Annotated in this window: 47 protein-coding genes, 3 tRNA genes and 6 pseudogenes (2 of these 56 cut by a window edge); 13 read left to right on the top strand and 43 right to left on the bottom strand. The window is 35.2% G+C overall.

Annotation, left to right across the window (positions count from 1 at the left end; translation table 11 throughout):
* The 13 genes from ACFZP3_RS00570 to ACFZP3_RS00510 all read right to left on the bottom strand — a co-directional run.
* Nucleotides 1-8,347, bottom strand: partial view of a DNA-directed RNA polymerase subunit beta/beta' gene (locus ACFZP3_RS00570; protein WP_386086572.1) — the 5' portion only. It extends 167 nt beyond the left edge of the window; 8,347 of the gene's 8,514 nt are visible here — the first part of the coding sequence; it begins with the start codon at nucleotides 8,345-8,347; its stop codon lies beyond the left edge, outside the window.
* A gap of 58 nt (nucleotides 8,348-8,405) precedes the next feature.
* Nucleotides 8,406-8,807, bottom strand: a complete 402-nt coding sequence (rplL, locus tag ACFZP3_RS00565; protein WP_253307301.1) for a 50S ribosomal protein L7/L12 — start codon at nucleotides 8,805-8,807, stop codon at nucleotides 8,406-8,408.
* Nucleotides 8,808-8,833: 26 nt separating this feature from the next.
* Nucleotides 8,834-9,352 (bottom strand): 50S ribosomal protein L10, encoded by a 519-nt coding sequence (gene rplJ, locus ACFZP3_RS00560; protein WP_253307300.1) that lies wholly within the window; start codon nucleotides 9,350-9,352, stop codon nucleotides 8,834-8,836.
* A gap of 12 nt (nucleotides 9,353-9,364) precedes the next feature.
* Nucleotides 9,365-10,018 carry a 50S ribosomal protein L1 gene (gene rplA / locus ACFZP3_RS00555; RefSeq protein WP_253307299.1) on the bottom strand — a complete coding sequence of 218 codons (654 nt, stop codon included), beginning with the start codon at nucleotides 10,016-10,018 and terminating at the stop codon, nucleotides 9,365-9,367.
* A 4-nt stretch (nucleotides 10,019-10,022) separates the two neighbouring features.
* Nucleotides 10,023-10,463, bottom strand: a complete 441-nt coding sequence (locus ACFZP3_RS00550; protein WP_253307298.1) for a 50S ribosomal protein L11 — start codon at nucleotides 10,461-10,463, stop codon at nucleotides 10,023-10,025.
* Nucleotides 10,464-10,465: 2 nt separating this feature from the next.
* On the bottom strand, nucleotides 10,466-11,302 hold the full coding sequence (gene nusG, locus ACFZP3_RS00545; protein WP_386086568.1) for a transcription termination/antitermination protein NusG: 837 nt from the start codon (nucleotides 11,300-11,302) through the stop codon (nucleotides 10,466-10,468).
* Entirely contained in the window at nucleotides 11,292-11,501 is a 210-nt protein-coding gene (gene secE / locus ACFZP3_RS00540; RefSeq protein WP_064125120.1) for a preprotein translocase subunit SecE, read from the bottom strand. Before secE ends, nusG begins: the two co-directional genes overlap by 11 nt.
* Nucleotides 11,502-11,511: 10 nt before the next feature.
* Nucleotides 11,512-11,584: transfer RNA gene (locus ACFZP3_RS00535), tRNA-Trp, on the bottom strand.
* A 13-nt stretch (nucleotides 11,585-11,597) separates the two neighbouring features.
* A complete protein-coding gene (tuf, locus tag ACFZP3_RS00530) occupies nucleotides 11,598-12,770 on the bottom strand; it encodes an elongation factor Tu (RefSeq protein ID WP_264329094.1) in 1,173 nt (390 codons plus the stop codon).
* Between the two features lie 11 nt (nucleotides 12,771-12,781).
* Complete coding sequence (gene fusA / locus ACFZP3_RS00525; protein ID WP_253307295.1) at nucleotides 12,782-14,854, bottom strand: elongation factor G; 2,073 nt, start codon at nucleotides 14,852-14,854, stop codon at nucleotides 12,782-12,784.
* 21 nt (nucleotides 14,855-14,875) lie between these two features.
* Nucleotides 14,876-15,355: a 30S ribosomal protein S7 gene (rpsG, locus tag ACFZP3_RS00520; protein WP_253307294.1), complete on the bottom strand. Its 480-nt coding sequence runs from the start codon at nucleotides 15,353-15,355 to the stop codon at nucleotides 14,876-14,878.
* A gap of 5 nt (nucleotides 15,356-15,360) precedes the next feature.
* A complete protein-coding gene (gene rpsL / locus ACFZP3_RS00515; protein ID WP_006279787.1) occupies nucleotides 15,361-15,735 on the bottom strand; it encodes a 30S ribosomal protein S12 in 375 nt (124 codons plus the stop codon).
* A gap of 674 nt (nucleotides 15,736-16,409) precedes the next feature.
* A tRNA-Arg gene (locus ACFZP3_RS00510) sits at nucleotides 16,410-16,486 on the bottom strand.
* Nucleotides 16,487-16,634: 148 nt separating this feature from the next.
* Between ACFZP3_RS00510 and ACFZP3_RS00505 the strand changes: the two genes are divergently transcribed.
* The 7 genes from ACFZP3_RS00505 to ACFZP3_RS00475 all read left to right on the top strand — a co-directional run bounded on the left by ACFZP3_RS00505 (nucleotide 16,635) and on the right by ACFZP3_RS00475 (nucleotide 22,509).
* On the top strand, nucleotides 16,635-17,363 hold the full coding sequence (locus ACFZP3_RS00505; RefSeq protein ID WP_386086563.1) for an ABC transporter ATP-binding protein: 729 nt from the start codon (nucleotides 16,635-16,637) through the stop codon (nucleotides 17,361-17,363).
* Nucleotides 17,364-17,536: 173 nt separating this feature from the next.
* Complete coding sequence (locus tag ACFZP3_RS00500) at nucleotides 17,537-17,704, top strand: twin-arginine translocase TatA/TatE family subunit (RefSeq protein ID WP_006013840.1); 168 nt, start codon at nucleotides 17,537-17,539, stop codon at nucleotides 17,702-17,704.
* A gap of 289 nt (nucleotides 17,705-17,993) precedes the next feature.
* Nucleotides 17,994-19,088 (top strand): hypothetical protein, encoded by a 1,095-nt coding sequence (locus tag ACFZP3_RS00495; protein ID WP_386086558.1) that lies wholly within the window; start codon nucleotides 17,994-17,996, stop codon nucleotides 19,086-19,088.
* Between the two features lie 226 nt (nucleotides 19,089-19,314).
* Nucleotides 19,315-19,971 carry an exopolysaccharide biosynthesis protein gene (locus ACFZP3_RS00490; RefSeq protein ID WP_386086556.1) on the top strand — a complete coding sequence of 219 codons (657 nt, stop codon included), beginning with the start codon at nucleotides 19,315-19,317 and terminating at the stop codon, nucleotides 19,969-19,971.
* A gap of 89 nt (nucleotides 19,972-20,060) precedes the next feature.
* Nucleotides 20,061-20,717 carry an exopolysaccharide biosynthesis protein gene (locus ACFZP3_RS00485; protein ID WP_386086554.1) on the top strand — a complete coding sequence of 219 codons (657 nt, stop codon included), beginning with the start codon at nucleotides 20,061-20,063 and terminating at the stop codon, nucleotides 20,715-20,717.
* Complete coding sequence (cysS, locus tag ACFZP3_RS00480) at nucleotides 20,710-22,083, top strand: cysteine--tRNA ligase (protein WP_253309411.1); 1,374 nt, start codon at nucleotides 20,710-20,712, stop codon at nucleotides 22,081-22,083. Before ACFZP3_RS00485 ends, cysS begins: the two co-directional genes overlap by 8 nt.
* 6 nt (nucleotides 22,084-22,089) lie before the next feature.
* The gene (locus ACFZP3_RS00475) at nucleotides 22,090-22,509 is read left to right on the top strand and encodes a DedA family protein (protein WP_386086552.1); all 420 of its coding nucleotides are present in this window, start codon (nucleotides 22,090-22,092) and stop codon (nucleotides 22,507-22,509) included.
* A gap of 85 nt (nucleotides 22,510-22,594) precedes the next feature.
* Here ACFZP3_RS00475 and ACFZP3_RS00470 read toward each other — a convergent pair whose 3' ends face one another.
* From ACFZP3_RS00470 to ACFZP3_RS00450, 5 genes and pseudogenes are all read right to left on the bottom strand, one after another.
* A complete protein-coding gene (locus tag ACFZP3_RS00470) occupies nucleotides 22,595-23,422 on the bottom strand; it encodes an ankyrin repeat domain-containing protein (RefSeq protein ID WP_386087091.1) in 828 nt (275 codons plus the stop codon).
* 24 nt (nucleotides 23,423-23,446) lie between these two features.
* A protein-coding gene (locus ACFZP3_RS00465; RefSeq protein ID WP_386086489.1) for an IS630 family transposase occupies nucleotides 23,447-24,308 on the bottom strand; the annotation gives its coding sequence in 2 pieces (ribosomal slippage) (nucleotides 23,447-23,984 and nucleotides 23,983-24,308; 864 coding nt in all).
* The gene (locus tag ACFZP3_RS00460) at nucleotides 24,281-24,814 is read right to left on the bottom strand and encodes an ankyrin repeat domain-containing protein (protein ID WP_386086549.1); all 534 of its coding nucleotides are present in this window, start codon (nucleotides 24,812-24,814) and stop codon (nucleotides 24,281-24,283) included. Before ACFZP3_RS00460 ends, ACFZP3_RS00465 begins: the two co-directional genes overlap by 28 nt.
* Nucleotides 24,811-26,132, bottom strand: a pseudogene (locus ACFZP3_RS00455) (IS110 family transposase). The gene ACFZP3_RS00460 and the pseudogene ACFZP3_RS00455 overlap by 4 nt, the downstream one beginning before the upstream one ends.
* 454 nt (nucleotides 26,133-26,586) lie before the next feature.
* Nucleotides 26,587-26,887 (bottom strand): annotated as a pseudogene (locus ACFZP3_RS00450) (major capsid protein); the annotation flags it as partial.
* 164 nt (nucleotides 26,888-27,051) lie between these two features.
* Between ACFZP3_RS00450 and ACFZP3_RS00445 the strand changes: the two are divergent.
* Nucleotides 27,052-28,460 (top strand): annotated as a pseudogene (locus ACFZP3_RS00445) (IS4 family transposase).
* Between the two features lie 270 nt (nucleotides 28,461-28,730).
* On the opposite strand, the pseudogene ACFZP3_RS00440 reads toward ACFZP3_RS00445, so the two are convergent.
* Both ACFZP3_RS00440 and ACFZP3_RS00435 read right to left on the bottom strand, forming a co-directional pair.
* Nucleotides 28,731-29,715 (bottom strand): annotated as a pseudogene (locus ACFZP3_RS00440) (IS481 family transposase).
* Nucleotides 29,716-29,753: 38 nt separating this feature from the next.
* Entirely contained in the window at nucleotides 29,754-29,999 is a 246-nt protein-coding gene (locus ACFZP3_RS00435; protein WP_253309706.1) for a hypothetical protein, read from the bottom strand.
* Between the two features lie 209 nt (nucleotides 30,000-30,208).
* Between ACFZP3_RS00435 and ACFZP3_RS00430 the strand changes: the two are divergent.
* A pseudogene (locus ACFZP3_RS00430) lies at nucleotides 30,209-31,224 on the top strand (IS110 family transposase).
* Between the two features lie 251 nt (nucleotides 31,225-31,475).
* Here the strand turns inward: ACFZP3_RS00430 and ACFZP3_RS00425 are convergent.
* The 4 genes from ACFZP3_RS00425 to ACFZP3_RS00410 all read right to left on the bottom strand — a co-directional run bounded on the left by ACFZP3_RS00425 (nucleotide 31,476) and on the right by ACFZP3_RS00410 (nucleotide 34,556).
* A complete protein-coding gene (locus tag ACFZP3_RS00425; RefSeq protein ID WP_265017479.1) occupies nucleotides 31,476-31,661 on the bottom strand; it encodes a hypothetical protein in 186 nt (61 codons plus the stop codon).
* Nucleotides 31,662-32,258: 597 nt separating this feature from the next.
* Nucleotides 32,259-33,014 (bottom strand): cytochrome c1, encoded by a 756-nt coding sequence (locus tag ACFZP3_RS00420; RefSeq protein ID WP_386086546.1) that lies wholly within the window; start codon nucleotides 33,012-33,014, stop codon nucleotides 32,259-32,261.
* Between the two features lie 5 nt (nucleotides 33,015-33,019).
* Nucleotides 33,020-34,243, bottom strand: a complete 1,224-nt coding sequence (locus ACFZP3_RS00415; protein ID WP_265016691.1) for a cytochrome b — start codon at nucleotides 34,241-34,243, stop codon at nucleotides 33,020-33,022.
* An 88-nt stretch (nucleotides 34,244-34,331) separates the two neighbouring features.
* A complete protein-coding gene (locus tag ACFZP3_RS00410) occupies nucleotides 34,332-34,556 on the bottom strand; it encodes a DnaJ domain-containing protein (RefSeq protein ID WP_265015797.1) in 225 nt (74 codons plus the stop codon).
* A 196-nt stretch (nucleotides 34,557-34,752) separates the two neighbouring features.
* Between ACFZP3_RS00410 and ACFZP3_RS00405 the strand changes: the two genes are divergently transcribed.
* Complete coding sequence (locus ACFZP3_RS00405; RefSeq protein WP_253309984.1) at nucleotides 34,753-35,325, top strand: NifU family protein; 573 nt, start codon at nucleotides 34,753-34,755, stop codon at nucleotides 35,323-35,325.
* The gene (gene hisS, locus ACFZP3_RS00400) at nucleotides 35,322-36,548 is read left to right on the top strand and encodes a histidine--tRNA ligase (RefSeq protein ID WP_253309703.1); all 1,227 of its coding nucleotides are present in this window, start codon (nucleotides 35,322-35,324) and stop codon (nucleotides 36,546-36,548) included. Before ACFZP3_RS00405 ends, hisS begins: the two co-directional genes overlap by 4 nt.
* A 20-nt stretch (nucleotides 36,549-36,568) precedes the next feature.
* Here hisS and surE read toward each other — a convergent pair whose 3' ends face one another.
* From surE to rseP, 9 genes are all read right to left on the bottom strand, one after another.
* Complete coding sequence (gene surE / locus ACFZP3_RS00395; protein ID WP_386086543.1) at nucleotides 36,569-37,321, bottom strand: 5'/3'-nucleotidase SurE; 753 nt, start codon at nucleotides 37,319-37,321, stop codon at nucleotides 36,569-36,571.
* A gap of 56 nt (nucleotides 37,322-37,377) precedes the next feature.
* Nucleotides 37,378-37,551: a hypothetical protein gene (locus ACFZP3_RS00390; RefSeq protein ID WP_353270894.1), complete on the bottom strand. Its 174-nt coding sequence runs from the start codon at nucleotides 37,549-37,551 to the stop codon at nucleotides 37,378-37,380.
* 902 nt (nucleotides 37,552-38,453) lie between these two features.
* Nucleotides 38,454-39,797, bottom strand: coding sequence for a signal recognition particle protein (gene ffh, locus ACFZP3_RS00385; RefSeq protein WP_386086540.1), 1,344 nt, complete (start codon nucleotides 39,795-39,797; stop codon nucleotides 38,454-38,456).
* Entirely contained in the window at nucleotides 39,782-41,341 is a 1,560-nt protein-coding gene (locus ACFZP3_RS00380) for a proton-conducting transporter membrane subunit (protein WP_386086538.1), read from the bottom strand. Before ACFZP3_RS00380 ends, ffh begins: the two co-directional genes overlap by 16 nt.
* Nucleotides 41,342-41,644: 303 nt before the next feature.
* The gene (locus ACFZP3_RS00375; protein WP_386086536.1) at nucleotides 41,645-44,488 is read right to left on the bottom strand and encodes an FAD-dependent oxidoreductase; all 2,844 of its coding nucleotides are present in this window, start codon (nucleotides 44,486-44,488) and stop codon (nucleotides 41,645-41,647) included.
* 29 nt (nucleotides 44,489-44,517) lie between these two features.
* On the bottom strand, nucleotides 44,518-44,958 hold the full coding sequence (fabZ, locus tag ACFZP3_RS00370; RefSeq protein ID WP_386086534.1) for a 3-hydroxyacyl-ACP dehydratase FabZ: 441 nt from the start codon (nucleotides 44,956-44,958) through the stop codon (nucleotides 44,518-44,520).
* A gap of 4 nt (nucleotides 44,959-44,962) precedes the next feature.
* A complete protein-coding gene (locus tag ACFZP3_RS00365) occupies nucleotides 44,963-45,514 on the bottom strand; it encodes an OmpH family outer membrane protein (protein ID WP_253309600.1) in 552 nt (183 codons plus the stop codon).
* On the bottom strand, nucleotides 45,515-47,851 hold the full coding sequence (gene bamA / locus ACFZP3_RS00360) for an outer membrane protein assembly factor BamA (RefSeq protein WP_386086532.1): 2,337 nt from the start codon (nucleotides 47,849-47,851) through the stop codon (nucleotides 45,515-45,517).
* Between the two features lie 7 nt (nucleotides 47,852-47,858).
* Nucleotides 47,859-48,977 carry an RIP metalloprotease RseP gene (gene rseP, locus ACFZP3_RS00355; RefSeq protein ID WP_386086530.1) on the bottom strand — a complete coding sequence of 373 codons (1,119 nt, stop codon included), beginning with the start codon at nucleotides 48,975-48,977 and terminating at the stop codon, nucleotides 47,859-47,861.
* A gap of 100 nt (nucleotides 48,978-49,077) precedes the next feature.
* On the opposite strand from rseP, the gene ACFZP3_RS00350 reads away from it, so the two are divergent.
* Nucleotides 49,078-49,356, top strand: a complete 279-nt coding sequence (locus ACFZP3_RS00350; RefSeq protein ID WP_182158663.1) for a succinate dehydrogenase assembly factor 2 — start codon at nucleotides 49,078-49,080, stop codon at nucleotides 49,354-49,356.
* On the opposite strand, the gene ACFZP3_RS00345 is transcribed toward ACFZP3_RS00350, so the two are convergent.
* The 3 genes from ACFZP3_RS00345 to ACFZP3_RS00335 all read right to left on the bottom strand — a co-directional run bounded on the left by ACFZP3_RS00345 (nucleotide 49,331) and on the right by ACFZP3_RS00335 (nucleotide 51,690).
* Nucleotides 49,331-49,657: a cell division protein ZapA gene (locus ACFZP3_RS00345; protein WP_182183710.1), complete on the bottom strand. Its 327-nt coding sequence runs from the start codon at nucleotides 49,655-49,657 to the stop codon at nucleotides 49,331-49,333. The two genes, ACFZP3_RS00350 and ACFZP3_RS00345, sit on opposite strands and share 26 nt — an antisense overlap.
* 72 nt (nucleotides 49,658-49,729) lie before the next feature.
* Entirely contained in the window at nucleotides 49,730-50,008 is a 279-nt protein-coding gene (locus ACFZP3_RS00340; protein WP_010963035.1) for an HU family DNA-binding protein, read from the bottom strand.
* Nucleotides 50,009-50,037: 29 nt separating this feature from the next.
* Complete coding sequence (locus ACFZP3_RS00335; RefSeq protein ID WP_264687904.1) at nucleotides 50,038-51,690, bottom strand: 30S ribosomal protein S1; 1,653 nt, start codon at nucleotides 51,688-51,690, stop codon at nucleotides 50,038-50,040.
* Nucleotides 51,691-51,837: 147 nt separating this feature from the next.
* Here ACFZP3_RS00335 and trmB point away from each other — a divergent pair, with 147 nt between their 5' ends.
* On the top strand, nucleotides 51,838-52,503 hold the full coding sequence (gene trmB / locus ACFZP3_RS00330; protein ID WP_253309594.1) for a tRNA (guanosine(46)-N7)-methyltransferase TrmB: 666 nt from the start codon (nucleotides 51,838-51,840) through the stop codon (nucleotides 52,501-52,503).
* A 1,137-nt stretch (nucleotides 52,504-53,640) separates the two neighbouring features.
* On the opposite strand, the gene ACFZP3_RS00325 is transcribed toward trmB, so the two are convergent.
* The 7 genes and pseudogenes from ACFZP3_RS00325 to trxA form a co-directional block, all read right to left on the bottom strand.
* Nucleotides 53,641-54,369: a putative folate metabolism gamma-glutamate ligase gene (locus ACFZP3_RS00325; RefSeq protein ID WP_386086526.1), complete on the bottom strand. Its 729-nt coding sequence runs from the start codon at nucleotides 54,367-54,369 to the stop codon at nucleotides 53,641-53,643.
* Nucleotide 54,370: 1 nt separating this feature from the next.
* Entirely contained in the window at nucleotides 54,371-54,850 is a 480-nt protein-coding gene (locus tag ACFZP3_RS00320) for a dihydrofolate reductase (protein WP_264687902.1), read from the bottom strand.
* Nucleotides 54,847-56,127: pseudogene (gene folP / locus ACFZP3_RS00315) on the bottom strand (dihydropteroate synthase). Before folP ends, ACFZP3_RS00320 begins: the two are co-directional and overlap by 4 nt.
* A complete protein-coding gene (locus ACFZP3_RS00310) occupies nucleotides 56,127-56,522 on the bottom strand; it encodes a dihydroneopterin aldolase (protein ID WP_386086523.1) in 396 nt (131 codons plus the stop codon). The pseudogene folP and the gene ACFZP3_RS00310 overlap by 1 nt, the downstream one beginning before the upstream one ends.
* Before the next feature lie 31 nt (nucleotides 56,523-56,553).
* Nucleotides 56,554-57,213 (bottom strand): CADD family putative folate metabolism protein, encoded by a 660-nt coding sequence (locus ACFZP3_RS00305; protein ID WP_253309584.1) that lies wholly within the window; start codon nucleotides 57,211-57,213, stop codon nucleotides 56,554-56,556.
* Between the two features lie 78 nt (nucleotides 57,214-57,291).
* Nucleotides 57,292-57,368 (bottom strand) — tRNA-Ile (locus ACFZP3_RS00300).
* A 42-nt stretch (nucleotides 57,369-57,410) separates the two neighbouring features.
* Nucleotides 57,411-57,671 carry the 3' portion of a thioredoxin gene (gene trxA / locus ACFZP3_RS00295; protein WP_253309585.1) on the bottom strand. It continues 63 nt past the right edge of the window, so the window shows 261 of its 324 coding nt (coding positions 64-324); its start codon lies beyond the right edge, outside the window; its stop codon occupies nucleotides 57,411-57,413.

Genomic DNA, 57,671 nt, shown 5'->3' with positions numbered 1-57,671 from the left:
CTGTACCAGCAGGAATTAATCTTCCTACTATAACATTTTCTTTTAATCCACTTAAAGGATCACTCTTCCCGCAGAATGCTGCTTCTGTAAGTACTTTTGTTGTCTCTTGGAAAGAAGCAGCAGAAATAAAGGAGCTAGTTTCAAGACTTGCCCTAGTAATCCCCTGCAGAATAGGAAGATAATGAGCAGGCCGTTTGCCAGAGTTACTCATAGCATCATTTTCCCTATCAACTTCCAGCTTGTCAATGCTTTCGCCAACCAAGTACATAGTATCACCAGGATCAGTAATTTCCACTTTTTGTAGCATTTGTTTTAAGATCACCTCTAAATGCTTGTTGTCTATACGAACACCCTGCAATCTATAAACTTGCTGTATTTCAGAAATCATATAGTGCGCTAAAGCTTCTAACCCAAGCACACGTAAAATATCATGGAGATCAGGGTCACCATCCATCAATAGATCACCTTTACGTACAAAATCACCTTCATTGACTATTACATGCTTACTTCTTGATACCAAATATTCAACTGGAGAAATTTGTTCATCTACAGGTTTAATTAATATACTGCGTTTTCCTCTACGGTCTTTTTCAGAAAACGCTACATAGCCATCTATCTCACTAACAATAGCATGCTCTTTAGGACGACGTGCTTCAAATAACTCTATAACCCTCGGTAAACCACCAGTAATATCACGAGTTTTAACTGACTCTCTTGGTGTTCTTGTAATAACATCACCTGCATGAACCTTCTGGCCATTTTGTACATTGAGCACTGCACCAATTGGTATAAAATAACATGCTTCAACGCCACTTGCGAGTGTCATTACTTCACCATTATCGTCAAGCAGCACAATACGAGGACGTAAACTAGCTCCACCAGAATGCAATTTCCAGTCTTTTACTACTTTGCTTGATATTCCTGTAGATTCATCCATCACTTCAGTGATCGAAATTCCATCTTTTAAGTCCTGATAAGACACTGTACCAGTCTTCTCCGTGATAATAGGCAATGTATAAGGATCCCATTCCGCAACTTTATCGCCAATTTTTACTGACCCACTCTCATCCACATAAAGTTTAGCACCGTAAGGTACACTATGCTTCAACTTCTCACTACCAAGGCTATCAACCAACACGACTTCACAGGAACGGCTTATCACAATTTTATTTCCGTTTCTATCTATAATTATATTACTATTGTTTAACTTTATTTTAGCACTAATAGAAGCTATAATATTTGAGGATTCAACGCCTCTAGTCATTACCCCACCTATATGGAAAGTACGCATCGTTAACTGAGTACCTGGCTCTCCAACAGATTGAGCAGCTATAACACCAACTGCTTCACCTATTGAAACAATTTTACCAGTTGCAAGGTCTCTTCCATAACACAAAGAACACACACCAGGACTTATTTCACAAGTTAAAGGCGATCTAATTTTTACAGCATCAAGACCTGCAATGCTGATTTGCTTTACTTTATCCTCATCAATTAATTCCCCTGCTTTTACTAATAATTCTTTTGTCACTGGGTTATATATACCATTTGCAGATGTTCTACCCAGCACAACACTCTCTAGAGATGCAACTATAGTACTTCCTTCAACTGTAGCTCTCACAACAAGACCATTTTTTGTTTTACAGTCATGCTTTGTAACTATGCAATTTTGAGACACATCAACTAAACGACGAGTTAAGTATCCAGAGTTTGCAGTTTTAAGCGCAGTGTCAGCTAAACCTTTACGCGCACCGTGAGTAGAATTAAAGTATTCAAATACGTTCAATCCTTCACGGAAATTAGAAATTATAGGTGTTTCTATAATCTCACCAGAAGGTTTGGTCATGAGCCCTCGCATTCCTGCTAGCTGTTTCATCTGTGAAGTAGAACCCCTTGCACCAGAGTTAACCATCATATACACTGAGTTGTACTTACTATTTCCATCATATATAGATATTGCTTTTAACATATCATTAGCTATCATATCCGTACACTTAGACCATTCATCTATAACCTTGTTATACCTCTCACTTCTAGTTATTAGCCCATCTTGATATTGCATAGAGAATTTCTTAATTTCACCCCTCGCGTGATCAACATGTGTAGCTTTAGTTTCAGGTATAACCAGATCACAACGACCAAAAGAAACACCAGAAAATGTGGCATATTCAAAGCCAAGTACCATTAATTTATCAGAAAATGCCACTGTAGCACTTTGACCACAGTTACGATATACTAAATCAACTATACCAGTTATTTCCTTGACTGTTAATATCTGATTTATTAGATCGAAGCCTAGATTCTCATGCTTAGGAAAAATTTGCCATAATATTAAACGGCCAGGAGTTGTACAAACAGTTTTATAGTGAGTTTCACCGCTGCTATTAATATACTCCATCCTATACTTTATACTAGAATGAATATGTAAAGTACCATCACTCAAAGAATGCTCAACTTCACAAAAAGCACCAAAAGATGGTAAATTATCTTCCTTAGGTTCTTGTAAAGTCAGATAATATATACCAAGTACTATATCTTTACTAGGAACTATAATCGGTCTGCCATTAGAAGGACTTAAAACGTTATTAGTGGACATCATCAACACCCTAGCTTCAAGCTGAGCTTCCAATGAAATTGGCACATGCACTGCCATTTGGTCACCATCAAAATCAGCATTAAACGCCGTACAGACAAGCGGATGAAGCTGTATTGCTTTGCCTTCAATAAGGATTGGCTCAAAAGCCTGAATACCAAGTCTATGTAGCGTAGGCGCTCTATTCAACAAAACAGGATGCTCTTTTATTACCTCTTCAAGCATATCCCAAACTTCTGGTTTTTCTGCTCTTATCAACTTACTAGCAAACTTAATAGTTGGAGCCATACCATACATCTTAAGCTTTGAGTAAACAAAAGGTTTGAATAGTTCAAGAGCCATTCTTTTTGGTAATCCACACTGATTTAGTTTCAAAGTTGGACCAACAACTATTACAGAACGTCCAGAGTAGTCTACCCTTTTTCCTAAGAGGTTCTGGCGAAAACGACCCTGTTTTCCTTTTAACATATCACTAATGGACTTTTTATATCCAACAGCACCAGCTTTGTTTACCAAAGTATTACGACGACTATTATCAAAAAGAGAATCAACTGCTTCTTGTAACATCCTTTTTTCATTACGAATCATAATCTCAGGAGGATTTAAGCTCAACAATTTCCTCAACCTGTTATTTCTATTAATAATAGTCCTATAATGATGATTCAGATCAGAAACTGCAGGACGACCACTTTCAAGCGATACCAAAGGACGCAAATCAGGTGGTAAAATAGGTATAGTTGTAAGTATCATCCACTCAGGCCTATTTCCAGATTTAATGAAGTTTTCAATAATACGCAATCTCTTTATAATTTTCTTTCTTCTTATCTCAGAAGCAACAGACTCTAATTCTAGTCTTAAATCCTTCCTAATTTCATGTAAATCAAGGCGCGTTAGCAACTCTCTTATAGCTTCAACACCTTGCATAGCTACAAAACTATCGATCCCATAGCTATCTTTAGCTTCATTATAAGCTTTTTCACTAATAATCTCACCTTTTTCAAAAGGCGAAACAAGAGGATCTATCACGATATAATTATCGCTATATAAAATATTCTCAATATCTCTGAGAGACATATCCAATAATGCTCCAATTCTTGAAGGAAGCGATTTCAAAAACCATATATGAGCAACAGGAGATGCAAGCTCTATATGACCCATCCTTTCTCTTCTTACTTTAGAAGATGTAACTTCTACTCCGCATTTTTCACATATGCGACCTCTGTGTCTTCTTTTTTTGTATTTTCCACATAAACATTCATCGTCATTGACAGGGCCAAAAACCTTAGGGCAAAATAATCCACCTTTCTCAACTTTGAACGTACGATAATTTGCAGTTGAAACATCTTCTATCTCACCACAAGATATACGCTTAATACTTTCAGGGCTAGCAATCGATATGCTAACCTCATTAAAAGGTTGTGCAATGTTAGTGTGAGATATATCTTCAATCACTACATCATTTTGCTTTAAATCTACATTTAAACATAAAGAACGTAGTTCTTTTATCATCACATTAAAGGATTCAGGAATTCCACATTCAAAATTACTGTCACCTTTTATTATCGATTCGTAAATCTTAACTCTACCATTAATATCATCAGACTTCACAGTTAACATTTCCTGCAAAGTATAAGCAGCACCATAGGCTTGTAATGCCCAACATTCCATTTCACCAAAACGCTGACCACCAAAATGAGATTTTCCTCCTAGAGGTTGTTGAGTAACCAAACTATAAGGCCCTACTGAACGCGCATGAATTTTACCATCAACCAAGTGGTGCAACTTAAGCATGTACATGTAACCAACTGTAACCTTGCGGTCGAATTTTTCACCACTGCAACCGTCATATAATACAGCTTGTCCAGAGTTATCCAAACCAGCAAGTTCAAATAATTTTGCTATTTGTTCATCTTTTGGACCCTCAAATACAGGTGCAGCAACAGGAACGCCATCACGTAATTTACGTGCAAATTCAATGAGATTATTATCACTAATATTACGAATATCATTACAGATAGATACGTTACTACCATAGCTATAAACCTCAATCAGGAAATTACGTAAATTGCTGTATGAACTTTTACAAGAGTTCAAATAGTTCTCTACTAACGCATTCAACTCGTCATTTAGTGCATTTTTATTAGGTGTATTTAAAACAGAAGCCATTATTTCATCATCATCAATATTTTCAATTTTTTTATTGTCAAGGTATGCTACTGCAAATTGTGTAAAATTATCATCGTTAAGGGACCTAATTCCCTTGCAAAAAGCACTTTTGATTTTATTGATCTCATCGAGAATATTACTTACCCTTTCCCCTAATTTTCTACAAGCCCAACCTACATGCGTTTCCAGTATTTGCCCTACATTCATTCGTGAAGGAACACCAAGAGGGTTAAGAATAATATTAACAGGAGTACCATCTTCCAAATAAGGCATATCTTCCACTGGCACAACTCGAGAGATCACACCTTTATTCCCATGTCTACCAGCCATTTTATCCCCTGGTTGCAGACTATGTTTCACAGCAATGAAAACTTTTACTGACATCGACACACCTTGAGGCAGGTCATAACCTTCATGTAATTTTTCTACTTTTCGCTTAAACTGTGCTATTGCATGTGATACTTTTTCATCAAAATCTTTTTTTAAGCTCTTAACTTGCTCAGAAATGGGTTGGTTTTTTAATCCTATACCCCACCATTGCTCACGTTCAATAGAGTCAAATTTTTCTCGATCTTGAGAACCAGAATTAATAAGAAGTTTCTTCAGTTCATCATAGAAATATTCACTAGTAGCATTGATTATATAATCTCGCTCTTCCTCAAAGTCATTTACCTCTTTTTGTTTGATGAGTAATGCCCTTTCATTTTCTTCAACCCCCCTGCGTGTAAAGACTTGTACATCAATTACTGTCCCTTCAACATCTGGAGATGTATATAAAGAGGAATCTGCACAATCGAATGACTTTTCACCAAAAATTGTCATTAATAACTTCGTTTCAGGAGGCAATGAAAGAGAAGGTTTAGGTGTAACTTTACCTACCAGAATATAGCCTGGACCAACTCTTGTACCAATTTTCACTATACCACTATCATCCAAGTGATATAGATTTTCTTCATTAACACCAGGTATAGCACGAGTTATTTTTTCTGATCCTAAAGGGGTATCATGTACAACACAGTCAAATTCTTCTATATGAATAGAAGTAAAGAGATCTTTTTTAACAACTTCACTAGAAATAATAATAGAGTCTTCAAAATTATAACCTTGCCAAGACATAAAAGCGACTAGCAAATTTTTACCAAGCGCCAACTCACCACTGTTAATTGCAGGACCATCAGCTATTACATCACCCTTTTTAACATAATCACCTACGCACACTAGCGGTCTTTGATTAATACAAGTATTATGGTTAGAACGCTGAAATTTCCTTAGATGATAAATATCTACGTCCAAGTAGTTAACCCTTTCTTTATCAAAAGCACGTATAACTATAGAGTTACTATCAGAACTATCAACTATGCCATCGCGTTTTGCTAAAACTACAGCACCAGAGCCAGAAGCTACAAAAGACTCCATACCAGTAGCAACCAGAGGAGCGGTAGGCTTCAATAAAGGTACGGCCTGACGTTGCATATTTGAGCCCATTAATGCTCTATTAGCATCATCATTTTCTAAAAATGGAATCAAGGAAGCCGCAACTGATATTACCTGCTTAGGAGATACGTCAATGTAACTCACCTGATCACTACTTACCATAATGAAACTACTAGCATATCTACAGTATAGCATATCATCAACAAAGCAATTATTTTCATCGAGCTTTGCGCTGGTATCAGCTATATAATATAAACCTTCATCTATGGCAGACAGATACTCAATTTGATCAGTAACAACCCTATTAACTACTTTTCTATAAGGACTTTCAATGAAACCATATTTATTAATACGCGCGTATATAGCTAAACTGTTGATTAACCCTATGTTTTGCCCTTCAGGAGTCTCAATAGGGCAAATTCTTCCATAATGAGTTGGATGAACATCACGCACTTCAAATCCTGCCCGTTCTCTTGTTAAACCGCCAGGACCTAACGCGGACAACCTTCTTTTATGTGTTATTTCAGATAACGGATTAGTCTGATCCATAAATTGAGATAATTGAGAAGAATTGAAGAAATCTCTTAAGACATTAGTTAACACTTTTGGATTAATAAAATCAGATGGAGAAACTTTATCTAAACTAGAAGTGGACATAGAATCAACTATTGCGCGTTCCAATTTCAACAACCCAGTTCTAAATTGATTTTCTATAAACTCTCCAACTGATCTTACTCTTCTGTTTCCTAAATGATCAATATCATCTACAGATCCTTGACCGTCACGTAACAATACTATTTTTTTTACAATTTCAATAATATCTTCATACGTTAAAACAGTTAAATCCTCATCATAATTTAATCCAAGGTAAGAGTTAAGCTTCAACCTACCAATGTTAGACAAATCATAATATTCCGGACTGAAGAAAAGATTACGGAAAAACTCCTCTACTATCTCTAAAACAGGAACTTCACCAGGACGCAAAACTCTATATATTTCATATAGCGCATCCTGATAAGACATGTTTTCGTCTAAGAAAAGCGTATTTAATATATAAGGTCCAACAGATACATTATCTATGTTCAATACTGATATTTCATCCACAGACAATAACTCAAGCTTCTTTATGTCTTCCAGCTTTATAGATTCACCAGCAGATAAAATTTTCGTAGAGCTAGCACTATCCATTAAATCTTCTGCGAGGAATAAACCACATATAGAATTAAAAGGAACCAGATACTCTTTCAATTCATTATCATATAGCTTTTTAGCTAGTCTTGAGGTGATACGAACGTTAGCTTTAAGCAGCACATTACCTTCAATATCCATTAAGTCGAAAGGCAACCTCACTCCTTTAAATTTATCAGGAACAAAAGGCACTTTCCAACCATCTTTATGTTTTACATACTTTATTTTCTCATAAAATCTATCGAGTATATCATTATTTGATAGACCTAACGCCTTTAACAAAACTGAGATTGGCAATTTTCTTTTTCTATCAACACGAAAATACAAATGGTCTTTAACATCAAATTCAATATCAAGCCAAGAACCCCTATAAGGAATAATTCTAGCAGAATAGATCAATTTACCAGAATTGTAAGTTTTTCCCTTATCGCTATCAAAAAATACACCAGGAGACCTATGCATTTGTGAGACAATAACTTTTTCTACACCATTAATGATGAAAGTGCCCTTATCAGTCATCATAGGCAACCCACAAAAGTGGACTTCCTGCTCTTCTATAGATTTTACAACGGTTGCAAGTTTAGAATGATCTCCACTCTCTTTAATCGATTTATATTCATCAAGAGAAATACCATCCTGCATAACAACAAGACGTATAGAAGCAATAACCTGAGCAGAAAAAGTTACACCACGCTTTATACACTCAGATTCATCATACTTAGGATCATCTACCCTACAACTTATAAACTCAATAGTAGCCCTACGCAAAGGATCATTTATTGGAAAGATTGTATGAAAGATAACTTCAAGTCTTTCATTACCCTTATTCTTAGGAGCAAATGAATCATACGATTCTTTTTGAACCTTAACCAAATCCAATAAAGAATCTTTTAAATCAATCGACCTAGAATAAGAAACTCTAGGGACAAAAGCACCAGAAGCGTACATATAAGAAGAATCAACCATTAAAATACCCCAAACTAATTAAAAGAGCTATATCAATATAAAATTAATACATTAAATATTATTCAAGCTCCACTTTAGTTGCTCCTGCTTCAATAAGTTTTTGCTTGATTTTTTCTGCTTCGTCTTTAGGAACATTAGCAGTTAAATCTTTAGGTAAAGATTCAACCAACTCTTTTGCTTCTTTTAAACCCAATGTAGAATTAACTTCTCTCACAGCTTTAATAACTCCTATTTTTTTACTCGCATCAATTTCTTTAATCACAACTTTATACTCAGCTTTTTCTTGAGCAGCAGGAGCAGCAGCATTATCACTAATAGGCGCCCCAGCACCAACAGCCCCACCAAGAAAAGAACCAGCAGGCAACCCTATTTTCTCTTCTAGAACTTTTACAAGTTCAGAAGCCTCTAATAGGTTTAAAGATAATATTTTATCAACCAAATCACTTGTTACATTACTCATAATTACCACCTTACTTAACAACAAATTTATTTTTTAGAACTATAATAATCCAAAACTCTCATAAGCCTCATAGAAGATGAATTAATAGACAACGCCAATCGAGCAGGAATATCATAAGATATTAAACGCATAATTTTAACACGCAACTCATCCAAAGAAGGCAACTTAGCCAGTTTATTAACATCTTCCACTGTTAACAATTCATTTATATGAGCCGCGCAAATCACAGACATTTTTTCTTTGTTAGCATTAATAAAATCAACTATTAACTTTGCAGCTTCTACTATGCCACTAGAGTATATAATAGCAACAGAACCAGAAAATTTGCCTGATAAATAAGAAAATTTACCAGTCCTTTCCAAAGCCAAGCGCGCTAGAGTGTTTTTAACTACTAATACCCCACCTGCTATAGACTTCAGGCTATTCCTCAGAGTTAATGAATCATTAGCATTTATAGATTTAAAATTTACTAATATCAAGAAATCATTATTTACAAATACGTTTATTGTGCTCTGTATAAATTCATCCTTATTTTTACGCTTCACGGTATCACTCCCTTAAATTATATCTTCCACTTTGCTTATCTTATAAGCTTCACCCATAGTTGAATTTAAAAAAACACCCTTAAAGTAAATTCCTTTCGCAGAAATAGGTTTATTATCTTTAATTACTTTAAGAAAGGCTTTTAAATTTTCTAGCAAGTCATCAATATCAAATTTAATATTTCCTAATTTACCATGAATAACACCATTTTTATCTGTTCTAAATTTTATCTGACCAGACTTAATGGTTTTAATAGCTTCTGCAATGTTAGAAGTCACAGTACCAAATTTAGGGTTAGGCATCAGCCCTTTAGCACCCAATATTTTTGCAATAGGAGTGATTTTTGCCATAAAATCAGGAGTAGTAATGCACCAATCAACATCTAATTTTCTACCCTTTTTTATTTCTTCAACTAAATCCTCTCCTCCTGCAATATCAGCACCAGCTTTTTCAGCTTCTAATAAATGTTTATCTTGAGCGAAAACAGCTACTTTAATATTCTTCCCGATACCTTTAGGCAAAACTACTGTACCACGCACCTGCTCTTCAGATTTACGTGAATCTACGCCTAAATTGACTGCAATATCAACTGATTCATTAAATTTTGCTGAAGCAGACTCAATAATCTTCTTCAAACACTGCTTAGGATTATCATTATATGTATTCATTTACCTAACCTTCCACAACTTCTATACCCATAGATTTTGCAGTGCCTACAACCATTTTCACTGCTGAATCTTCATTATCCACTTTCATATCAACCATCTTGCACTTTGCCACTTTAATTATAGCAGACATAGGTAATTTAGCCACTAATTCTTTACCAGGATTACCAGAACTTTTACTTAATTTAGCCTCCTGCTTAAGTAAATAAGCCACAGGTGGACCGCTGACAGTAAAATCATGAGAGCGATCATCCTTTATGGAAATTCGCACTGTTACTAAATCGCCTACTTTATAATTAGCGTTAGCAGCGCTAGTAACTTTATTAAAAGCTTCACAAAACTTAGGAACAGGTATACCACGTGGACCAAGTACTGAAGCAATTTTCGGTCCTGGAATTGCTTTCCCAGCTTCCATAAGTAAGTTAATCTTAGCAACTATAACACTCATAATTAATCCTCTATTTTCTCTACTTGAGCCAGATCAAGCTCTATTATTGTCGGCTTACCTAAAATTGATACTTCCACATTAATAATTTTTTTCTCATCGTTTACCATATTTACCTTACCAGTAAAATTTTGAAAAAGACCATCATTAATTTTCACTTTTTCACCTTTTTCATAACCATAACCTAACTTCTTTTTCTCTTGAGCATTATAAAGTGCATTACACATTGAGTGAATCTCATCATCCAAAATCACCTTTGGAATATTACCATTTTTCAAAAATCCATAAACCTTAAGAGATTTTGGTATATTATTGATAAAATTCAATACTTCATCGCATAAATTCACGTATAAAAAGACATAACCAGGAAAGCATTTCCTTCGTGTAGCAATTTTCTTAGATTTCAACTCTACTTCACTTAGCTCTTCATATGGAATAAAAACTTCCTTAAAGTAACCATTAACACTCAATCTCATAGAATTTTCCAATATATGTTGGCGCACTTTCTCTTCACAATTGGAAGCAACTCTCAAGATATACCATTTATATCTATTAAATTCTTTACACTTTAAACTTATCTCATCATCTGAAATCATCTCAAAATCACCAGATTCGCCACTGCAGAATCCAGGCGTTTGATTCAAAATATTTTTGCTTTCATCACATAGATGCATATATACATACACTTCACATAACTCTTTTATATCAGACTTTGAATTACATACCGTTTGATAAGGAATAAACACTTCCTTAAAATAAACAGCATTACTTACCAATTCGCGTATATTTTGCTCATATCCATAATCAACTCTAATGATATACCATTTATATTCACATTCCATAAATAATTCCAAATAAAGCCTTAATTACGTAAAGAGACATAAAATCCACAAAACAGAAGAAAATCGAAAAGCATAATATAACAATCATCACAACAAATAGAGATGACAACACCTCCTGTTTCTTTACCCAAGCAATTCTTCGTATTTCTTGCTTTATATCATAGAAAAAAACACACAAACTTTTTAACATTTTCACCACAACATTAATGCAGGAGCGATAGGAATTGAACCTACAACCTCTGGTTTTGGAGACCAGCGCTCTACCAATTGAGCTACACTCCTATAACTCAAACTCTCACTCCAAAATTTCAGAAACAACACCAGAACCAACAGTTCTACCGCCTTCTCTTATCGCAAAACGCAATCCCTTATCCATTGCTATCGGTACTTGCAATTCTACTTCTACACTCACATTATCTCCTGGCATTACCATCTCCTTCCCATCTAGCAATTTTATGCTCCCAGTTACATCCGTTGTCCTTAAATAAAACTGTGGCTGGTAATTCGCAAAAAATGGTGTATGCCTTCCTCCTTCCTCTTTCTTTAATATATAAACCTCCGCCCTAAACTTTCTATGCGGCGTTATCGTCCCCGGTTTTGCTAATACTTGCCCTCTCTCCACTTCTTCTCTTTTTGTTCCTCTTAACAATATTCCTACATTGAGTCCTGCACTCCCCTTATCCAGCAACTTCTTAAACATTTCTACACCTGTGCATATCGTCTTTTGCGTCGCTTTCAGACCTATTATCTCTATCTCTTCTCCCGTCTTTATCTCTCCCTTCTCTATCCTTCCTGTTACCACCGTTCCTCGCCCCGATATCGAAAATACATCCTCGATTGGCAATAAAAATGGTAAATCCACAGGCCTTGGTGGAACTGCCACATACTCATCTAACTTTTCCATCAATTTATCTATTGATTTCTTTCCATATTCGCTACTGTCATCCTCCAGCGCTTTCAATGCAGACCCCACTACCACAGGCACTTCATCCCCTGGAAATCCGTATTTATTCAGCAATTCCCTCACTTCCATTTCTACCAAATCTATCATATCAGCATCAGCAACATCAGCTTTATTTATATACACCACGATATATCCAACACCTACCTGCTTCGCTAGCAATATATGCTCTCTCGTTTGTGGCATTGGCCCATCAACCCCCGACACTACCAATATCGCCGCATCCATCTGTGCTGCACCTACTATCATGTTCTTTACATAGTCAGCATGTCCAGGACAATCAACGTGTGCATAATGCCTTTTTTCCGTCTGATACTCAACATGCGCTGTTGCTATCGTTATCCCCCTTTTCCTTTCTTCTGGCGCCTTATCTATCTGATCGTACGCTACAAAATTTCCATAATGCTTTGTTATCGCCGCTGTTAACGTTGTCTTCCCATGATCCACATGTCCTATTGTTCCCACATTTACATGCGGCTTTCCAAATGCTTCCACTACTGCTGTCATAATTACTACCCTTAATTATACTTTAACTTTAACTCATCAACCACATATTGTGGTACTTGTTCATAATAAGAAAAATGCATACTATACTGAGCTCTTCCCTGAGATATAGAACGCAAAACATTTATATAACCAAACATATTCGCAAGAGGTACGAAAGCAAGAATTATAGTGCTACTATTATGCGTTTCCATACTTGAAACTTGCCCCCTTCTGCTATTTACATCGCCCATGATATCGCCCATATACTCTTCAGGCGTAATGATTTCAACTTTCATTATAGGTTCTAACATTTTTGGACCAGCTTTATTTGCCATCTCTTTAAAAGCACCTTTAGCAGCAAGTTCAAAAGCTAAAGGACTAGAATCAACTTCATGAAAAGCACCATCAATAAGGGTAGCCTTAAAATCAATAACCGGAAAACCAGAGATCATGCCTCCTTCTTTTATCAACTCTAAACCATTTTGTACACCAGGAATATATTCTTTTGGAATTGCACCACCTACAATTTTACTTTCAAATTGAAACCCAGAACCAGGCTCAAGAGGTTCAAATATAATCTTTACTTTTGCAAATTGGCCAGCACCGCCGGACTGTTTTTTATGAGTATAATCAATTTCAACAGATTTAGTGATAGTTTCACGATATGCAACTTGAGGCGCACCGACGTTAGCTTCAACGTTAAACTCGCGCTTCATTCTATCAACAATAATCTCAAGATGCAGCTCACCCATGCCTTTCAATATAGTCTGTCCACTCTCCGCATTTACTGACATTCTTAAAGAAGGATCTTCTGCAACCAATCTATTTAAAGCAACACCTAATTTTTCCTGATCTGAAGTAGTTTTAGGTTCCACAGCAATTTCAATAACAGGCTCAGGAAATTCCATACGCTCTAATAATATAGGAAAATCAGGTGAACATAAAGTGTCACCAGTAATTGTTCTCTTTAATCCAACTAAGGCAACTATATCGCCAACTTTAGCTTCGTTTATATCTTCTCTGTTATTTGCATGCATAAGCAGCATTCTGCCAATTCCTTCAGTCTCATTTTTTCCCGCATTTAACACAGCGGATTTGGATTTTAACTTACCGGAATAAATACGAATAAACGTCAAGCTGCCTACAAACTTATCCGTCATCACTTTAAACGCAAGAGCAACGAATTTCTCTTTTTCTGAAGGTTTGATCTCAATTTTCTTTTCTGAATCTTTAGGATCAGTTCCAACAATTACATCAACATCAATAGGAGAAGGTAAAAAGTCAACCACACCATCTAAAAGTGGTTGTACGCCTTTATTTTTAAAAGCTGATCCACATAATACAGGAACAAATTTTCCTTTGATGGTTCCATTTCTCACGCATTTTTTCAGTAAATCTACTGGCAGATCATTAGACTCAAAGTAAGTATTCATCGCTTCATCATCCATCTCAGCTGCAGCATCTAATAAAAGATTTCGATATTCTTGAGCCTTGTCAAGCAAATCAGAAGGAATATCTTCATAAGAAAATTTAGCACCCAACGTTTCTTCTTGCCATATAATGGCTTTCATAGAAATAAGGTCAATTATACCTTTGAAATCTTTCTCACTTCCTATTGGCAACTGAATGACTAAAGGTGCTGCACCAAGCTTCGTCTTTATCATATCAACACATCGATAAAAATTTGCCCCTATTCTATCCATCTTATTAACAAAGCAGATACGAGGAACGCTATATTTATCAGCTTGACGCCAAACTGTTTCAGATTGAGGTTCAACTCCAGCAACTCCATCAAATACAGCAACTGCACCATCCAAAACCCTTAAAGATCTCTCAACTTCAATAGTGAAATCAACGTGACCTGGAGTGTCTATTATATTGACCCTATGATCATTCCAAAAACATGTTGTTGCAGCAGATGTGATTGTAATACCACGCTCTTTTTCCTGCTCCATCCAATCCATAGAAGCTGCCCCATCGTGCACTTCACCAATTCTATTTTGCTTACCAGTATAAAATAAAATACGCTCTGTTGTGGTAGTCTTACCAGCATCTATGTGAGCCATTATTCCTATATTTCTGTATTTAGATATCCCAATTTCCATATCACAATTAATTAGCTAACATTAAAAACGAAGATGAGAAAATGCCTTATTAGCCTCAGCCATTTTATATTTTTCTTCGCACATCTTAAACGCACCACCGCGTTTATTATAAGCATCCAGTATTTCAGATTGCAAACAATCAACAGTGGTTTTTCCACTCTTTTTTCGAGCAGCAGAAGTTGCTTTAGCAATCCACCTTAACGCTAAAGAAATCGCTCTATCTTGTCGAACTTCAACAGGCACTTGATAAGTTGCACCACCAATGCGTCGAGAACGCACTTCTATAGAAGGAGTAACATTTCCTACCGCTGTTTCAAAAATTGATAACCCACCTTCGCCTATTTTCTTTTCAGCTAAAGACAAAGCGTCATAGATAATCTTTTCTGCAGTAGATTTTTTACCACATTTCATGATTGTATTAATGAAACGCATCAGCAAAACACTGCCATAACGCGAATCAGGACTTATTTCTCTTTTTTTTGCTTTATTCCGACGAGCCATAAATTTTAACCAGATTTCTTTACACCATATTTTGAACGAGCTTTCTTTCGATTTTGCACGCCACGCAGATCAAGGGCACCTCTTATTATGTGATAACGCACACCTGGCAAATCTTTAACCCGCCCACCACGTATCAAAACAACAGAATGCTCTTGTAAATTATGACCTTCACCAGGTATATAAGCTGTCACTTCACCATACCCACTAATTTTTACTCTGGCTACTTTACGGAGTGCTGAGTTAGGCTTCCTAGGAGTTGTAGTATACACCTTAGTGCAAACACCCCTCCTTTGAGGGTTGCTTTCTCCCAAAGCTGGTACCTTTTTCTTATGGGTCAATCCTAATCTACCCTTACGTATTAATTGATTTATCGTAGGCATATGTTATAAATTCAAGCTCATTAAAATAACTAAGTTTTTAGTTATAAAATAATAAACCTCAATAGTCAATATAAAAATAAACATTACTACTCTAATAATTAAGCTCAACTGCTTTGAAAGCCATCAGTAGACTTCTTGCACTACCTCCCAAGCCACAACTGTCATTCAGTAGAAACAAAAAACTTCCTTGACAAACTCCGCCAGCCCCCTTATTATGATAGTAAGGGTATTCATGACTCAAAACTTGTTTTTGACCTGCAGGCTCAATGACAAAATTCAGTAAAAAACTTAGGGTGTTTTTTGGCGGATTACATAAAATTATAGCGGCTGCATGTCTTTTTTATTTTTTCTACATTCAGCCAAATCGCGCTTATTTTAAGCGTTAGCACATTATTACAGCGCCAGTTTAAATTATTATAGGGTCAAAACTCGCACCACGGGAGTTCTTTGCCTTTTTTTTCTGCCTGGTAAATTTCTTAAATATTTATAACTAAACGACAACCGTCATCCCTGTAAAGGTCAAGTATCCCGCTACGTGTTAGCGGGATCTATGCTAAGAGATACCGCGGCGGTATGACGTAGGGGTTGCCAAGAACTTGTCATTCCAGTGCTTGACACTGGAATAGGTGTGTGTATTTGTGAAAAAAAATCTCCATGAAATTTGTGAAGCAATGTGGTGGGACTAGTGCGATTCGAACGCACGACCTTCGGATTAGGAGTCCAACGCTCTATCCTGCTGAGCTATAGTCCCGTGTTTCCTACCATTTATGTAAAGTTATAGCAAAAAATCCTTCTCTTTTCTAGATTTCTTGCATAACCAATTTATGACGACAAGAAACATTTCTGTACTTCTTGAGTATAATGCTATTATATTTAATAACATGGTTTAAGTAAGATTAATGCTAGTTAACAACATTGGTTATTTCTATAACAATCAAGACGACTTTGCTTTAAGCAATATAAACATTAAAGTAAAAAAAGGAAGTGTTGCATGTTTATTGGGGCATTCTGGCTGTGGCAAGTCAACAATTTTGAAATTAATTGCAGGGATAGAAAATCCAAAATCTGGAACTATTTTTATAAATGATAGGTTAGTTGCAAGCAGTAAGGCATCAGTCGCTATAGAGCATAGAAATATCGGATTGATTTTTCAGCATTCTGCATTATTTCCTCACAAAACAGTAGTAGAAAATATAACCTTTGCTATCCGCAGCTCTTCCAAGAGAGAAAAGCACCTAATTGCATTGGAAATCTTGAAGTTACTCAATATAGAAAAATATGAAAATATGTACCCTAACGCCTTATCTGGAGGACAGCAACAATTAGTTGCAATAGCAAGAGTGATGGCACAAAACCCTGATGTTGTGTTATTAGATGAACCATTTTCTAATTTGGATATACTGCTCAAGTGCCGAATAAGACAACATATATTGTCCCTTTTTAGAAGTAAAAATATCCCTGTGCTAATGGTAACTCATGACCCGCAAGAAGCATTGAAAGTTGCAGATTTTATCTACGTAATGAAAAATGGTAAAATTATTCAATCAGGAGTTTCTAGCGATATATACCATAGGCCTAAAGATGATACGCTAGCAAAGTTTTTTAGTGAGCTCTCCTCTACTCTATAGTTAAGCGAAAAGTTTCCACTTATTCGCTGCAAGAAAACAATCTAATTTGGAATTGTTATAAAATAATTAAAAAACCTTGATTTATAATTAAATAAAGGTGATATAATCTATGTGTTACTTGACTTCAGTCAAGTTTTAATATTTAAAGGTCAATATTTTAAATGGAGGTGAAAATGAGTTTAGGACCATGGCAATTGTTTCTAGTCTTAATAATAATTTTAGTTCTGTTTGGTGCAGGCAGATTACCGCAAGTTATGGGTGATTTAGGAAAAGGCATCAAAAACCTTAAACAGGAGCTTAAGGACTCAGAAAAATTATCGTCTAATGAACCAGATCGTTAGCGTCCTCATACTTCGTGACACGCACTAAGGTACGTGTTACTCACTTAAAGCATCAATTATTTTTCAATCTTTCCGCTTAAGCTGTTGCGTCTGCTTCACCTTCCTCTGAATTCATAATTTTTCTAATATTGTTAAAATGCTTTATAGAAATTTTCGCGGTCACTTTATATAGCATACAAACAAGTCTTGTAGTGAAAATTTAAAAATACAATCATTATTATTAATAAATTTTTATACATACTATACTGATAATGTAAGAGTAAATTTATTTAAATAGTGAGGTACGAAAATGAGTAAAAATAACAATCAACAATACAAAAACTATTCTGAAGATTATAATGGTAAAATAGGTATTAACACTAATGGACAAAAGTTTCAATTAATCAAAAATAACTCAAATCCTGTATACAATTATGAAGTTCGTGATATGGATGGGAATCATATATATAACATTAGAAAACAATGTATACCAAAATTCTTTAATAAGATATATAAGCCTTCAGAGTCAAAGATCTTTGACAAAGCACCAGAAACTATAGAGGAAGTATTACCAAAAGTATTTTCATTCCAAGATGAAGGTATAAAATATAATATAAGGTATGATGACATGTCATCACAAGAGAAGTTCCAAATTCAAAAGGACATTCATGCTGCTTATGAAAATTTTAAAAAATTGTTTGATGTAAACAAACCTGAAACAACTTTAAATTTAGAAGTTAATGTTTTTAACAACAAGAATGATTACCAGAAATATAATGAATTAGCTGGCATTGACGCAGATAATGCTTATGGTGCAACTGATGGTAAAGCGATAGTAGTATACAAATTTGCCGGTATGGACTTTGTTTTAGGTCATGAGCTGGGCCATGTGTTCCAAAATGAGCTATTAACAAGTATGAAGAATTCATTAGACCCTGAATTAGTTGGAAATTTAATTGGGAGTCAAGTAGAAAAAGAAAACAAAAAAGATATAGATAGTGGAGAGATAAAAGAATATCAAACTGAAGAATATGAAAATCCAGCTCATAACAAGGCATTAGAGCTTAGAGAAAGCAATGAAGATGATAAAAAAACAAATATAGTGGAGGAAGAGGAAACAGAAGGAGATACACTATATAATAACAAAGAACTCTATAGAGAAAAAAGAGAAGTGCAAAAAGAAACCGCTAAGCTAGATGATAACACAGAAGAAAGTCAATCTACACAAACGAGTGAACCTGGTGTATTTTCATCTATTGCATCTATTTTTAGAAGTTTTATATCATGGATATGGGGCACAGAAGAAGAAAGTGAATCTATCGAATTATCACAGAGTTCATTGTATTCTGATCCATTAAGTGACGAAAGTCATTATTCACAGTCAGATACTAATGATATACTATAACTTTTTTTTATAGGTAGTTTAACCCTTGCGTGTAACCCAAAAAACACGCAAGGGAAAACTGTATTGCATTGATGCTGTAACAAACAACTTCATTTGCACCAACTGCAAGTATAATGACAAAATTACGATTGTACTTTAACTCTAACAATTAACAATAATAAATGTATATTGAAATACAGCAATAATTACGTTAGTTTAAAAGGAATAGTTTGATTAAAGGATAATTGTGCAAAAAAGTGAGAAACTAACTAAAGATAAAAAACTAGCTTCTGATATTCTAAAAGAGGTTGCAGATACCAATAACAATGATAGCGATAAAGTAACTTTGTTTGACATTAAAACAGCTTTGCATGAGCACGGTTTTGGTATTTTAATAATCATCTTCTCCTTGCCGCTATCGGTGCCTATACCGGTTCCACCTGGTTATACAACTATTCTTTCTATACCTTTAATCTTATTCTCACTGCAGCTTCTATTTGGATTTGATTCTCCTTGGATGCCCAGTTGGCTAGAAAGAAGGTCTTTTCAGCGTTCAACACTAGCTCTTGTGGTAGAGAAAACTTCCCCTGTATTAGAAAAAATAGAAAAATTCATGAAGCCAAGACTATCTTTCATTTTCTATGGGCCTGGTGAGAAGATTCTGGCTTTTATGATGTTGCTTTGTGCAATAATAATAGCTCTTCCATTACCTTTTACTCACTTCCTTCCTGCAATTGGCACAACTCTTATTTCACTTGGTATTATGAGTAAAGACGGGTTTCTATCCATATTGGGAGTTTTAGTGTCATTGTGTGCGTTGTTGCTTACTCTTGTTGTAATAGTCAAAGGACCACAACTTATAACCGGAGCACTTTCTCTTCTTAAAAGCTTTACAACACTTTAACAAAAGAATGAAGTACTAGCGCGAAATGAATATGCATATTGAAATAAAACAATAATTGTGTTAAGAATTACTTTTATCAAGGGTTTTTCGTGTCACAAAATGATAAGTTGACTAAAAGTGATAAACTAGCTTCTGATATTCTAAAAGAGGTTGCAGATACCAATAACAATGATAGCAATAAAGTAACTTTGTTCGATATTAAAACAGCTTTGCATGAGCGCGGTTTTGGTATTTTAATAATCATCTTCTCCTTGCCACTATCGGTGCCTATACCGGTTCCACCTGGTTATACAACTATTCTTTCTATACCTTTAATCTTATTCTCACTGCAGCTTCTATTTGGATTTGATTCTCCTTGGATGCCCAGTTGGCTAGAAAGAAGATCTTTTCAACGTTCAACACTAGCTCTTGTGGTGGAGAAAACTTCTCCAGCATTAAGAAAAATAGAAAAATTCATGAAGCCAAGAATGTCTTTTATTTTCTATGGGCCTGGCGAAAAAATTTTAGCTTTTGTAATGTTGCTTTGTGCATTATCAATAGCTCTTCCATTACCTCTTACCAACTTTATTCCTGCAATTGGTACGACTCTTATTTCACTTGGTATTATGAGTAAAGATGGGTTTCTATCCATATTGGGAGTTTTAATATCATTGTGCGGACTATTGCTTACTCTTGTTGTAGTAGTCAAAGGGCCACAACTTATCATTGGGGCATTTTCTTTTCTCAAAAGCTTCGTATATGGTTAGGCTTTACAACACCTTAACAAAAAAAAAGGAACTTTTTACACCAATCGATAAAGATCATGTGAAAATGTATGTTTGCGGACCAACAGTATATGACACAGCACATATAGGCAATGCACGGTCTGTTGTTGTGTATGATGTGTTATTTCAGCTACTTAAGTTTTGTTATGGCAAAGTTACCTATGTGCGTAACATAACCGACATTGATGATAAGATAATCAATGCAGCAAGTGAGAAAAATAGCAACATAGAAAGTATAACCACATATTACATTAAAGCTTTTCATGATGATATGGAAAGCATAAATTGTAAAGAGCCAACACACGAACCAAAAGCAACGGAAAACGTAGATTATATTATAGAATTAATTGAACATTTACTGCAATCAGGCCACGCTTACGAGTCTGACAAACACGTGTATTTTAATATAGAATCTTACCATGAATATGGTGCTTTATCAGGAAAAAAAACTGATGAATTGGTTCCAGGTAGCAGAGTTGAAGTTAATGAAAATAAAAAGCACCCTGGAGATTTTGTACTGTGGAAGCCTGCAAGTGATATTGACTACAAACTTTCAAGTTATTGGAATAGCCCATGGGGAGAGGGCAGGCCTGGATGGCATATAGAATGCTCAGCAATGTCATATGCTTATCTTGGCAAAGATTTTGATATTCATGGTGGCGGCATAGATTTACAATTTCCTCACCATGAAAATGAAATTGCACAGAGTAAGTCTGCATTTGCTGGATCAATGTTTGCAAAATACTGGATACATAACGGCTTTCTTACAGTAAGTGAAGAAAAAATGAGCAAGTCCTTATTTAATATAGTCAAAGTAAGAGATTTGCTAGATAGTGGAATAAAGGGTGAAGTAATACGCTATGCACTGCTCAAAACTCACTACAGAAAACCACTTGATTGGACAGAAAACGTTATTTCTGATGCACAGGAAACCTTAAATAAATTTTATCGGTTATTACGTGGCTTAGATACAACGAATATTGATGAAAGTAACGCAGAGATTTCTAAAGATTTTATAGACGCTTTAAAAAACGACTTAAACATTCCTGAAGCTCTAGCTATACTGCATGAAATGGCTGCAAAAATTAACAAAATGAGTAATGAAAGTGAAAAGCTTAAATTAACTGAGAGTTTTGTTAAGAGTGCCAGATTTATTGGTCTTCTTGAGTCAAGTTATCAAGAGTGGTTTGCTGTGGATGTAAATCATCAAGAAATAGAAAGGTTGATAGACTTAAGAAAAATTGCAAAAAAAAATAAAAATTACGATACTGCAGACAAAATAAGGGATCAGTTGAAACAAATGGGGGTTACAATTTCTGACAATGAAGATGGTACAACAACTTGGTAAACTTATATGGAAGATTACTTTCTGCTGTTTAAAGATAGCCTATTATCATCGTTAATCTTGCCTATACACCAAGGCTTTATGTTTGAAGCTATGCTGTACTTTAGATCACATCACAATCTACTACTTATGTTATTTTTTGGAGTACTAGGATCAAGCCTTGGTGAAATAGTTAACTGGTATTTAGGTAGAATAACAATCTTAATGCGAGAATCATACCACAAATTAGAAAACGAATATACAATGCCAAAAGTTACAAAAAATTTGCTAATTTTTGCAACTTTATTACTTTCATGGGTGCCAGCACTTGGAAGTGTGATTCAAATTTTATCAGGTTATTTCAAGTTAAACCTTTATATCCTTGCCCCTTTAATCATTCTATCTAATTTCTTCTATTTGTTATATCTAATACTTACTTTTGGAGTATAACAGCTATAGTACTACAGCTATTAAAGCCCACTTCTGTCATCCTATGCCCTGATAGAAGCGGAGCTATAAATTAAATGCAAAATTTCTAGTAGTCATAGGATGCACCATGAGCTAAAAGCAATTCCACAAGCTCTTGGTGGTCATCAGCGGCATAACCTAATACTTTCATTCCCCAATTATTTCTAGCATTAACATTTGCATTGTGTTTTAGTAATACCATAGCTATATCAACTTTTCCCATCAGAACAGCATGATGTAGTGGTGTTTTGCCATCTTTATCCTTAGCGTTGACATTGGCACCTTTTTCGATAATGTACTTCACCACCTCCAAGTTTTTTCCTATAATAGCATAGTGTAACACTGTTGCTCCCTCATCATTTTCAGCATTAATATCTGCATTGTGTTCTAGTAGCACTTTAGCTATATTAACTTTTTCTCTGATAGCAGCAAGATGTAATGGAGTATTGCCAGCTTTGTTCTTGATGTTAGCGTTAGCACCTTTGTCCGCAAGATATTCCACTACCTCCAACTTTCCACAAAAAGCTGCCATATATAATGGAGTATTACCAATACTATTCCTAGCGTTAATGTCAGCACCTTTGTTAACGAAGTACTTAACTATATCCAAGTTACCATTCTCAGCAGCAACGTGTAATAGAGTCATACCATCTTTATCCTCAGCACTTAAATAAGCTCCTCTTTTAACGAGATATTCCACTACTTCCAAGTTTCCACCTTTAGCAGCCATATGTAATGAAGTCCCACTGTAAAATATTCCTTTAGCCTCAGCATTAATATCTGCACCTCTTACAACAAGATATTCCACTATCTCCAAATTTCCATACAAAGCAGCCATATGTAATGGCGTACTACCACATCCATCTTTAACGTTCACATCAATACCTTTCTCAATGAAGTATAGCTCTTCTCATAATAGTCAGAATAAAAAAGCAGAATCAACAGCTTGACGGAAAGACTTAAAAATAGGGATATTTTTTCTAGCTCTATTCTTTATAGCAAACCAATTATGCTCAATTTCGTTAAAGTCTGGAGAATATGGAGGAAGATAAAGAATTTCAGCACCAACTCCTCTAGCAAGATTATCTATTTTTTTAGATTTATGGAATGTAGCGTTATCAAGAATTACAGTTTGGCCAGACCTTAAAATTGGAGTTAAAAACTGCTCAAACCAAGCCTCGAAAACATCCTTATTGCAGTATCCTTCAAAGGTCAATGGAGCAATGATCTTCCTTTTATTTAGAGCTGCAATCATACTGACACGCTGAGTTTTTTTACCTGATTTTAATGAATGAAACCTCTCTCCTTTTCTGCAATATCCGTATGGGTAGTCTTCTGTATTATCTATTCCAGATTCATCAATATATACAAGATTTTCATGACGTTTTGTTGCTATAACCTTTAAAAATTGAGCTCGCTTTCCTTCATTTCTTTCTTTATATCCGTAGGTCTTTTTTTCTTGTAAATCCAATATTTTTAAGTGCGCGGTGAATCGTTTGTCGACTGATATTACCCCAGAGTTTAGCCATCTCTGACTGAGTTTTGCCACCATGGTTTTTTGCAAATTTGGTAAAAACATTCCAGTCAGTAATTTTATGGTTATATCCTACGCTTCCAGGCTTTTTTGACTGAAAATCTCCCGTTTCCTTACGCCTTTTCTGCCACTCATATAGAGTCGTTTTTCCAATTTTAAATCTCTCTGCAACAGTTGCTCTACTTTCTCCTTCATCCAATGCCTCCATTGCTTTTTTCCTTAAATCGTAACTATACGCTGCTGGCATACAAACCCCACTACCATAAATCCATATCTTAACTTGTTTGGATTATTATGAGAAGAGCTATACTTTACTGCTTCTAAGTTTTCATACTCAGCAGCCACGTGTAATGGAATTAAACCGTCTTTATCTTTAGCGTTGATATCTGCGTTTTTTTCAACAAGATATTCTATTACATTCAAGTTTCCACCATAAACAGCTGAATGTAATGGGGTAATATTATACTTATTCTTAGCATTAAGAACACAACTAAATCTATCTGAATGTTTTTCTTTTATATGCGTTAGTATTCCTTGAATTGCTTCACAGTCACTATTTTCAGCTAGTAAATTTAATATAGTACTTTTGTGCTCACAATAAATAGAACTAAAATAAAAATCATCAATCAACCTACTGTGCTTACTTGCATGTCCCCAAATAGATGCAACATGAATAAAATTATCTATTACTAAATCACTGCCGTTTATCAATTCCAGAACTTTTCTTAAGGTATCTTCTCCTAAGAAACTCACTCAACTAACTCTTCTTGTTGAACTAATATGTAGCCAAATTCGCTCGCTTTTTTGATCAAATTTTTTACAGTTCTATCTTTATAGCGTGTTTCATAGTATTCCATTCCTTTTTCTACATATTCCTGTCCGTATTTGAGCATACTATAAAATATGCATGCCATTTTTCTTGCAGTAGCTGTTATTGCTTTTGGTGCTCCTAGTCGTTTTTTCAATCTTCTGTAGTATGCACCCAACGCACTTTTACTATTTCCTACAGAATGAGCAGCTATTCGCAAAGCATTCGCAGCACGGTTAATGACTTTACGTGTTCTTGTGTTAAACACTTTTTCCCCTGTAACTTTATTAGCAGGACTGAGTCCCAACCACGACGAAAAGTGCTTTTCTGTTGGCCATTTACTATGGTTTATACCAACTTCTGAAATTATGGTTTGTATACTTAATACATCAAATCCAGGAATTTTAGTGAAATCCATACCAGTTATTCGGTGCAGTTCCTCATACAAAGCAAAGCTTGGCTTACTTTTGCTATTTTTATTCTTTTGCTTACTTAGCTGTTTGCTTTCACAAGACTTTGTTTCAAACGTTTTATAATAGGCTTCAATATTTCTATCACATTCTGCTATTTTTTCTTGATAAATATTATATAATTCAAATTCTTGCTTTAGCGTGAATAAGTGTTCCTCTCTATAGTCACCAGCTAACGCTTTTGCAATAGTAGACTGATCATTTTTCATTCGCACGTCCCTGAATTCTGCTAATTTTTCAGAATCTCTTTCGCCTTCAATTATAGCTTCAATGATTTTCATACCAGTTATCCCAGTAATATGACTAATAACCTTGTATAATTGTATATTCATTTGAATTAATGCCTTCTGCATACGCAGAATATGTGTAGATGCACTTTCAGTGAGATTTTTGCGTTGCCGCACGTAACTGCGCAATACACACATCTGATTATCTGGCCTAAACGATCCATGAAGCAGTCCGTAGCTATGCAGTTGTTGGAGCCATTGGCAATCTTGAACGTCAGACTTCCTACCAGGTACATTCTTTACATGCCGTGCATTTTACCTCGAATTTGTATGACTCAAGTATTTGAAATAAAGGAATCCAGTATACTCCTGTTGATTCCATAGCTACTGTTGTAACTTTACACTTTTTCAACCACTGTGCTAAGTTATGAAGGTCTTCAGTAAAGCAGCCAAATTTCTGAACGCGTTGTTCATCTCTTCCTTCAGGTACACACACATAGTGTACAGCTGAACCAATGTCTATTCCTGCTGCATTAGATTTCTAATTTACTTTTTGCTTTTTTCATGGTAACTCCTACATATAATTTGTAATAGGGAAACGCTTCAGCTTGGAACGGTTGATAGTACAATCTCCTAACCGAGGTAGTCTAAATGACTCCATCAATGATTTGACCGTTCCTTCCAAAACCATGCTTGCATACGGGCACTTAGGCACCATTGAAAATGTCGGTCATAACTGCAGAGGCGCTCCCTGTACAACTATACTTGAAAACTACTAAAAACTTAAATTTGTGTGTTTCTTTCTGATTTGACAGATTTCGTCTGTTCGATGCTTGTATCTTTTGCTTTTATGTACTAGCCTTTACTTGGAGCAGGGTAGACCACTTCCTTACCTCACTTCTTTTTTATAGCTGATCTAACTGCTCAAACATGGAAACCATTTTACCTTTATATAGTAACTTAAGAAGCACGCTAAGAAAGTGGCTATATTGGTAGGAGGAAATCTCCTTTTTGGCTCCTCTATGCTGCAACGATTTTTACTAATATCCCCGGACGGTGGCACATCGGCAAAGGGTTGGATTGGGTATGAAGGTCAGTTCCTCTATCAAATCTTCTTGGCTCTTGTTTTGCATACAATGGCTGACCAAACCGTTTCATTAAAGTCCGCTGGCGCAAAGTAAGTAGTAAATGTGCTTGCTGTTCCTAGTGGAAAACAATGTCCTGTATCTTTTTCTATAAACCTTCTCACAATTCCTTCAGGATCGGTTGCTTGTCCTCTGTACTCCTCAAATGTTATTCCACAGAACGTAAATCCTGATCGTTCGGTAGAAGTCATAGTCCTATCCCCCTTGATTGAGTTTTACTTCTATAACTCCCCCGCAAGAACCTTACTATTACCCATAAATCTAAAAATGGAGAAAAAGCTGCTATTTTACTAATTCAACTTTCTATTATAAATAGATCTATGGTCTAAAAATGGAATATATGATGAAAAGAACTATAAATACCTCAACTGGCGAATGGGCAGAAAGTGAATTTGGAATTGTTAATTTTGGTGATATAAGATTAAGTAAAAGGTTTCTAAAAATAGTTAATAGTTTTGCTGAATCGCCTGAGCGTTCAATAAATCAAGCTTGTGAAGATTGGCATCAAAGTAAAGCAGCTTATAGATTTTTCCAAAACGATGCCATTTCTGAAAGAAAGATATTAGACAGTCATATAATTAAAACTGTTGAAAGAGCTAAAGAATACTCAACTATCTTAGCTATCCAGGACACGAGTTATATTTCATATAAAAATCATAAAAAGACCGAAGGATTAGGGATTATAGCAGCAAGATTAACATCTAAAACAACTAATTTTAAAACCCATGATGCATACAACGTTTGCAGTTACAACAGAAGATAGGATTATTGGATCAAAAAATTAGTACTAGACCTTCCTTAGCTGAAGACCTAAAGGAGTTGAAAAGAAGAAGCCATAATACTGCTCTTCCCATAGAAGAGAAAGAAAGCATACGGTGCACTTAAAGACTCTACTAAACATCCTGGATTAAAGGATGTTAAGGTAGTTACCGTTTGTGATAGAGAAGCAGATATTTATGATTTATTTGAAGTTGCTTCCACTAATCAATCTCTTTTTGTAGTAAGAGGAAATCAAAACAGAACAGTAAACAAGAAGTCGACTTATTCTGAAAAAGGTGGTGAAAGATTGTGGGATTTGATGAATCGCATGTCTTGTCAAGGAGAAATTCAAGTCTGCTCGCGATAACAAACCTCAAAGAACAACAGTTTTAGAAGTAAAGTTTAGTAACTTTGTGATGAATGCATCAAAAAACAACGCTAGACGTAAAACCCAAAAACTTCCTAATTTAAATTTAAATGCTGTCTATGTTATAGAAAAATATCCCCCATTTGGCGAAGAGCACATGAACTGGATTTTATTAACAAATATAAATATTAATAATTTTGAAGAAGCAGTAGAAAAAATACAATGGTATTGCTTAAGATGGAGAATAGAGGTTTTTCATAAAATTTTGAAATCCGGTCTTAAAGTTGAAGAATGTAGGCTCCAAACAGCAGATAGATTGATCCGCTTTCTTACAATTATGAGTATAATTGCATGGAGAATATTTTTTATCACATTGGTAGCTAGCGAATCTTTCTTGCACTGTCATACTGACTGATGACGAATGAAAGGTTTTATATACCAAAATGCTTAAGACAAAAAACTATCCTGCACCTATAAGAGAAATTGTGAGGTGGGTGGCCAAGTTAGGAGGGTTTTTAGCTCGCAAAAATGACTTAGCTATAGCTTTGTGGAAGGGATGGAAACGTCTCTTTGATTTAGCAGAAGGATGGAGACTTGCTCATGAATTCTATACTTGTGGGTAATAGTAAGCGCAAGAACCGTGCATGCAGCTTTCCCGCACACGGCTCCACAATATTAGCGTTCACGACATACCTCCTGTGTATACAAGGAAAAACATATTTTTGGTTTTGGTGGTGGATTGACTTGTGTATAATGAATAAATTGCTCCCAATTCATGCTCTTTTTCTGGCTACGTCGGTTTATCCACTTAAACGTTAGTTTCTTTACTGCCCAATTAAACTTATTGAGCCATCGATAATTTCCGCTAATCCCGAAGTAGTTATAGTGTCCTCTTAGTTTGGCTTTGAGTATTTGCCACCAGTCTTTGAGACGAATAAGATGTATGGTTCCAGAGTGTGATGGTGTGGATCTATTATAAATAATTCAGGAGACTTTGTCAACTGAGAACATATAAATTCAAAAGGCGTAAGACCCCTAAGAGCTTTGAGTCTCTTTGCATAATTGTAGGCCATAACAAAGTCATAAAGATGCTCCTTAAGTTGCTGATGCGAACGATAGTAATATTTCCTAACCGTAGCATTCTTTAAAGTTTTATTCATACGTTCAACTTGTCCATTTGTCCAAGAATGGCTAACTTTTGTCAGACGATGTTCAATGTTATTTTCTTCACAAACTCTATCAAATATGTGTTGGAAGGCGTATTTATGGCGCTTCTGATTTGTAAATTGTATGCCATTATCTGTCAAAATAGTGTGGATTTTATACGGTAAAATTCTAATCAGATTACCTAAAAACTCAGCAGCTATGGGTTTTGTAGCACTTTTGTGCAACTCAACGTAGGTGAATTTGATCTATTGCAATAAACAAATACAGCTTTCCTTCTTCTGTTCTAACTTCCGCGATATCAATATGGAAATAGCCTATAGGATATTGTTTGAATTTCTTTCTTGATTTAACTTCACCATCGACATCTGGTAGTCTGCTAATGTTGTGCCTTTGTAAACAACGATGTAAGCTGGAGCGACTCAAATGTGGGATTGAGGTTTGCAAAGCGTAGAGACAGTCATCTAATGGCAATAGAGTATGCTTACGAAATGCAACAATTATAGCCTCCTCTTCTAAAGTTAAAACAGTTGATCTTGGATGCTTTGGACCCATACCAGCATCTTTGGTAAATGAGCGTTTTCTCCACTTAATAATAGTTTTTGGTTTAAGGTTATAACACTTGGAGAGTTTTGCTATGCTCTCTTTACTATTTTGTATTGCTCTACGAATTGTCTCTGTTGTTCTGGCACACCCATGTAATACTTGTCCCATAATTCCTCCCTTTGATGATATTTTTTTCTCACATTTTATCATACCATCACACTCTGGAACTGTACAACTACTCTCGTAATGTCATTGTCTCTACGTGATATAGCATCTGTAAGTATTGTATGATTTTCTTCCCGACCATCTGAATGTTTTGTGGTCATTTCTTCATTCAGAACTTCCTTTAATAGCTTTTGTTTTTTGGCTTCTTCCAAAAGATCTTTTACAGCTTGATTATTCTTATGACTTATAGCATAATGTAGTAGTGACAACGTCTTGTATCTTGTCAAAAGCATCTAATGTTTTAAGCTTAAGCATTAGGTGGAGAAGGGAGGAACTCTGTGCTTCTTCTTAGATATAAAATCTGTAGAGGAGATAAGAATTCCCTTCTCAAAAGTATAGGCTGGAAGGTATCGTAGAAAGACCTGAATGGTTCTAATTCTGTATTCACAAGACTAGCCTTACTTTTCATTTTTAATGGTAACGTATGGGGTTATATATGATCAACAACTTTTTGGGCATAGATATATCAAAAGATCGCTTTGATGTTTTTCTCTCATTTATAAGCAAAAAAGGAAAGCGTGAAACTAGAAAAAGAAGCTTTAAGAACGATGGTTTCAAAGTCTACTGAATTTTCTACACAAACATAATGTAGAAAAAGTAAAAACCTGCATGGAATCTACTGGTTGTTATAGCGAAGCACTGGCTGAATTTCTACACAATGCTGGACATTTTGTAAGTGTTGTAAATCCTTATTGCATAAAATCTTATGCAAGGAGTAAGCTGATACGACAAAAGAATGATCAGACCGATGCAGAAGTTATTGCTGATTATTGCCAAAGACAGGAACCTTCTAGTTGGACACCACCTTCTCCTGAAATGAAAAAATTAAAACATCTTTATCGTTGCTCAGTTGCGTTAAAAGATGAGTTAACATTAGTAAATAACCACTTAGAAAAAAAAGAGAGACTGCCTAAAGAAGTTGCAAATGCTTGGGAAGACCTTGCAATGAATATAGCTCAAAAAATAGAAACAATAAAAAACTCCGTACGTGAACTATTAAATCAACACAAAGAATTGTTGGAAAATTTTCAACTTCTATTGACTATTCCAGGCATAGGAGAAGAATCAGCAATAGCTATTTTAGCTGAAGTTTCTGATATAGAGGTTTTTAGAGATGCCAGGCAATTGGCAGCATATACAGGAGTTATACCACGAAATATGACGTCAGGTTCCTCTGTATATGCCAAACCCAGATTAAGTAAATCCGGTTCACAAACATTACGTAAGGCACTTTTCTTTCCTGCCATAGTAGCTAAGAATCACAATCCTATCATTATGAGCTTTTGCCAAAGATTAAAGGAAAAGGGTAAGCATAATATGGCCATCGTTGGTGCTGCAATGCGTAAGCTACTCCATATCATTTTCGGTATTCTGACATCCAAAAGTGCTTTTGATCCTAACCATATCAAAAACTACAGGGCTAGGAGGTTGACTGAAGGTTTAGTACTTTAAAATCAAAAATGCTTCCTATCTATCTTATGTAAAGTGGTATCTTACACAAATTTATTGAATGTTGTTGGTTAGTGGATATGTTGATAAGTAAACTTCATCTGTTTTGTGCGTATAAAACTAATTTACTTATCAACATATCCACTAACTATAATCTGTGTACTGTTACACAATTGGAAGTATTTTTTGATTTTATGATGCAACTTGGGAAATTTTTATAATTTTTTTGTTGACTAACAAGACGGTATCTCCTGTCATCCCAGTGCTTGACACTGGGATCCAGGAATTTTAATTGTAAGTAATGCATTGGGTTTGGTGAGTATGGGTTTTGCGTTATAAAATGAAGCACTTTTGGTGAATTTGTAAAGAAAACTGGATCCCAGTGTCTGGGCACTGGGATGACATCCTCCTAGTAGAGATCGCTTTTGTAATTGCAACATTCGTGCAATCTTTAGCTATAAATATTTAAGAAATTTACCAAACGAAAAAAAAGGCAAAAGAAGCCCCATGGTGGTTGGCTATTCACTATGTACTAAAATATCGGCGTTTTTTTTATTCTAAAACGCTTGATTAAGAGCGATTTAGCTGCTTTTAACTTGCAACTAACCTACACCGCAAGTGTTTAAGAAATTTACCAAGCAGGAAAAAAGGCAAAGAAACCCCAGGGTAGCTAGTATTCAAATTCTCCCTTGTCTATTTGACGTTTTTTGCTGTCTTAAACGCTTTATAAGCGCGTTTCGGCTTGTATAGGTAGAAACCTAAAGTTTTATAAAGACATGAGGTGCACATAGTGCAAAAAATTAAGCATGATTTACGCCAAATACATTAAGTTTTTTTGTCATTAATCCACTGTAGAGATTGCGAAGATAAATAAATAGCTTCAGTGTTATGATAAGGGGGCTGGCGGAGTTTGTCAAGTAAGTTTTTCGTTTCTATGTTGTCAGCTACTTGCATGACACCTCTGGGCACTGCCGTCATAAAGGAACCAGTGTTAGCTACTTGGATGACAACCATTGTATTTGAGGCAAAATTGACTATCACTTCTTTTTATAGAGCTTGCTCCAAATTCTATTGTTAGTTAATACAAAAAACACTGTTAAAATTATAAAATACGCCACTACTTTTAATCCAAGTTTATGCCGGCGCTCTAATTCTGGCTCTGCTGCCCATTGTAAAAAATTTATCACATCATACGCCATATTTTCAACTGTGGCTTGTCTTGCACCATCATATTCCACCATTCCTTCAGAAAGTGGTGGCGCCATAGCTAACCTGCCTGTTGAAAAGTAAGGGTTGAAGTATAAATCATTTTCATCGTGCTCGCCGTTTTGATAGCCTGTTAACAGTGAATAGACATAATTTGCACCATCATGCCTTGCTTTAATAATTAACGATAAGTCTGGTGGAACTGCACCATTATTGCTTGCTTCAGCTGCTTCTTTTGTATCAAAAGGTGCAATAAAATAATCCGAAGGTACTCCAGGTCTATCGAACATTTCACCCAAATCGTTCGGACCATCTTTAACTTGATAAGAAGCTGCAATCTGTTTTATATCTTCTTCAGAAAAACCAACATCTTGCAAATTACGAAATGCTATCCTATTCATTGAATGACAAGCAGCACAGACTTCTTTATACACTTTATAGCCTCGTTGAATTGACTCTCTATCGAAAGATCCGGTAATTCCATCAAATTTCCAGTCCATTTTTTTATTTGGTGATGGCTTGAATTCTTCTGCATACACAAAATTAGCAAAAAACAATATGCAAAGTATAGCTAACATACTTCTCATCAGCATTACTTCATCTCCGGCACAGAATCACTTAAGGTTTTTGGTGGTTCTTTTGGCTTTTCATATTTACTAAGCAGTGGTAAAATTATTACAAAATATGCAAAATAATAAAGAGTGGATAGCCTACTCATAGTGATGTAAGGCTCTTTCACCTCTTGTCCTCCAAGCCAGGCAAGAAGTGCAAAATTTATTGCGAAAACCCAAAAAAATTTTTTGAACACTGGGCGATAAGCACCACTTTTAACTTTTGATTTATCAAGCCAAGGTAACAAAAACCAAACTAAAATAGACGCAAACATGGTAAGCACACCAGTAAGTTTATCTGGAATTGAACGTAGCATTGCATAAAAAGGTAAAAAGTACCACTCTGGCACTATATGTACCGGAGTGACCATAGAATCAGCTTCTATATAATTGTCTGGATGTCCAAGATAATTAGGAGCATAGAAAACAAATGCAAACAAAACTACAAAAAACAGACCAAAAGTTATGCAATCCTTGACTATATAATAAGGATAGAGAGGAATGGTATCCTTATCTGATTTTACCTCCACTCCACTTGGGTTACCAGAGCCAAACCTATGCAGAGCTATCACATGAAGCATAGCTAAAGCAATAATAATGAAAGGCAGAAGATAATGCAGAGCAAAAAAACGGTTAAGTGTTGGATTATCAACGGAAAAACCACCCCATAACCATATAACTATTTTATTGCCAATTAAAGGTATAGCTGAAAATAAGTTGGTTATGACTGTTGCACCCCAGAAACTCATTTGTCCCCAAGGCAATACATATCCCATAAAGGCAGTTGCCATCATTGCAAAAAATATAAATATACCAACAAACCACACCATCTCTCGTGGCCTCTTGTAAGATCCGTAATATAATCCACGCATTATATGAACATAGACTACCATAAAGAAAAGCGATGCTCCAACAGCGTGAGTGTAGCGTATTAACCACCCGTAATTCACATCTCGCATTATGCGCTCTACACTATTAAACGCATAATCAACATGCGGAGTGTAGTGCATAGCAAGAAATATACCTGTTATTATTTGTAAAATTAGCGCTATACCAGCCAAAGAGCCAAAGTTCCAAGCATAATTTAAGTTTTTTGGCACTTGGTAAGAAGCAGTGTGTTTCAAAAAAGAAAATATAGGCAATCTATATTCTATCCACCCTAATATGCCTTTTTCTTCTTCTATCGTTGTTTTTTTTTTCTGCATAACTTAAAGCTTTCTCTACCTTTAACTCGTTTTATTGTAGCAACTTATCCTTTACACACAAATAAAAAGTTTAAAGCGATATTAATTACTACCTCTTCAGCAACCTATCACGTGCCGCATTTAATTTCTGTGCAAAATACTCTGAGCCTCCTTTATCTGGATGAACTAATTTCATTAAATTTTGATATGCTTTATTAATTTCATTTTGACTTGCCTCAGGATTCAGCCCCAGTATCTTTAATGCCTCATCTTTGGACATGTTATCACCAGTGTAATTTTCAGTATAACTTCTACTGCTATTAAATTCGTTCAAAAACTTACTCAATATAGAGTTCATCATGAAACTTATGTTATTTTTTTTTGTCAGGAAAAGAAAAAATACAACAACGCTAGGCAAAACAAATGTAACTACTATGAATACTAAAAAAAGAAAAAAGATGAATGACATGTATATTTTTTTATTATTTTATGATTAAATAGTAACAATTATAATTGTCATGGTAAATAACATGTTCATCCAGATTGAAGAAACACCAAATCCAAACACACTGAAATTTCTCCCTGGATTTGCAATTCTAAACGAAGGAGAAACGGCTGATTTTTCAAATGCAGATGAAATAAAAAACTCCAAGCTAGCAGCAAATCTTTTTCAAATAGAACATGTGGTAAGAGTGTTTTTTGGTCATGATTTTATTTCAGTAACAAAATTGGGTGGAATTAATTGGGATACATTAAAAGTAGAAATTTTAACTACAATCATGGATCACTTTACTTCAGGTGGAAGAGCACTAGATAAAGAAGGAGTAAATGATAATAATATACCGGATGAAGAATTTTTTGATAAAAATGATATAGAAATTGTAAATAGAATAAAAGAATTGATGGAAAGTTATATCAAACCTGCAGTTGCTCAAGATGGTGGCGATATCAAATTTCGTGGCTATAAAGACGGGATAGTCTATGTTGAGTTACAAGGAGCTTGCTCTGGATGCCCAAGTGCTGCAATTACTTTAAAGCAAGGAGTGCAGAATATGCTGAGCTACCACATACCAGAGGTTGCAGGTATAGAGACCACACTATGACTAATCAAACGGTTAGAGGAACAAAAGATCTCCTGTTTGATGAATGGTACAAGTTTAAACACATAGAGCAAACAACAAGCAGAATCTCAAGTCTATATGGCTTTTTGCCTGCTCAAACTCCGATATTTGAATATACGGAAGTTTTCACAAAGACTTTAGGTGATAGCTCAGACATCATCACTAAAGAGATGTACACCTTTAATGATAAAGGGGGAAAGAGCATAACTTTACGTCCTGAGTTCACTGCAGCGGTTGTTAGGCTATTAATTGAAAAAAAACTGCAAACGCCGATAAAATTATTTTCAACAGGGCCTGCATTTCGTTACGAAAGACCGCAAAAGGGAAGACAGAGGCAATTTCATCAGATAAATTTTGAGGTTTTTGGTGTAGAAGATTCAAAAGCCGATGTTGAATTGATATCACTCGCTCAGCACTTACTAACTGAATTTAGCATCAATAAAAATGTAAAGCTGGAAATCAACTCTTTAGGTGATAGTGAAACAATAACTAAGTATAGAGAAGCTTTGATCTTATACTTTACAAAGTATCAAAACGATCTATCAGAAGATAGCAAAAATAGGTTGATCAAAAATCCACTCAGAATACTGGATTCTAAGGATGAGAAAGATAGATTAATAATTTCTGATGCGCCTAAAATCAGTGATCACTATACAAAAGAATCTTCATATTTCTTTGACCAGGTGTTAAATGGACTGCAAGCTCTTGGCATACCTTACACTGTAAATAGCAAATTAGTTCGAGGTCTAGACTATTATTGTCACACAGTATTTGAATTTGTCACAGAAGATTTAGGTGCACAAGGGGCAGTTTTTGCCGGTGGAAGATACGATAATTTAGTATCTTCAGTAGGTGGAAAACACACTCCAGCGATAGGATTTGCAGGAGGTATTGAACGCATAATGGAGTTAATCAATTATTCTCCGAAAGAAGAGCGACCTATTTACCTAATTCCGATCGGCAGAGAGGCTGATGAACATGCTCTAACACTTGCGAATGAATTGCGCAGAAATGGTTTATATGTAGTCTACGAATATAGCGGAGCACTTAAAAACCGAATGAAAAAAGCAAATCAAGCAAATGCTAAAGCTGCTTTAATCTTTGGCGATGAAGAATTGAGTAGTAAAACTTTAAAGATCAAAAACATGGATACAGGTGAAGAAAAAATAATTGCTCGCGATAACACAATAGAAAACATCAATTAAGAGCAATGCAAATGTTTTTCTTAGTCAGCTATAGAAGAAAATTCGTCTGCACAAGAATTTTTCATAGCATTCAATGTATCATAATCTGTAAAATCTAATTTTACTGGTGTGATAGTAATAAATCCTTCTTTTATTTTATTTACACTACCACTGCCTGAGTGCTCTCGAGACCAATTTAAGCTAAAAAAGCCATTCGAATTTTCAGTAAAAGTTAAATCCCCATCAATGTTATATTCACCTTGTTCAGCAAATTCTACTCCTTTTACTTTTTCCGTAGCAGGAAAATTTACACTCATCACTATGTTTTTAGGCCAACCAACCTTAACTAGCTTGGCAATAACCTTTGGTGCAAAAACCTTTGTATTGTGCCAGTCTATTTTATCATGATAAACTTGGCTCAGCGCAATAGAAGGTATAGACCTTGCAGCACCTTCCATTACAGCACCAATTGTTCCTGAATAACAAATATCGTCCCCGACATTTGATCCAATATTTACTCCGGACAATATTAAGTCTGGTTTTTTATTCATAACTTTATTTAGCGCAATAATGACACAATCTGCAGGAGTACCAGACACACTAAATTCCCTTTCACTATGTTGGTTTATTCCAATAGATTGTTTCACTGGATAATCAAGAGATCTTGCAGCCCCGCTTCTATCAGTATCTGGTGCCACTATCCATATTTCTGACGCAAAATTCTGTGCAATCTCTTTGAGTAATTTTATTCCTTCACTTCCAAAGCCATCATCGTTTGTTATCAATATTATCATATACAATACTCAGCTATACAGTTCCAAATTATGTAAATCACTGGCTGTAAATAAACTCATGAGGCTTTAAGTTTCTTTGCATAACTATGAACTGTAACAAAGAACCTGCTGTAAATCAATAGATTTCTTGCACAGGCTATAACTGTCATTACAATAGAAACGAAAAAACCTACTTGACAAACTCCGCCAGCCCCCTTATCATGGTACTGAAGGTATTCAGTTATCTTCATCTGTGCAGATTAAACAGCAAGAAAACAACGTAGTTGGCGTCTTATTTTTAATTTTTTGCACTATGTGCACTTTATGTCTTCACAATATTTCTAGGTTTTTACCTATATAAGCTGAAACGCGCTTATAAGTCGTTTAAGACAGTATAGTACGCCAATTTGCAGGATTAGAGAGTGAACACTAATTACCACGGGGTTTCTTTTGCCTTTTTTTTGTTTGGTAAATTTCTTAAATATTTATGGCTAAACGACAACCGTCATCCCGCTACGTGTTAGCGGGATCTCTTGTTAGCGGCTGAGATACCGCGAATGAATCGCGGTATGACGGTTAAGTAGGGTGTCATTCCAGTCTGGGCACTGGGATGACAAGAAAGAGGCTACTCGGATGACACCCTGACACCCGTCATCCCGCCACGTGTTAGCGGGATCTATGCTAAGAGATACCGCGAATGAATCGCGGTATGACGGTCTGCGGCGATATGACGGTTCGCGGTGGCATGACGATAACTTCGTCACCCCGCTACGTGTTAGCGGGATCTATGCTAAGAGATACCGCGAATGAATCGCGGTATGACGGTCTGCGGCGATATGACGGTTCGCGGTGGCATGACGATAACTTCGTCATCCCGCCACGTGTTAGCGGGATCTAGAGATACCGCGGCGGTATGACGGTGTAAATAGTAATTCGTCATCCCGCTGCTTGTTAGCGGGATCTCTTGTTAGCGGCTGAGATACCGTGAATGAATCGCGGTATGACATGTTGCTTGGATCAGCTATAGTATTTCTTAAAATTAATAATAAATTTCTTGGCTAGCAAGAAGCTGTAAATTTTTTTGCGAGACCTAAGCCGCTTTTGATATAGCTAAAGGTTTACTGACAATCGTCTCATTCCACTACCTGCTGACTTACTTTCTGCTTAGCATATCCATCAAATCAGATTCTTTGAGTTTACTATGGTCAACTTTACTGAACTTATTTACCACAGAGCTCATTTGATTATACTGCTTAATCAGAAGATTAACTTCAGTTACACTTGTTCCGGACCCCTTAGAAATTCTAAGTCTTCTTTTGCCATTTAAAATATCTGGATTTTGCCTTTCTTTTTCGGTCATTGAGTTTATGATGGCTATATATTTTTTCACTTTATTGTCATCTGGCACACTGCTACTTAGCTTTTTTGTGAATGAACTAGGGATGAATTTCATTATGTTGCTAATGCCATCCATTTTACTCAGAGTTTTTAACATTCCCACTAGGTCGTTTAGGTCGAATTTACCCTTTTTTACTTTCTTTTGTAACTTATCAATTTCTTCCTGACCAACAATCTCAGCAGCTTTTTCAACCAATGAGACAACATCACCCATGCTAAGTATCCTTTTTGCAATTCTATCGGGATAAAAATCATCGAGGTCACTTAATTTTTCACCACAAGCAATAAATTTAATTGGACAATCGGTGATCATTTTCATAGAAAGAGCAGCACCACCACGTGCATCACCATCAACGCGGGTGAGAATAATGCCGGTTACACCTATTACCTCATTGAATGATTTGGCAATGTTGACCGCATCCTGGCCTATCATTGCGTCGGCTACTAAAATAACTTCTGCAGGTGAAGCTATTTCCTTTACGGCTTTTAACTCATTCATCATATTATTGTCAATATGAAGCCTGCCTGCGGTGTCTAGTATTAATACATCATAATTATCGTTCTTTGCTGCTGCCAGTGCCCTTTTTGTAATTGCAATAGGCCCCTCATTTATTACTGTAGGTAAAGTTTGTACGTCTATCTGTTTACCCAGCACCTCAAGTTGTTTTTGGGCAGCCGGCCTATAAATGTCTAAAGAGGCAAGCATCACTTTTTTCTTTTGCTTTTTTAGCTTTAAAGCAAGCTTTCCTGAGGTAGTTGTTTTACCTGAACCTTGTAAGCCCACCATCATAATCACAGCAGGGGGTTTAACTGCTAGATTTAAGTCACTTTTCTCTGATCCGAGAACTGCAACTAAATTATCCTGCACAATTTTAATTATCATTTGTGCTGGAGAAACACTTTTTATGACTTTTTCCCCAATCACTTTATCTTTAATGTCGTTGATGAATTTTTTTGCAACTTCAAGTGAAACGTCAGCTTCAATTAAGGCTATGCGTATTTCACGCATGGCAAGATTAAAATCATCTTCAGAAATGATCGACTTTCCTCTTAGTTTACTAAATACAGAATTTAAACTTTCAGTTAACGATTTAAACATAATAGCGTTAGTAGAATACTCATTAAAAAGAGAGAAGAAGCTGAAACAAAACTCACTGAGTTATAACCCAGCACTTCTTTAAGTTTAGTAATATTATTAAAGTATAAACTAGTAAGTGAATTAGTCAAGTTTTGCACTACGCTGGCAAATATTTCTCTAGTTTTATAGACTAACTGATTGAACAGCAAGACAATATAGGGTATGAAAGCTCTAAAAGTCCAATCAACATCCATTTTAAAATTTATTCTCGGGTAAAATAACTTGCGTAAAGGAATAAACAATAAAGTGGTACATAATAACAAATTAAATTGCGACAAAATATTTTTTGTGTTGTACACAAAATCGAAAATCGAAGATTTATTGTAAATAGGTAAGTAAGGATTGCCAGTGATTACGCATATAAATGCTAAAATGATCATAGTCATTTTGCTCCCCCTCTCTGCTAAAGGTTTTGACTTACTTTTTGCAATAAATAAGTAATAAAGAAACTTTAGCCCCACGCTTAAATGAAGCAGCAAATTTAGAACCTTATATAAATTTTTATACCCTTTTAAGGCAACAGTGTTCATTTCAATTTCAGCTGTGATATATGATTTACTGATAAATCCAGCGGTTCCAGGAAATGCAGCCATTGTAAGTATTGCGATTATAGCACACATGCCTTCCACTGACATCAGTTTACCTACTCCATTAAAACTAATTGTTTTTGTTCGTGAAATAATCGAATTGCTGACCACAAACAATAATGATTGATAAACAAGAGAGAAGATTATATGCAGTATCAAAATTGGTATTGCCTTTTCCGAAGGGCTGAGTAAACCTCCTGCAATAATCAGCAAGCCCATTTGTCCTATAATATTATAGCATAAAAATCTACGAATATTTTGCTCAAGAGAAGCAAATATAATGCTGTAAATTGCAGTGATGGCGCCTACAAGCGCTAATATTTCAGTACAATCTTGCCATAGGTTATAAGTGTGTAAAAGCATCACTAAAAAAGAGACTTTAGTGGTAAATAAAGAGAGATATGTAGTGCCATGTAGCGATGCAGCAGGATATGCATCAACAACCCAAAACGAAAAAGGGAAACAAGCGCAGTTTATCAATAAACCTAAAATTATCAGGTTAGTACTTTGCAGTGCCAATCCTGCTGTTAATATAACTCCAACGAAAAAGTGTACACAAGCGTACCTTATTGCAGGTCCACTATCTCTACAGCCAGCTGCGATAGTAAAAAATGCACTGACGGTCATTAATTCACAGAATATTATAACCAATATCATATGTTCAGATAAAACTGCATAAAGTGAACTAATAGTGTAAGCAGCAAAAGATAGCATCTCTGAAAAAGTCAAATTTTGTGCTGGTAGAACAGCTAAAAATGCAACTGATAAAAAAGATATTAGTATGATACGAAAAGATAAATCAAAATCTAGAATTGGGAGAGACCAATTTACTGCAATGCTCAAATTTTCAGGTAATTTTAGGACTATAACTATTAATATAGTCAGTAGGAGTAACAGTGACGATTTACAAAGTTGCACAATAATTTAAACCAATATGGTTTATGCTATCTCAATATATGAATAAAATCAATTTGCATATTAACCACTAATTAAACTAATTATCATATAATTATATCAGAGTTTAGAGGGTTATAGAGAAACCGGTCAGATTAGGTTTTTAATCTAATCTGACCGATAGCTTTAATAGTGAGGTAAGCTTTAATATAGCATTCTTAATTCACAATGCTACACTCGTGCATAATTTATTTTTAATTTGTGCACGAGCGTTAGTAAATTATTTACTTTTTGAAATAAAATTTGGCATCACTTTAATATCCAGACTTAGTAAACCTCAGTTGGGCTTCCAGTTGGACCCATAAGAATTACTTGTTCACCTTCTTTAAAACATTTACATAAATTAGTGGAACCGCCAGTTTCAAGCACAATAGTGGAAATAATTCCTTTTTTTTTGTCTACTTCAGTGCCGGTTACGGCTATACCTTCCATAGCAAGGTTTGTATTATTGGCTTTTCTGCTATTGGTTTCAAAATTTTGCAACCTAAAGAATTGTCCAGGTTTAAAATTCTTTGCCGCAAGTGGTGCTTTGATCACTATTTCCACAACTTTGTCTGTTAAATATTGAACTTTTATAACCTTTGCAGTGAATTGCTCTTTGATTTTATTGAAAAATTCTTTGTTAGCCAGATCTTCAACGCTTGACCACGCATTTTTTTTCTGGATCTCAGTGTCAGCTACTTGGATGACATCTTTTTTGGTGAAAGTTACTCTTACATTACAACATTCATACAATTGTGCATATGACTCCGAGATTCTAGCTGGAGTGACAGAAACGAAGCTATTAACTCTATTCAAAAGCTGGGAAATAATAGGGTAGCCGTTCTTAGCACTTGCCATAGCTTTCACGACGCTGCCGCTATACGAAGGATGAAGATCACCAAAAAAGCTAATTGTTTTATTGCCTTGCTTATATACTAATATTCTGTCTTTATTCTGCATCTTAGGAGAAAATATTGGATCTATTTCTTTTCCTGATGAATTCAAATGAGTAAAATACCCATTGCTTAATTTAAAATGCTTTTTATCTTCTGTTGCAATAACTGTATTTGGCTCAGTACCTGCTGCTATAAAAATAGAACGTGCTTTCATGCATTTGATTTCGCCGGATTTTGTGTCTATTAGTTTTATTGATTCAGCATGATTATATTTATCCGTCACAACTTCAACTGGCTCTAAGTTTTCAATAAAGTAAATCCCTTCTGACAGTGCATTTTGCACCTCTTCGCTATTTAATCGATAACTTGGCGAATCTTTTAGCTCTTTTCTATATACAACTTTCACTCCCCCCAAACTCTGCATTAACTCTAATATTTTTATTTCTCTACTCTCTTTTTTTGCTAACTTTTGCTTTTCTCGGATCAATTGTGCGTGCGATATAAACTCATTCGCAATTTCGCGCTCTTCCTCTGTCCAATCTTTTTCAACATAGTCTTTTCCATATTTACCAACCAATACCTCGTAACGAAGAAGAAATTTTTCTACTTGAATTGGATAATACGCTAAAGCTTCAGTAGCAGTGTCAATTGCAGTAAGCCCAGCCCCTATTACAACTATCGGCATACGAACTTGCAGATTTGCTATAGAATCAAATTTAAGAGCGCCAGTCAGTTGTAACGACATAAGAAAGTCAGATGCCATACGCACTCCACGAGCTAGCATATTCTTTATTTTTATCATTCGAGGCTTACCTGAGCCAAGTGCCAAGGCGATGTGATCAAAACCTAGATTGAAGCTATCTTTCACGGTAATTGTGCCACCAAAACGAATGCCGCCATAAATTGCAAAATTTTCACGTCTTCCTAGTAATAACCTGATAATTTTTAAGTAATTTTTATCCCACCTAGAAGTAATGCCATATTCTGCCACTCCACCAAACCCACCTGCCGTGCGTTCACTCAATTTTTCGTGTTCAAAATCTTTAATTAGCTGGAAATTATCGATTAAAGGTTCAATCTTTAGTCCATCAATGGCGATAACGTTATGCCCATCATTCAACAAATGATGAGCTAAATTAAAACCAGCAGGACCAAGGCCTACAACTAGAACGTTTTTTCCGGTGTTTTCTCTTGGCAATGAACGCTGAAAATTTAAAGGATTCCAACGGCTGAGCAGAGAATATATTTCAAATCCGTACGGTAAACTAAGCACATCATCCAAAATCCTTGTTTCAATCATTGGCACATTCACGGGTTCTTGTTTCTGATATATGCACGAGTTCATGCAGTCATTGCATATTCTGTGCCCAGTAGCCGCACATAATGGGTTATCTATCATCACAATTGCAAGGCTTGCTATGCTGTAACCTTCGCTTTTCACCAGATTCATTTCTGATATTTTCTGTTCTAGTGGACAGCCATGCAGCTCAACTTTTAGTGGGGACTGTTTAAAAGTATTGTCGTTATTAATTAGCCCCTTTGAGCAGCTGTCCTTATTTTGCTTATGACAGAATATGCAGTAGTGAGCGTTATCTAATGCTTTGTTCAAACTCACCTTTTTGCTTGTTAGATCAAAACCATATCGTCTTTTTACTTCATTTGAATACAGCACTTCAACTTTGTCTACTTCTTTTTTAGAAAATGGTATGAGATTTTCATGGTCAATTTTCCTATGGATACTAAAGAGTATACTCCGTTTATTTTTTACTCTCCACACTGCATATTGTGCCGCAAGTTCTATTTCTTCTTTGTGATTTTCTTTATCTTCAAACCAATGCATCACCTGCTCGGCAAAATTTTTTTCTGTTGTTGGCAAAGTGAGAAAATGACTTAGTTTGTTAGTAATATCTATATTCGCCACATTAATGTATTTCTTCAATGCGTAGCGTTGGACAAATAACCTTTTGCATTTATATATCACAGCAAAGTCATTGTGTTTTTTCTTTAGCTCTTCTATTTCTTTTTCAATGTTGAAAAGTTTTGCAATAAACTCGTCAAATAAATATGAGAGGTCTATTATTAACTGGCTATCACCAATCTGATTTTTCCTTGCTTCAATTAATGAACAAAACAAGCTTTCATCACATGATTTAATATAATTCAAAAATGTCTCATCCAATTTTATTAATCCACTGCGAGTATATAAATTTGAAAATGAGATATTAAGCTGCATTATACAGTATGCACACTGTCTTTTGTATATTACGTATTTTGTAGCATAGCTAAAATCGTTGCTTCTGCAACCTTTTCTTCACCAACACACGCAATACACTCAAATTTACATGCACTTAAACGTGCGTTTTTAACATTAGCTTGCAGAATCAGTGTGTCCCCTGGAGTGACTGGCTTTCTGAATTTTGCATTTTCAATAGACATAAAGTAAATAGCTTTGTTTTCTATTGTACCTTGACTTTCTTTACAAAGAACACATATAGCAGATGCTTGAGCTAGCGATTCAATTATCAAGACTCCTGGCATTATTGGATGACCAGGGAAATGACCAATAAAAAATGGCTCATTAAAAGTCACATTTTTGATTGCTTTTATACTTTTACCAGGATCACACTCTATAACCCTATCTACTAAGAGAAACGGATAAGAATGTGGTAGTATTTTTATAATATCACTGATATTAAATTGCATAAGCCTACTCAATGCCTTTTAAAGCAAATTCAGGTATTTCCTTGTTTATATTGTTTAATACCATATCCGATAAATCAACTTCATCCATAGAGTATAAAACTTGTTTCTTTTTTGAAATAAATAGTACTAAATCTATGTTGTTTTTTTCTGCCGTTTTTTTAGCAACTTCTTTTATCTTGTTAAAAACACTCTCTACTGCATCTCTATAACTTTCTTCTAAATACAACATTTTTTCAGCGTAAGCATCTCTAGCATTTACAGTATGCTTATTAAACTGTTCTGTCTTTTCCTTTTTTGCTTCTTCTGACAAAAGTTCAAATTCTTCTTTTGATGGCTTAAGTTTTTCTAACTCACTTTCAAATTCTTGTTGTAATCTAGAATTCTGCTCCTTTATTTGTTGTTGTATGTTTCGCAGAGCAAGAGATTCATTGATAACTTTATCACTATCAATAATGGCAGCCTTTGTGTTCTGAGGTTGATATCCTGCAAACTTATACCCCACAAATAAGGAAATAATTAAGGCAATAACTGATATAAATAACTGTATATATTTCATTCAAATCCCCGCTTCAATAGAAAATTTAACATTTGGTGATGGTATTATATCATAAGATTCCTTTACTAAAGGAAACCCAAAATCTAATCTAAGTCTACCAAAAGGAGAAGGCATTGAAAAGCCAAAACCTGGTGACACTCTTATAAGCTTACTATCATTATATGGATCTTTATATTTCTCATTTTTATCATCTAAGCCAAAAAGTGTTGCATAGTCAACAAATAATGAGCCTTTTATACCAGCATAGTCATATAGTTTTGGTAGTGGAAAATCTACTTGCTGTGTTAAATTAAAATAAGTTTTGCCTCCCAATGAGCTTTTATTTTTGTCTTCTGCTCTTGGTCCAATGCCGGAAAGGTCAAACCCTCTAATCTCATTACCCCCTTTAAAAAAGTGCTGGCCAATGTTTAGATCTTCATCGGTATAAGAAAAAATATGACCTGCTGCCATCTTAAAGCGTAGTATTATGCTATCGTCAATTTTACTTAATATAGGATGCGTGTAAAAAGACAAGAACTCAGATTTTAGGAAGTTTACATTCCCTCCCAATCCTGAAATATCCTGACTTAAGCGCAGTAAATACCCTTCTTTTGGAGTATAGAGGTTATCCAGTTTATTATACGCTAATGTGTATCCTACTGATGAAATCTGATGTTCACCTTCTTGCCCCTTTATTATATCAGAGATGTCATTGTCTTTTCCATCCTTATTATCCATATGTATACGGTTATACTTGTAAGAGTAGCGAATGGAATTAGTTAAGTTTTCTATAACTTTGTATGATAATTTTGTTGAAAATCCCATGTCACAACTGTCGAAGCTAGTGTGTGGTTTATCTTGTTTTTCATAAAATACGCCCACACCTAGTGATGTATCAGAATCGTTAAAATTATTTTCAACAACCTCTACATTAGTAGAAAGTGAATATTGATTTTTCTCAAGAGCAAAAGAGAGCTCTTTACCACTACCAAATAAATTACGATCTGTGAAATCAGTTTTTACAAATGCTCCACCAGGAAAGGACATACCTCCTGCTAAAGATAATGAAGCAGTTCTTTTTTCTTTAACATTTAAGTCAAGATTTACTGCATTGTCATTAACTGCGTAACTATTTACTTTCACTGTTTCAAAAAAATCACTACTAATTAGTTTTTTACGTGATTTTTGAATCTCAGATATATTGTATGCATCACCTTCTGCTACACTTAGCTTACTTCTGATCACTTTATCTAAAATGCGATCGTTACCATCAATTGTAATTTGATTTATATAAATCTTTTTACCCGGCAGCACTCTGTAGGTCACATCTACAACATTGTCACGTTGTGCATACTCTGGATTAACTTTTGCAAATATATATCCTTTCTCATTTAAATACTTGTTTATTTTTTCTACTGTATTATTAATTTTAACTCTATTAAATATCTTATCGTTTTCCTCTGTTATAAAGTCCAATATTTCTTCTTTTAGGCTTAAATCCTGAATTTCAGTTTCAATATTAACCTCATTATTTCCAAACAAATATTGCTGTCCTTCGTCAATCAAAAAAGTCAATTCTATCTGATTGTTATTATCAATCTCAACAATCGGTTGAATATTATTTTGAATATATCCCTTAGACGAATAAAAACGATCGAGCAATTCTGTGTTAATCAATAAATATTGTGGTAAATAACGAGTTCCGCCCTTAAACATGGCTCTAAATAACTTACTAAATATGTCATTACTATGCACTTTAATAGCTTGCTCTAGCTCGTTTTCAGAAAAGTTTTTGTTACCTATAAATCTTATATCCTTAATTTTAGAGGTTTTACCTTCTTTTATTTTAAAAATTAGATTGACCCTATTACTATCAAGCTTATTCAGCTCATATGCAACGTTAACACCAACCTTACCGTTATTTCTATAAGTAGTGATTAAATTCATTAAATCGTTTTGCAATTTTGTTTCAGTGAAAATAGTTAGCGATTTTGATTGAATTACATTATTTAGCAGCTCTTTGCTGTTAAATAATTTATTACCCTTTAATATTATCTTGTTAATTAGTGGATTTTCTTGAATTTTTACTACTAAATTTTTTTTATCATCGATATAAGCGTTAACACTAGCAAACAACTTTGTTTTATATAAACCTTTTATAATCGAATCTATATCATCGTCGTCTACATAGCTACCAGGTTCTAACTTTATATAAAACCCTATTGTTTGATTGCTTACTCGCTCATTGCCAATGCATTTGATATCTTTTATCTGTACTTTTTCCTTATTTTCTAAAGCAACAAGTAGAGCGGGAAAGGAGATAAAAATTACTATTAGTATGTAAAATAGCTTTTTCATATTTATTTTAAAAAAGACTCCTAATATCATTCGAAATTGCAATTGCCATCAGCAAGAACAAAATGAAAGCACCAAAGGTAGCCTCATATTTTTGATATTTCAAACTTAAATCTCTACGTATAACTGCTTCTATAATATAACGAAATAAATGCCCACCATCCAGTAGCGGAATTGGTAGCAAGTTAATCGCAGCTAAATTAGCTGAAATAATTGCCATGAGATACACAACCATAATAAATCCTTTTTTGGCTGATTGCCCTGAATATTTTGCAATTTTTATTGGTCCACCTATTTCACTTGCACTTCTCTTACCAACGATAATTTGAAAGATAGCTTTGATCGTTAAGCACATAGTGTGGTAAGTTTCACTTACTGATAAGCTCACAGCCCCAAGAAAAGATGACTGCTTTAATGTATTGACTGAAATAATCCCTATAGTTTCTCTTTCTATTATGTTGCCAAAAACATCTCTACTCTCAATTGTAAATGGAGTCAGGCTAGTTCTACGCTCCTCATTATTTCTGCTATATTTAATTTCCATTCTCGTCTTGGGGTGCGACATTATCACACGTGAAATATCTTCAAAGTATTTTATTTTATGTTCATTGATTTGTGTAATAGTGTCACCTGGTAATAGGCCAGCTTGTTTGGCTGCACTTCCTTCAATTACATCCCTAATCACCGGTGGAGTGCGGTAATAAACTGCCGTGCTAAAAAATATTGTAAAAGCTATAACAGCAAGTATCATATTTGCAAAAGGTCCTGCAAAAACCACTGCTGCTTTTTTATACCGCGGTTTTGTATGAAATGAATACAACTTTTCTTCTTCAGTTAATTCTTTTTGATCAGCTGGGACACTCGCTGCATTAGTATCCCCTAACATTTTAACATAACCACCCAATGGAACAGCGCTTAGTTTCCATCTAGTTCCAGACTTATCGTTAAAACCAAAAATTTCAGGACCAAAACCTATAGAAAAAGATTCAACTTTAACTTTGCATGCTTTGGCAACAACATAATGCCCATATTCATGCACAAACACTATAACAGAAATGATTAAGGCAAATGACAAAAAACAATATATTCCATCGCTAAATTGATGAATAAGATTAGAAATTAATTCCACCTGTATATTTAGATCTTAAACAAATGTTAAGTATATTAAAACGCGCCTCGCTTGACAAGTATTTAGTTTAACTTTTAAATTAAAAAAAAGTTTAATTGTAATGACAGATACCTCACTACTCAGAAGAAAATTGATGTATAGAAGCTGGCATAGGGGTTGCAAAGAAACCGATATACTTTTAGGGCATTTCGCATTGAAATATCTTGATAAATTTTCCTTGAGCGAACTAATCGAATACGAAAAAATAGTTGATCTTGATGATTACGAATTATATTGTTACATAACTCGTAAGACAAACCTCCCTCCTGGCTTAAATAGTCAGATAGTCAATTTAATTGCTTGCTTTATTGAAGCTAATCCTTTATGCACTCAAGATTAGTGATAATCTTATTTACCTTATCTAGTACCTCAATATATTCTATTCTTTTCTCGTTTCTATACTTTTCGCGCTCTTGATTTGCTTCATCCAACCGCTTTGTTAATTCTAAAATTTTATCCTCAAGAATTAGCGCTGCAAGTAAGAAATTTAATGCATCCGAACCCTTACCTCCAGTTTTTTGAGATACAGAACCAACTAGCTTGTCAAAACTATTAGCAAGACGTAATAAATGGCTCTTTTTCCCACTTTCGCAAGATATTTTGTATGTGTTATTACGTATAACTATTTCTACTACTTGCATATGGTGCTAAAAATTTCTATCGTACAGTATAAACTCAAACCCCTACTTTCATCTTATTTATGGTATAAATTTTTATTCATTTATCAAATCAGATAATTTTTTACTGCTACGAAAATATGTTTTAAAGTATTGATTCTTTGTAAACTTCTGTAACATTAAGTGGCTTGTTTCTTTCAAGTTATAACTTCTAACTGAAAAAGAACCAAACCCCCTAATTTCAACTCTATTATGATGCTTCAATGTGCTTGAAAGTATCCCAAAAAATCTATCAACTATAGCTGCTATAACAATCTTATCTAAAAAAGGATGTCTTTTTGCTACCCTCGCTATTATATCAGACTTTGTTGCCATTTATATGAAGCCAAAATAAGTAAACCTTATCACTTAGCAGATAATACTATGTTATATTCTTCAACACCCAATACTTCAACTTCTATTTTTTCTGATATAGAGAACTTTTTATTTTCCGGTAAATGCTCTTGATCTATTAGAAGGGTTACATCGTTCTCAACTTCAACGACCAGTCCATTATCTTCTCTCTTACCTACAATAACCTGTATTTTATCGCCTACCTTAACTTTCTTTATCAGTTCTTCAAGAGGATCATACTCTATTTGTTTTATTCCAAGATAAATTCTTGCCCGATTCACGTTAGCCCTTATTACTTTTGCTTCTATTTTATCACCTACATTATACTTCTTTATCTCATCTGAGCTATTTTTAGACCAACTTAAATCTTTCACATATATTGTCCCTTCTACGTTCTCATCTATTTCAGAATCATTGAAAGCAACAGATACATATGAGCCGGTATTATTCTTCACTTCACCAGAAACAATAGAACCAGGAGGATATTTCTTGATAAATACTTGCCAAGGGTTGTCTACACACCTTTTCATGCTTAAACTCATCCTACTCTTAGCAATGTCAATACTGAGAATTTTTACATATACTTCTTGTCCCCTTGTTACAAGACTACTAACTGGTAAATTACTCTTAACCCAAGTTATTTCTGACGAGTGCACTAAACCTTCAATTCCAGGTCTAAGCTCAACAAATAATCCATAATCTTCTATGCTTGTTACATAACCCTTATGCACACTATCAACTGGATATTTTGACTCTGCATCTTGCCAAGGGCTATCTTCTAGCTGCTTCACACCCAAGGAAATTTTAGCATTTTCCTTATCTATTTTTATAATTTTAACTTTTATAGTCTGGCCACAAGCAAAAACTGCAGATGGATGACTCACTCTACTCCAAGAGATATCTGTAATATGTAGCAATCCATCTATAACTCCCACTACATCTGATTCATGAATACCGACAAATACACCGTAATGAGTGATGCTTTTTATTTTTCCTTCTATTATATCGCCTTCATTTAAAGATTCTAAAAATTTAATTTTTTCACCAGCGTGCAATTTTTCTAACACCAGCTTTCTTGATACTACAATATTACCTTGCTTCTTATCCATTTTAAGCACGATGAACTTTTGTTCAGTTTCAATAAGGTGCTTCGCGTCTTTTACTTGCTTCAAATCCACATGACTCAGCGGTAAAAAAGCGCTTATTCCGTCACCAAGATCAACAATAAAACCACATTTAATTGAGCGTTTAATAACTCCGCTTACTTCAGCTCTTGTAACTGTATCTTCTTCCAACTTATTCCATTTCTCGTCTCTAATTGCTTTTTCACGGCTAAGAACAACATTACCATGATAATCTTCAATTCTTTCCACATAAACTCTAATTTTCGAGCCAATAATGATCTCATCATTACAACCGAGTTCCTTGATCAGAATTCTCCCGTCAGACTTTAAACCAATATCAACCACAACGTCGTTAGGGTTTATTCTTGTAATTACACCTTCTACCACATCTCCTTCTTTAATTTTGTTAACAAAAGAATCTTCAAACAAGGCATTATCTTGATCCTCAAATTGGCCTTGACATATCTCTTCTATAAACTTGTTTGATGATAGCTTTCTGATAGTAACCGGTAGATTTACAACTGGATCATTATTATTCATGCAATGTGACCTTTAATTTAAACTTTATTAGAACTCATATATTATATAATATTAATAATTATTGACAAGTAATTTTTCGTTAATTCATTTCGAGAATTGTTTAAGCTATATAAAATATAGTGAGAAAATTATATATGTATCAAGAATATGCTATTTAAGAATAGCAAGTGGATTAGATCGTTCTCCAGAAGGTCCAGGTTAAAACCGGATGTTGATGAAATATTGGAAAAATATTCTATTCAAAACAGCAAGGAATCTATAGAGAAGATTGTAAATTCACGAAAAAGAATATGGGTAGAAATAGGCTTTGGCAACGGTGAAAATATGCTTTACCAGGTGCTCAATGAACCTGATCTATTATTTATAGGATGTGAGCCCTACTTAAAGGGGGTTTCTCGCTTGCTAACAAACATAGAAATACAAAACATAAAAAACATTTTAATATGGACAGAAGATGCAAGAGAATTGATTGCAAATTTTCCTGACAACAGTGTTGAAAGATTCTTTATTCTCTTTCCAGATCCATGGCCAAAAAGAAGTCACAATAAAAGACGATTAATTAATACGGAATTTTTAAATTTATTAGCAAAAAAAATACTTATAACAGGGGAAATATTCATTGCAACCGATCATCAGGACTATGCAGAGTGGATAGCATCACATATAAAGCAGTGTAACTCTTTAATCTATAGGGAAGACGATTTCACAAGTTATACTCTTACAAAATACCACAAAAGAGCGCTCAAAGATCAGCGTAAAGTAAGGTTCTTTAAAGTAAGTGTTATTAATAATTTGCAGACTATGGATCAATAGAGTTTTTGCATATCTCTTTTACGTTAACTATAGATTAAAAATAATAAAAAAAGAGGGAGAAATAGAGTAAATTCCTTTAACTACTTCTCCTTATGAAGGAATAGACTTCTTGCATAACCCAAACTAATACCAATTCTCATTGTTGACCAGTCAAATAGGAGACATTGGTATGACTACTTGGATCCAGCCTTTCCATCCAAGACGGCAGTGCCCTGACTACTTGAATCCAGAAAAAAGAATGGTGTCATGAAAGTAGCTGACACTGGCTTCCATCCAAGAGGGTGTCATCCAAGTAGCCCTTTGTTGTCATCCGAGTAGCCCCTTTCTCGTCATGCCGCCGCGAACCGTCATACCGTCACGGTATCTCTTAGCCGCTAACAAGCAGCGGGATGACGAGTTACTATACCGCCGCGGTATCTCTTAGCCGCTAATAAGCAGCGGGATGACGAGCTTATCGTTATGCCGCCGCGAACCGTCATACCGTCACGGTATCTCTTAGCATAGATCCCGCTAACACGTAGCGGGATCTATACCGCCGCGGCGCTAACAAGTAGCGGAATACTTAACCGTCATACCTTAACATAGATCCCGCTAACACGTAGCGGTATGACGGTTGTCGTTTAACTATAAATATTAAGAAATTTACCAAACGAAAAAAAAGGCAAAAGAAGCCCTAGTCATTGTCTACTTTCAGTATTGGCGTTTTTTAAGTCTTAAACACTGCAATTTAGCTGCTTTTAAATGCAACTCACCTTTGTTTAAATGTTTAAGAAATTTACTAAGCAGAAAAAAAGGCAAAAGAAACCCCGTGTTAGCTAGTTGTCACTCTCTAATCCTGCAAATTGGCGTACTATACTGTCTTAAACGACTTATAAGCGCGTTTCAGCTTATATAGGTAAAAACCCAGAAATGTTGTGAAGACATAAGGTGCACATAGTGCAAAAAATTAAAAATAAGACGCCAACTACGTTGTTTTCTTGCTGTTTAATCTGCACAGATGAAGATAACTGAATACCTTCACTATCATAATAAGGGGGCTGGCGAAGGGTGTCAAGTAAGTTTTTTCGTTTCTATTCCCAATAAAAGTTCGTTATATGGTTATGCAAGAAGTCTAATAGCAGATTTTTAAGTTTCTCTTTAACTCTTTAACCAGCGGGCTCCCATGAGGAGAGGAGAGTAAAGATCTTTTTTCATAGATATCTTAACACTTTTTTCTTCTTTTGTAGTTGGCGGACGAGTAAGAAAGTGAACCTTTGGTGCACCACTAATTATTGCCATTGGTGTTTGCTCTGCCCCTTCTCCCATAACTAAAACAGCAGATGTTGCCAGTGCATCAAGAAGATTGACTTGTGTTACTTGCATTGATTGATTATAAAGATCTGGCTTGCCTATATAGGAATAAAGTGGTTCAAATCCACACCAACCAAGAGCAACGCCCGTAATCCCACGACGCATAGGTGTTACATTACTATCTGTAATCAAAATACCAAGATGTTTTATGCAGTGTTTTGTCTTGAGATAATTCCATATTGACAGAGCTGTTTTCTGAACATCTTTTGGATATAGAATATATACCTCATTACCATTTGATTCATCAATACCAGCAGATGGAATTAAGATATTATCTTTAATCGTTAAACAGATACTGTGAGCCACATCAACAACTGCATCAGCTTCCCTTTTGATTAGCTCTTCTTTAGAACAAGCAGTTTTGCAAACCACTTGTTTTTGACAAATGGAAATGATTTTTGATGTGATAGCAAGAACAACTTCCTCTTTTAACAAATTTGAAACATAGCGATCAAGAACTGCTTCTAATAACTCGCCGCATTCAATACGATGGGTGTAAATTGCTTCAACATGCATATTAACGTGTTAGCCTGCATATAGTATAATCTTTTGTTTGAGCAAGAGCGGTTTTATACCATCCATCAAGAAGTGTTAAGTTGAAATATACATCACCTTTATAAAGTCTGTGAATTTCTGTTATGATAAACTCTGAGATTAGATCATACTCCAAAAAAAGGTGCGCTATTTGTGCTCCACCAATCATAAAGACTTTAGAACTACTTTGGATTGACAAAAACTCTTGCATAGAAGAAATAATAGTGCACTTTATACCTCTATTAAAACAAGAACTTAACTTGTTACGAGAAAAAACAACAGGGATACGATCCTTCAATATGTTTTGGGGTACTATTTCAAATGTTTTTCTTCCCATAACAATAACTTGTTTGTCAGTCACCTGACGAAAATGATCTAACTCACTTGGATAATGCCAGGGCAATCCATTATTTATTCCAATTACCCCCTTGGGATCAACAGCCATAATTCCGATAACTATCATCCCTGTAAAGCAGCTTGAGCTGCAAAAAATCGCATGTGATCACGCACATTATGCACTCGAAGGAAATCAACCTTGTTGTGCAATGCAGATGATAAAGCAATTGTTTCTAAATCTCGGTTAAAGACAGGTTCTGTAGAAAAGGAAGAAATAAATGACTTTCTAGAATGGCCAACCAGAACTTTGCAGCCAAAATTTTGTAACGTTTCTATACTGCGTAAAATCTGGATATTCTGGTACATAGATTTGCCAAAACCAATACCAGGATCAATAATGATCGAGCTTTGATCAAAACCTAGAGCTAGTAATCTATTAATGTTCCTTTCTGCCCAATTATTTATGTTATCAATTGGATCAATGTCACTTGGGATAATGTTGTCTCTATGTGGTGGTATGGAAAGTGAGTGCATAATAACGATGCCACATCCACTGCTAGCAATTGCTTTTAAGGTATTATCATCTAGATCTCCCTTCTGATCGTTTACCCAGGCAATGTTGTAGTGCTCCAAAACGTTCAAAATAACATCTGGCCAGAAACTATCAATGCTGACTTTAATATCGCCAGCTTTCATATAATCGCTAAGATTATCAAGTACTGGCTTTAGACGTGCATACTCTTCCTCTGGGATCTGCATTAAAGATCCAGGTCTTGTTGATTGAGCACCAAGTTCAACTATGCTTGCACCATCTGATAACAGCCGCAGTGCCTGCTTGGTTGCTTGATCTGAATCATAATAAAGACCACCATCTGAAAATGAATCAGGAGTAATATTGACAATACCTACAAGCTCTGGTGAAAGCGTAAAACTCCTTAAAAAGCAATCCTTAATGTTAGGGTTAACAGTACCAAACGTTTTGTTAACTACTGCCATGGGGCTCAGCATTGCCATCAAGTGAAGCAAAAATGGTCTGTTTATCAATTCTGGGTGAGGAATTCTAAGGTAGGGTGTATCGAGCGTTAGATCATCCCATAACAAAATATCCAAATCAATAACGCGAGGTGCCTACTTTTCATGGACCTGCGAACGGCCAATATCACACTCAATTTGTTTTAGACCTTTTAATAGCTCTTCGGGAGAAGAAGAACAACTTCCATAGACAATCATGTTGAGAAATGGCTTATCCCACTCAGGTGGAGCACCGTTTGGTAAAATGGCCTTAGTTTCTAGAATGATCGAAGACTTTAAATCTTTAAAATAGCGTTCCTTTAGTAACTGAGCAGCCCTTTGTAAATGGGAAAAGCGATTTCCTATATTTGAGCCAATAGAAATATAGATCATTAGTTATCTTCCTGTTCTTGTAATGTATTACAATAAGTAAAGAGAACACCTCCATGCACACCGGGAACGGGTGGTGCAACTTTGTGAGTAGTCACTCTTATGGAAGAAATAATATGTTTTTTTTGCACCAAAAGATTATTAATGGCTCTGTATATATCATGGGTTAAGTGCTCGATTAAATTGAATTGCTTGCTTTGAACGAGAGATTGAATACTCTGAACTACCTCCAAGTAGCATATAGTATCCTCAAGCCGGTCAGTTGTAAGTCCTAAAGGGGAGGATTTAAAGGTAAAATCAATATTAACACTAACTAATTGAGAATGAAACTTCTCTTCTGCACTACATCCTAAATGAACCCAAAGCCGCAGGTCAGATATAAGAAGATTACATTGCATTTTAATATCACTGAGTTTAATCTACTTACAATTAATGACACACACTAGCGTTCATCATCCCGTCAAGAAAACCCCACAAGAGTTTTGCTCCTTTTTTAGCGCCTTGCATGGCTTTCTCTTGCTCTTCTTCGCTTAAGTCTGCAATAAGATTTGCACATTCCTCAGAATGCCATTCATCAGCATGCATATGAACCGTAAAAAATTGAAGAGAACGCTCATCACTTATTGAATAGTGTTTTTTTAAACCTTCAATTTTAGACTTAGAAACCTCTGGAGTTTGACGTTCATAAGCATAAAGTGCACCCAAACCGGAAGCAAAGTCTGATCGTACAATATCAAAGTAACCATCAACTAACTCCTGTGTCTCTTTAATCTGTGCATCCTTATGGAGATCAGACCGTGTTACACCAAGCCCTTCAGCAAAACGTTTCCATAACTCTGGGTGATTTTCATCACCTTGTTCTTCTTCTATCAAATTACCAAGCAAAACCTGTCGCATTTTTAGATCTGGGCACAAAAAATGTATACCACTGATATAACGAGGAAACGCAGCAACGTGGTGATAATATTCTTTAGCATAGGTTTGTAAAGCTTGCAAGCTTAAGCTTCCTGTATTCCATGATTGGTAGAATGGATGATTTAGTAAGTGCAACTCATCTAACTTATTATTCAAAGATTTAGTAAATTCCATTATTTCCTCTATTATATCAACATATAATTCATATACTATAGTTTTCTCATTGTTACGATCATGCTAAGATCAACACAATGGTGGGATTGGTAGGACTCGAACCTACGACCAATTCGTTATGAGCGAACTGCTCTAACCGACTGAGCTACAATCCCTTTTATCAATATTTATAATACACACAAAAGCAAATTTGTCTATTAGCTTATTTCACTATCAACCCAACTTAGCAAATCATTTGTTGCACCAATTTTGCGTGCAATTTCCTTACCATCTTGAAATATGATTAAAGTGGGTATAGATTGCACTCCATACTTACTTGGCACTTCAGTCCCTTCATCTATGTCGAACTTGCAGATCTTAATCTTGCCTTTTCTGTCTTTAGCCAACTGTTCAATACGCGGCATTAGACTTTTACATGGCCCACACCATTCTGCCCAAAAGTCTATCAGAACAAACCC

This window comes from Wolbachia endosymbiont (group A) of Norellia spinipes (genome assembly GCF_964273535.1).
Note: the sequence above shows the minus strand (reverse complement) of the source record. Positions and strands in the feature narration are given on the sequence as shown.

Excerpts from the sequence above, each read along its gene's own strand:
- rplL (WP_253307301.1), bottom strand. The coding sequence starts at position 8,807 with ATGAGTAATGTAACAAGTGATTTGGTTGATAAAATATTATCTTTAAAC.
- rplA (WP_253307299.1), bottom strand. The coding sequence starts at position 10,018 with ATGAATACATATAATGATAATCCTAAGCAGTGTTTGAAGAAGATTATT.
- ACFZP3_RS00550 (WP_253307298.1), bottom strand. The coding sequence starts at position 10,463 with ATGAGTGTTATAGTTGCTAAGATTAACTTACTTATGGAAGCTGGGAAA.
- nusG (WP_386086568.1), bottom strand. The coding sequence starts at position 11,302 with ATGGAATGTGAATATAAATGGTATATCATTAGAGTTGATTATGGATAT.
- tuf (WP_264329094.1), bottom strand. The coding sequence starts at position 12,770 with ATGACAGCAGTAGTGGAAGCATTTGGAAAGCCGCATGTAAATGTGGGA.
- fusA (WP_253307295.1), bottom strand. The coding sequence starts at position 14,854 with ATGGAAATTGGGATATCTAAATACAGAAATATAGGAATAATGGCTCAC.
- rpsG (WP_253307294.1), bottom strand. The coding sequence starts at position 15,355 with ATGGCTCGTCGGAATAAAGCAAAAAAAAGAGAAATAAGTCCTGATTCG.
- rpsL (WP_006279787.1), bottom strand. The coding sequence starts at position 15,735 with ATGCCTACGATAAATCAATTAATACGTAAGGGTAGATTAGGATTGACC.
- ACFZP3_RS00505 (WP_386086563.1), top strand. The coding sequence starts at position 16,635 with ATGCTAGTTAACAACATTGGTTATTTCTATAACAATCAAGACGACTTT.
- ACFZP3_RS00500 (WP_006013840.1), top strand. The coding sequence starts at position 17,537 with ATGAGTTTAGGACCATGGCAATTGTTTCTAGTCTTAATAATAATTTTA.
- ACFZP3_RS00495 (WP_386086558.1), top strand. The coding sequence starts at position 17,994 with ATGAGTAAAAATAACAATCAACAATACAAAAACTATTCTGAAGATTAT.
- cysS (WP_253309411.1), top strand. The coding sequence starts at position 20,710 with ATGGTTAGGCTTTACAACACCTTAACAAAAAAAAAGGAACTTTTTACA.
- ACFZP3_RS00475 (WP_386086552.1), top strand. The coding sequence starts at position 22,090 with ATGGAAGATTACTTTCTGCTGTTTAAAGATAGCCTATTATCATCGTTA.
- ACFZP3_RS00425 (WP_265017479.1), bottom strand. The coding sequence starts at position 31,661 with ATGTTGCAATTACAAAAGCGATCTCTACTAGGAGGATGTCATCCCAGT.
- ACFZP3_RS00420 (WP_386086546.1), bottom strand. The coding sequence starts at position 33,014 with ATGAGAAGTATGTTAGCTATACTTTGCATATTGTTTTTTGCTAATTTT.
- ACFZP3_RS00415 (WP_265016691.1), bottom strand. The coding sequence starts at position 34,243 with ATGCAGAAAAAAAAAACAACGATAGAAGAAGAAAAAGGCATATTAGGG.
- ACFZP3_RS00405 (WP_253309984.1), top strand. The coding sequence starts at position 34,753 with ATGTTCATCCAGATTGAAGAAACACCAAATCCAAACACACTGAAATTT.
- hisS (WP_253309703.1), top strand. The coding sequence starts at position 35,322 with ATGACTAATCAAACGGTTAGAGGAACAAAAGATCTCCTGTTTGATGAA.
- surE (WP_386086543.1), bottom strand. The coding sequence starts at position 37,321 with ATGATAATATTGATAACAAACGATGATGGCTTTGGAAGTGAAGGAATA.
- ACFZP3_RS00390 (WP_353270894.1), bottom strand. The coding sequence starts at position 37,551 with ATGAAGATAACTGAATACCTTCAGTACCATGATAAGGGGGCTGGCGGA.
- ffh (WP_386086540.1), bottom strand. The coding sequence starts at position 39,797 with ATGTTTAAATCGTTAACTGAAAGTTTAAATTCTGTATTTAGTAAACTA.
- ACFZP3_RS00375 (WP_386086536.1), bottom strand. The coding sequence starts at position 44,488 with ATGCAGCTTAATATCTCATTTTCAAATTTATATACTCGCAGTGGATTA.
- fabZ (WP_386086534.1), bottom strand. The coding sequence starts at position 44,958 with ATGCAATTTAATATCAGTGATATTATAAAAATACTACCACATTCTTAT.
- ACFZP3_RS00365 (WP_253309600.1), bottom strand. The coding sequence starts at position 45,514 with ATGAAATATATACAGTTATTTATATCAGTTATTGCCTTAATTATTTCC.
- bamA (WP_386086532.1), bottom strand. The coding sequence starts at position 47,851 with ATGAAAAAGCTATTTTACATACTAATAGTAATTTTTATCTCCTTTCCC.
- ACFZP3_RS00350 (WP_182158663.1), top strand. The coding sequence starts at position 49,078 with ATGACAGATACCTCACTACTCAGAAGAAAATTGATGTATAGAAGCTGG.
- ACFZP3_RS00345 (WP_182183710.1), bottom strand. The coding sequence starts at position 49,657 with ATGCAAGTAGTAGAAATAGTTATACGTAATAACACATACAAAATATCT.
- ACFZP3_RS00340 (WP_010963035.1), bottom strand. The coding sequence starts at position 50,008 with ATGGCAACAAAGTCTGATATAATAGCGAGGGTAGCAAAAAGACATCCT.
- ACFZP3_RS00335 (WP_264687904.1), bottom strand. The coding sequence starts at position 51,690 with ATGAATAATAATGATCCAGTTGTAAATCTACCGGTTACTATCAGAAAG.
- trmB (WP_253309594.1), top strand. The coding sequence starts at position 51,838 with ATGCTATTTAAGAATAGCAAGTGGATTAGATCGTTCTCCAGAAGGTCC.
- ACFZP3_RS00325 (WP_386086526.1), bottom strand. The coding sequence starts at position 54,369 with ATGCATGTTGAAGCAATTTACACCCATCGTATTGAATGCGGCGAGTTA.
- ACFZP3_RS00320 (WP_264687902.1), bottom strand. The coding sequence starts at position 54,850 with ATGATAGTTATCGGAATTATGGCTGTTGATCCCAAGGGGGTAATTGGA.
- ACFZP3_RS00310 (WP_386086523.1), bottom strand. The coding sequence starts at position 56,522 with ATGCAATGTAATCTTCTTATATCTGACCTGCGGCTTTGGGTTCATTTA.
- ACFZP3_RS00305 (WP_253309584.1), bottom strand. The coding sequence starts at position 57,213 with ATGGAATTTACTAAATCTTTGAATAATAAGTTAGATGAGTTGCACTTA.